Annotated in this window: 45 protein-coding genes, 1 tRNA gene and 1 riboswitch (2 of these 47 cut by a window edge); of the genes, 36 read left to right on the top strand and 10 right to left on the bottom strand. The window is 37.3% G+C overall.

What is annotated here, in order from left to right; genetic code table 11:
• The 4 genes from ACLHG9_RS07895 to ACLHG9_RS07880 all read left to right on the top strand — a co-directional run.
• Positions 1-89, top strand: the 3' end of a protein-coding gene (locus tag ACLHG9_RS07895; RefSeq protein WP_410220954.1) for a phage tail protein. The gene continues 439 nt to the left of window position 1, outside the view; the window shows 89 of its 528 coding nt (coding positions 440-528); the start codon falls outside the window, past its left edge; it ends in the stop codon at positions 87-89.
• An 8-nt stretch (positions 90-97) separates the two neighbouring features.
• Positions 98-616, top strand: coding sequence for a phage tail protein (locus ACLHG9_RS07890; RefSeq protein WP_410220953.1), 519 nt, complete (start codon positions 98-100; stop codon positions 614-616).
• A 326-nt stretch (positions 617-942) separates the two neighbouring features.
• The gene (locus ACLHG9_RS07885) at positions 943-8,229 is read left to right on the top strand and encodes a YDG domain-containing protein (RefSeq protein ID WP_410220952.1); all 7,287 of its coding nucleotides are present in this window, start codon (positions 943-945) and stop codon (positions 8,227-8,229) included.
• A 155-nt stretch (positions 8,230-8,384) separates the two neighbouring features.
• Complete coding sequence (locus tag ACLHG9_RS07880; protein WP_410220951.1) at positions 8,385-9,248, top strand: PorP/SprF family type IX secretion system membrane protein; 864 nt, start codon at positions 8,385-8,387, stop codon at positions 9,246-9,248.
• Positions 9,249-9,355: 107 nt separating this feature from the next.
• On the opposite strand, the gene ACLHG9_RS07875 is transcribed toward ACLHG9_RS07880, so the two are convergent.
• A complete protein-coding gene (locus tag ACLHG9_RS07875; protein WP_410220950.1) occupies positions 9,356-9,883 on the bottom strand; it encodes a GNAT family N-acetyltransferase in 528 nt (175 codons plus the stop codon).
• A 160-nt stretch (positions 9,884-10,043) separates the two neighbouring features.
• Here ACLHG9_RS07875 and ACLHG9_RS07870 point away from each other — a divergent pair, with 160 nt between their 5' ends.
• The 5 genes from ACLHG9_RS07870 (at position 10,044) to carB (ending at position 15,284) form a co-directional block, all read left to right on the top strand.
• Complete coding sequence (locus ACLHG9_RS07870; protein ID WP_410220949.1) at positions 10,044-10,379, top strand: tRNA-binding protein; 336 nt, start codon at positions 10,044-10,046, stop codon at positions 10,377-10,379.
• A gap of 21 nt (positions 10,380-10,400) precedes the next feature.
• Positions 10,401-10,874, top strand: coding sequence for a nucleoside deaminase (locus tag ACLHG9_RS07865; protein WP_410220948.1), 474 nt, complete (start codon positions 10,401-10,403; stop codon positions 10,872-10,874).
• An 81-nt stretch (positions 10,875-10,955) separates the two neighbouring features.
• Positions 10,956-11,567 (top strand): superoxide dismutase, encoded by a 612-nt coding sequence (locus tag ACLHG9_RS07860; protein ID WP_410220947.1) that lies wholly within the window; start codon positions 10,956-10,958, stop codon positions 11,565-11,567.
• 128 nt (positions 11,568-11,695) lie between these two features.
• On the top strand, positions 11,696-12,151 hold the full coding sequence (locus ACLHG9_RS07855) for a hypothetical protein (RefSeq protein WP_410220946.1): 456 nt from the start codon (positions 11,696-11,698) through the stop codon (positions 12,149-12,151).
• A gap of 241 nt (positions 12,152-12,392) precedes the next feature.
• Positions 12,393-15,284, top strand: a complete 2,892-nt coding sequence (gene carB, locus ACLHG9_RS07850) for a carbamoyl-phosphate synthase large subunit (RefSeq protein WP_410220945.1) — start codon at positions 12,393-12,395, stop codon at positions 15,282-15,284.
• Between the two features lie 194 nt (positions 15,285-15,478).
• Here carB and ACLHG9_RS07845 read toward each other — a convergent pair whose 3' ends face one another.
• Positions 15,479-16,186, bottom strand: coding sequence for a DUF4397 domain-containing protein (locus tag ACLHG9_RS07845; protein WP_410220944.1), 708 nt, complete (start codon positions 16,184-16,186; stop codon positions 15,479-15,481).
• A 443-nt stretch (positions 16,187-16,629) separates the two neighbouring features.
• Between ACLHG9_RS07845 and ACLHG9_RS07840 the strand changes: the two genes are divergently transcribed.
• The 11 genes from ACLHG9_RS07840 (at position 16,630) to ACLHG9_RS07790 (ending at position 28,214) form a co-directional block, all read left to right on the top strand.
• Positions 16,630-17,325, top strand: a complete 696-nt coding sequence (locus ACLHG9_RS07840) for a GNAT family N-acetyltransferase (RefSeq protein WP_410220943.1) — start codon at positions 16,630-16,632, stop codon at positions 17,323-17,325.
• Positions 17,326-18,513 carry an argininosuccinate synthase gene (gene argG, locus ACLHG9_RS07835; RefSeq protein ID WP_410220942.1) on the top strand — a complete coding sequence of 396 codons (1,188 nt, stop codon included), beginning with the start codon at positions 17,326-17,328 and terminating at the stop codon, positions 18,511-18,513. It abuts the gene before it with no gap.
• A gap of 65 nt (positions 18,514-18,578) precedes the next feature.
• Positions 18,579-19,556, top strand: a complete 978-nt coding sequence (gene argC, locus ACLHG9_RS07830; protein ID WP_410220941.1) for an N-acetyl-gamma-glutamyl-phosphate reductase — start codon at positions 18,579-18,581, stop codon at positions 19,554-19,556.
• Positions 19,557-19,585: 29 nt separating this feature from the next.
• Positions 19,586-20,734, top strand: coding sequence for an aspartate aminotransferase family protein (locus ACLHG9_RS07825; protein ID WP_410220940.1), 1,149 nt, complete (start codon positions 19,586-19,588; stop codon positions 20,732-20,734).
• A gap of 4 nt (positions 20,735-20,738) precedes the next feature.
• Positions 20,739-20,951: a four helix bundle protein gene (locus ACLHG9_RS07820; protein WP_410220939.1), complete on the top strand. Its 213-nt coding sequence runs from the start codon at positions 20,739-20,741 to the stop codon at positions 20,949-20,951.
• A 166-nt stretch (positions 20,952-21,117) separates the two neighbouring features.
• Entirely contained in the window at positions 21,118-22,101 is a 984-nt protein-coding gene (locus ACLHG9_RS07815; protein WP_410220938.1) for an acetylornithine carbamoyltransferase, read from the top strand.
• Positions 22,102-22,113: 12 nt separating this feature from the next.
• Entirely contained in the window at positions 22,114-22,902 is a 789-nt protein-coding gene (argB, locus tag ACLHG9_RS07810; protein WP_410220937.1) for an acetylglutamate kinase, read from the top strand.
• Positions 22,903-22,991: 89 nt separating this feature from the next.
• Positions 22,992-24,059: a M20 family metallo-hydrolase gene (locus ACLHG9_RS07805; protein WP_410220936.1), complete on the top strand. Its 1,068-nt coding sequence runs from the start codon at positions 22,992-22,994 to the stop codon at positions 24,057-24,059.
• Positions 24,060-24,127: 68 nt separating this feature from the next.
• Entirely contained in the window at positions 24,128-25,459 is a 1,332-nt protein-coding gene (gene argH / locus ACLHG9_RS07800; RefSeq protein WP_410220935.1) for an argininosuccinate lyase, read from the top strand.
• A 148-nt stretch (positions 25,460-25,607) separates the two neighbouring features.
• Positions 25,608-26,996, top strand: coding sequence for a Gfo/Idh/MocA family protein (locus tag ACLHG9_RS07795; protein WP_410220934.1), 1,389 nt, complete (start codon positions 25,608-25,610; stop codon positions 26,994-26,996).
• Between the two features lie 63 nt (positions 26,997-27,059).
• Positions 27,060-28,214, top strand: a complete 1,155-nt coding sequence (locus ACLHG9_RS07790) for a glycosyltransferase family 87 protein (RefSeq protein ID WP_410220933.1) — start codon at positions 27,060-27,062, stop codon at positions 28,212-28,214.
• A 17-nt stretch (positions 28,215-28,231) separates the two neighbouring features.
• On the opposite strand, the gene ACLHG9_RS07785 is transcribed toward ACLHG9_RS07790, so the two are convergent.
• Complete coding sequence (locus tag ACLHG9_RS07785) at positions 28,232-29,140, bottom strand: hypothetical protein (RefSeq protein WP_410220932.1); 909 nt, start codon at positions 29,138-29,140, stop codon at positions 28,232-28,234.
• 165 nt (positions 29,141-29,305) lie between these two features.
• On the opposite strand from ACLHG9_RS07785, the gene ACLHG9_RS07780 reads away from it, so the two are divergent.
• Positions 29,306-30,853 (top strand): glycoside hydrolase family 10 protein, encoded by a 1,548-nt coding sequence (locus ACLHG9_RS07780; protein WP_410220931.1) that lies wholly within the window; start codon positions 29,306-29,308, stop codon positions 30,851-30,853.
• A 7-nt stretch (positions 30,854-30,860) separates the two neighbouring features.
• Here the strand turns inward: ACLHG9_RS07780 and ACLHG9_RS07775 are convergent, their stop codons facing one another.
• Both ACLHG9_RS07775 and ACLHG9_RS07770 read right to left on the bottom strand, forming a co-directional pair.
• Complete coding sequence (locus ACLHG9_RS07775; protein WP_410220930.1) at positions 30,861-31,613, bottom strand: DUF1835 domain-containing protein; 753 nt, start codon at positions 31,611-31,613, stop codon at positions 30,861-30,863.
• A 112-nt stretch (positions 31,614-31,725) separates the two neighbouring features.
• Positions 31,726-34,590 (bottom strand): M16 family metallopeptidase, encoded by a 2,865-nt coding sequence (locus tag ACLHG9_RS07770; protein ID WP_410220929.1) that lies wholly within the window; start codon positions 34,588-34,590, stop codon positions 31,726-31,728.
• Between the two features lie 574 nt (positions 34,591-35,164).
• Here ACLHG9_RS07770 and pnuC point away from each other — a divergent pair.
• From pnuC to ACLHG9_RS07755, 3 genes are all read left to right on the top strand, one after another.
• Positions 35,165-35,764: a nicotinamide riboside transporter PnuC gene (gene pnuC / locus ACLHG9_RS07765; RefSeq protein ID WP_410220928.1), complete on the top strand. Its 600-nt coding sequence runs from the start codon at positions 35,165-35,167 to the stop codon at positions 35,762-35,764.
• Positions 35,748-36,284, top strand: a complete 537-nt coding sequence (locus ACLHG9_RS07760) for an AAA family ATPase (protein WP_410220927.1) — start codon at positions 35,748-35,750, stop codon at positions 36,282-36,284. Before pnuC ends, ACLHG9_RS07760 begins: the two co-directional genes overlap by 17 nt.
• Before the next feature lie 120 nt (positions 36,285-36,404).
• Positions 36,405-36,564, top strand: a riboswitch (TPP riboswitch).
• 67 nt (positions 36,565-36,631) lie between these two features.
• On the top strand, positions 36,632-39,082 hold the full coding sequence (locus ACLHG9_RS07755) for a TonB-dependent receptor (protein WP_410220926.1): 2,451 nt from the start codon (positions 36,632-36,634) through the stop codon (positions 39,080-39,082).
• A 64-nt stretch (positions 39,083-39,146) separates the two neighbouring features.
• Here ACLHG9_RS07755 and ACLHG9_RS07750 read toward each other — a convergent pair whose 3' ends face one another.
• Both ACLHG9_RS07750 and nagB read right to left on the bottom strand, forming a co-directional pair.
• Positions 39,147-40,295, bottom strand: a complete 1,149-nt coding sequence (locus ACLHG9_RS07750; protein ID WP_410220925.1) for an acyltransferase family protein — start codon at positions 40,293-40,295, stop codon at positions 39,147-39,149.
• 65 nt (positions 40,296-40,360) lie between these two features.
• Positions 40,361-42,280 (bottom strand): glucosamine-6-phosphate deaminase, encoded by a 1,920-nt coding sequence (gene nagB / locus ACLHG9_RS07745; protein ID WP_410220924.1) that lies wholly within the window; start codon positions 42,278-42,280, stop codon positions 40,361-40,363.
• 195 nt (positions 42,281-42,475) lie between these two features.
• Between nagB and ACLHG9_RS07740 the strand changes: the two genes are divergently transcribed.
• Complete coding sequence (locus ACLHG9_RS07740) at positions 42,476-43,678, top strand: anhydro-N-acetylmuramic acid kinase (RefSeq protein ID WP_410220923.1); 1,203 nt, start codon at positions 42,476-42,478, stop codon at positions 43,676-43,678.
• A 23-nt stretch (positions 43,679-43,701) separates the two neighbouring features.
• Here ACLHG9_RS07740 and ACLHG9_RS07735 read toward each other — a convergent pair whose 3' ends face one another.
• Complete coding sequence (locus ACLHG9_RS07735) at positions 43,702-44,448, bottom strand: DeoR/GlpR family DNA-binding transcription regulator (RefSeq protein ID WP_410220922.1); 747 nt, start codon at positions 44,446-44,448, stop codon at positions 43,702-43,704.
• 214 nt (positions 44,449-44,662) lie between these two features.
• Between ACLHG9_RS07735 and ACLHG9_RS07730 the strand changes: the two genes are divergently transcribed.
• The 6 genes from ACLHG9_RS07730 to ACLHG9_RS07705 all read left to right on the top strand — a co-directional run bounded on the left by ACLHG9_RS07730 (position 44,663) and on the right by ACLHG9_RS07705 (position 52,496).
• Entirely contained in the window at positions 44,663-44,887 is a 225-nt protein-coding gene (locus tag ACLHG9_RS07730) for a carboxypeptidase-like regulatory domain-containing protein (protein ID WP_410220921.1), read from the top strand.
• Between the two features lie 69 nt (positions 44,888-44,956).
• Positions 44,957-48,043 carry a SusC/RagA family TonB-linked outer membrane protein gene (locus tag ACLHG9_RS07725; protein ID WP_410220920.1) on the top strand — a complete coding sequence of 1,029 codons (3,087 nt, stop codon included), beginning with the start codon at positions 44,957-44,959 and terminating at the stop codon, positions 48,041-48,043.
• Positions 48,044-48,061: 18 nt separating this feature from the next.
• On the top strand, positions 48,062-49,642 hold the full coding sequence (locus ACLHG9_RS07720) for a SusD/RagB family nutrient-binding outer membrane lipoprotein (protein WP_410220919.1): 1,581 nt from the start codon (positions 48,062-48,064) through the stop codon (positions 49,640-49,642).
• A gap of 4 nt (positions 49,643-49,646) precedes the next feature.
• Complete coding sequence (locus ACLHG9_RS07715) at positions 49,647-50,465, top strand: hypothetical protein (RefSeq protein ID WP_410220918.1); 819 nt, start codon at positions 49,647-49,649, stop codon at positions 50,463-50,465.
• A gap of 66 nt (positions 50,466-50,531) precedes the next feature.
• A complete protein-coding gene (locus ACLHG9_RS07710) occupies positions 50,532-50,747 on the top strand; it encodes a hypothetical protein (protein ID WP_410220917.1) in 216 nt (71 codons plus the stop codon).
• Positions 50,748-50,819: 72 nt separating this feature from the next.
• Complete coding sequence (locus ACLHG9_RS07705) at positions 50,820-52,496, top strand: S41 family peptidase (protein ID WP_410220916.1); 1,677 nt, start codon at positions 50,820-50,822, stop codon at positions 52,494-52,496.
• Positions 52,497-52,554: 58 nt separating this feature from the next.
• On the opposite strand, the gene ACLHG9_RS07700 is transcribed toward ACLHG9_RS07705, so the two are convergent.
• On the bottom strand, positions 52,555-52,884 hold the full coding sequence (locus ACLHG9_RS07700; protein ID WP_410220915.1) for a 2Fe-2S iron-sulfur cluster-binding protein: 330 nt from the start codon (positions 52,882-52,884) through the stop codon (positions 52,555-52,557).
• Between the two features lie 6 nt (positions 52,885-52,890).
• On the bottom strand, positions 52,891-53,901 hold the full coding sequence (locus tag ACLHG9_RS07695; RefSeq protein ID WP_410220914.1) for an NAD(P)/FAD-dependent oxidoreductase: 1,011 nt from the start codon (positions 53,899-53,901) through the stop codon (positions 52,891-52,893).
• A gap of 178 nt (positions 53,902-54,079) precedes the next feature.
• Here ACLHG9_RS07695 and ACLHG9_RS07690 point away from each other — a divergent pair, with 178 nt between their 5' ends.
• The 5 genes from ACLHG9_RS07690 to ACLHG9_RS07670 all read left to right on the top strand — a co-directional run.
• Entirely contained in the window at positions 54,080-54,823 is a 744-nt protein-coding gene (locus tag ACLHG9_RS07690) for a UDP-2,3-diacylglucosamine diphosphatase (RefSeq protein WP_410220913.1), read from the top strand.
• A 15-nt stretch (positions 54,824-54,838) separates the two neighbouring features.
• Positions 54,839-55,657: a hypothetical protein gene (locus ACLHG9_RS07685; protein ID WP_410220912.1), complete on the top strand. Its 819-nt coding sequence runs from the start codon at positions 54,839-54,841 to the stop codon at positions 55,655-55,657.
• A gap of 126 nt (positions 55,658-55,783) precedes the next feature.
• The gene (prfA, locus tag ACLHG9_RS07680) at positions 55,784-56,857 is read left to right on the top strand and encodes a peptide chain release factor 1 (RefSeq protein WP_410220911.1); all 1,074 of its coding nucleotides are present in this window, start codon (positions 55,784-55,786) and stop codon (positions 56,855-56,857) included.
• Positions 56,858-56,998: 141 nt separating this feature from the next.
• Positions 56,999-57,072, top strand: a tRNA-Asp gene (locus ACLHG9_RS07675).
• A gap of 346 nt (positions 57,073-57,418) precedes the next feature.
• Positions 57,419-57,671, top strand: the 5' portion of a protein-coding gene (locus ACLHG9_RS07670; protein WP_410220910.1) for a DUF3892 domain-containing protein. The gene runs 38 nt beyond the window's last position; the window shows 253 of its 291 coding nt (coding positions 1-253); it begins with the start codon at positions 57,419-57,421; its stop codon lies off the right edge, out of view.

Genomic DNA, 57,671 nt, shown 5'->3' with positions numbered 1-57,671 from the left:
GTGCGAGCCAACCACATAATAACATGCAACCTTTTTTAGCGTTACGATTTGTTATTGCAATTGAAGGACTTTATCCAAGTAGAAATTAATTTAAAATATGGAACCCATTATAGGAACAATATCGATTTTTGCAGGAAATTATGCCCCTTATGGTTGGGCTTTTTGCAATGGACAAATATTAAATGTGTATCAATATCAGGCATTATATGCAGTTATAGGAAACAGATATGGAGGAGTGGTAGGACAGACCTTTGCTCTGCCTAACCTGATTGGCCGAGTACCTATACATTTTGGTCAGGGGCCAGGATTAACCAATAGGAATATGGCAGATATAGGGGGTACCGAAACCGTTACCCTAACTATGGATCAGATACCTTCTCATACACATTTAGCAGCAGCATCTACACAGATGGGCACTGTAAGCGACCCTACAGGAGCTGTTCCGGCTAACACAGGAGCACTTGATAAAGAATATAGTACAAATCCGGGAAATGTATATATGAATGCTAATTATCTTCAACCCGCTGGCAGTGGACAGGAACATAATAACATGCAACCTTCTTTGGCTTTGAACTTTATTATCGCTCTACAAGGAGATTTTCCAGTAAGGCCATAAAAAGTATATGCTTAAAAAATTCTTTTTTTCTCTAAAAGGTTGTTCTTTTGCAATCTTTTAGAGCTTTTTGCTTTATAACCTTGTGCCAATACTCATATTGAATTGAAATAAAACCAAACATTATACTAATAACTATCTTGATGCAGAATTTTTACTCTAGTATTTCATTTAAGAAAGCGAAACCAATAAAATACAATATAGATGTGAAATTGGTTATGCCATTCATTCTAAAAGCTTGTCGAACATCTTTGATTTTCCTTTTCTTATTGATGTGTGGATTTTCCAGTCAGGCTCAAAATTTAACTTTTACTCCTTGTGACTTAGGAATGGGCCCTCATTCTTATACTCTTGTTCCTACAGGAACGGATGCAACAGGTCGTATTCAATATAAATCACAAGTATCTTTTATCCCGGAAGCGGGTGAATATTTTGTTGTACAGTGGGAAGTATCTCAATGGGTTCTCAGGATTATCATACCAAGCAGTAATGAAGATTACGTCCTTTGGAAAAGTAGTGTGGCAACTAATCCCAAACCGCCTACCGTGGCTTCAGGAAACTGGATGTCAACTCCTGATTGGGGAGTTTTACTGGGATGTACCGCTACAGCCATTCCATTGTCAGGAGATTTGATGGCTGCATCCTCGCCTACTATTACCACATCAGTAACCACACTTTCGGCTTTTTCAACTTGTTTTGGCACAGCATCTGCACCACAATCTTTTACGGTATCAGGCAGTGACTTAACCGCTAATTTAACCATAACAGCGCCTAATGGCTTTGAGATATCAACATCATCTGCCGGTACTTATAGCACTACTATTAATAACATATCGCCCTCGGGTGGTACGGTAAGCAGTACCACAATATATATTCGTTTAAGAGCGGATATTATTGGCAGCCCTTCGGGTAATATCGTTGTAAGCTCTAATGGAGCAACTTCTAAAACCATAGCAGTTAGCGGTACCGCTAACATTACCCCGGCAACACCGTCTGCTTCAAGTAACAGTCCGGTAGTTTTGGGCACTACACTTAATTTAAGTACACCTACAGTAACGGGTGCAACTTATGCCTGGATAGGGCCGAATGGTTTTACTTCAAGTGCGCAAAATCCAAGTATTATCAATATAACAGCCAGCTCAGCAGGTGTTTACAGTGTTACGGTAACCGTTAACGGCTGTACAAGCGATGCAGGTACAACGACTGTAGTTGTAAATGCGCCTTCTGGAATTACCCCAGACGCCAGCGGCATAGTAAGAGTTAAACAAAGTGGAGCCGGAAGTAAAACCGGAGATAGCTGGGCTAATGCAGCAGCCGAACTGGCTGATGCCCTAAAAGCCGCCAAAACCAATACGGCTATCAAAGAAATATGGGTTGCAGGAGGTATCTATAAACCCAAATATAGCCCTGTAGACGGTGTAAATTCAGGCACTGATCAAGGAAGAGAGAATGCCTTTCTATTGGTAAAAGATGTAAAAGTATATGGAGGCTTTGCAGGTACAGAAAATACTTTGGCCGACAGAAATTTAAGCCTTACAGCCAATGCCAGTATCTTGAGTGGAGATATAGATAATAATGATTTGCCTGATGGCACTAATAATACTAACAATGCTTACCATGTGGTAGTGAGTTCAGGCGATGCCGGAACAGCAACTTTGAACGGTTTTACCATAAAAGGAGGCTATGCAAATGGGGGTGGTAACACAATTACTGTAAATGGCAACTCAATAAAGCAAAACTCGGGAGCAGGTATTTATAACTCTTTCTCAAGTCCATTAATAGAGCTTGTTAATATATTCTATAATTTCAGTGCAGGCGGAGATGGTGCAGGAGTTGGTAATTTTAGCTCCAGTCCAAAAATAGTGAATTCATTGATACACCATAATACGGGTTCTTACAGAGGAAGTGGGGTTTACAACGCATTTTCGGCGCCAGAATTGATTAATGTTACCATAACTGATAATTCTAACAACTCAACAGTAGGTGTTGTATATAATGATGGAAGTAGTGCAGTTATAAAAAATAGCATTATCTGGGCTAATATTGCCGATGCTGGAATTGGAGGTAATCCTGCCACGGTAAGCAATAGTATAGTGCAAGGTGGATATGGAGGAACAGCGATACTCAATGCAGACCCACAGTTTACAAATGCAGCAGCAGGCGATTATACACTATCAGCCTCAAGCCCGGCTGTAAATAAAGGGAGCAATGCGCTGTTTACCGGATTAGATGCCAATACCAAAGACCTGGCAGGGAATGCCCGTGTTTATAAATATGCCACTGCTGGTGTGATAGACATGGGGGCCTATGAACTACAGGCCGATGCTGCAACAGCGATTACAGCCGTAACTGTACCTTCTAACGCTACTTATGCTATTGGACAAACATTAAATTTTACTATAAAATTCAGTGGAAATGTAACTGTTACCACAACAGGAGGCACACCACGTATAGTAATGACCATTGGTTCAACTACACGTTATGCAACTTATACATCAGGAAGCGGAACAGGAGATTTGGTATTTACCTATACCGTACAATCAGGAGATTTAGATACAGATGGTATTGCGGTAGGAAGTGCTATTGACCTAAATGGTGGAACTATAACAGACGGAGCATCTAACGCGGTGGTGTTGACATTAAACAGTGTAGGGTCAACGGCAAGTGTACTTGTAGATGGTATTGCACCTTCGGTAACCTCTGTTGTCAGATCCTCAGGAAACCCGTCAGTAACTAAGCTTTCGCAAATTAGTTTCGATGTAAGCTTTTCAAAATCAGTAACCGGAGTTGATGCGGCCGATTTTACATTAACAATAACTGGAGGGATTACGGGTGCTGCGGTTAGTTCAGTATCAGGAAGTGGCAGTGTTTATACCGTTACGGTAAGTACGGGAACTGGTGATGGAACCATTCGCCTCGATTTGAACAGTTCTCCAACGGGTATAAAAGATAGTGCAGGTAATGATATTGCAGGCGGATATACAGCAGGCCAGAGTTATACCGTAGATAAGACAGCGCCTATAGTAACGGGTGTAACCAATGGAGGTGCATATAATGTAAACAAAACGATTACTTTTAATGAAGGTACCGCAACGCTGAACGGATCGCCTTTTACAAACGGTACAACCGTAAGCCCAGAAGGTTCATATACGCTGACTGTAACCGATGCGGCAGGTAACACCACAACAATAGATTTCACTATAGACAAGACAGCACCTATAGTATCAGGCGTAACTAATAGTGGTCTGTACAACACTGATAAAATCATTAGCTTTAATGAAGGTACAGCAACTTTGAACGGTTCGGCTTTTACAAGCGGTACAACCGTAAGCGCAGAAGGTTCATTTACGCTGATTGTAACCGATGCGGCAGGTAACAGCACAACAGTAAGCTTTACTATTGATAAAACCCCGCCAACTACAGTTATTACATCTTTAGCTTTTTCAAATGATAGCGGTATTTCTTCATCAGATTTTATCACAAACGAGACCGCTCAAACCATATCGGGAACTTTAAGCGCTAATTTACAAGCCGGAGAGATAGTATATATTTCACTGAACAATGGATCAACTTATGTAGCGGCAACAGTAGCAGTTGGTTCAAATACATTTTCTTTAAACGGAGTAACCCTATCGGGCAGCAATACCTTAAAAGTATATGTAGGTGATCAGGCCGGTAACAAAGGAACAGAGCACGCTCAGGCCTATGTACTGGATACACAGGCACCTGTTGCACCTTCTACGCCGGTATTAACAGCAGAAAGCGATAGTGGCGTTTCAAATACAGACCATATCACCAATGTTACCCAACCTACATTTACAGGTACGGCAGAAGCAGGCTCAACAGTAACTTTATATAGCGGGCTTACAGTTTTGGGTACAGGCACAGCTACAGGAGGCAACTGGAGCATTACCTTAACTTCGCCATTGGACGATGGTTCTTATAACATAACCGCAAAAGCAACTGATAGAGCAGGTAATACCAGTGTGGCATCTTCACCCATAGCCATTACAATAGACACCTCCATGCCTTCAGTAACCATTACAAATAGCGTATCTTTCTTAAAATCAGGAGAAACGGCTACCATAACCTTTACTTTTAGTGAAGATCCGGGAAGCAGTTTTACCTCAGCAGACATTATTATTTCAGGAGGTACATTATCAGCGCTTTCAGGAACAGGTTTATTACGTACAGCTGTTTTTACACCAAGTGCAGATATCGATAATGGTACTGTTGTCATTAACATAACAGCTGGTAGCTATATAGACATAGCAGGAAATGCAGGGAAGTCAGGAAGCCTGTCTCCGGGCATTACTTACGATACCAAAGCACCGGCAGTACCAACAGGTTTAGTAGCCATTTTCGATAACCAGCAGAGTGTATTAAATTGGACAGCTAATACAGAAACTGATCTAAGCTCTTATAAGATCTATAGCGGTACCAGTGCTAATCCTACCACTTTGCTCGCCACGGTAACAAAGCCTACAGTAACCTATACGCACACCGGATTAACCAATGGAACCACCTATTATTACCGCATAACAGCGGTAGACCAGGCCGGAAACGAAAGTACTTACAGTACAGAAGTAACGGCTATTCCTAAAGCGGCACAAACCATTACTTTTAATGCCCTTACCGCTAAAACTTATGGCGATGCGGATTTTGATGCAGGAGCTGCAACAACATCGGGTTTAACCATCAGCTACAGTTCTGATAACACTTCTGTAGCAACTATTGTAAGTGGAAAAATACATATTGTAGGAGCAGGAACCGCTAACATTACGGCCAGTCAGTCAGGAGACAATTTCTACAAAGCAGCAGCTGATGAGGTACAGACCTTAACGGTTAACAAGAAAATTCTTACAGCTACAAGCCAGCCAGTAAGTAAAACTTATGACGGCACTCTTACGGCTGCAATTAACTTCAATGCTTTTACTACGGCAACTGGTTTAGTGGGTACAGATGATGTATTTGTTACTTATAGTTCTGCAAGTTATGGCGATAAACATGTTGGTGTTAATAAAGCTGTTGCAATAAACAATCTTGCTTTATCTGGTACGTCTAAAAATAACTACAGCCTTAATGTGTTCAGTACAACGGGTTCCATTACAACTAAAACTATCAGTGTAACAGCACAGGCAGACAGCCGGGTGTATAACGGAACGACAACGTCATCTGTAGCTCCTGTAGTAAGTGCCCTGCAAACAGGAGATGCTATCTCGGTTCAGCCCATACAGATATATAACAACCGTAATGTGGGATCGAACAAAACATTGACCCCATCCGGGCTGGTTATCAATGATGGTAATAACGGGGCAAACTATACGGTAAATTACGTGAACAACACCAGCGGAGAGATAACCAAGAAAGCTATCAATGTAACAGCACAGGCAGACAGCCGGGTGTATAACGGAACGACAACGTCATCTGTAGCTCCTGTAGTAAGTGCCCTGCAAACAGGAGATGTTATCACAGTTCAGCCTGTACAGATATATAACAACCGTAATGTGGGATCGAACAAAACATTGATCCCATCCGGGCTAATTATCAATGATGGTAATAACGGGGCAAACTATACGGTAAACTACGTGAACAATACCAGCGGAGAGATAACCAAGAAAGCTATCAATGTAACAGCACAGGCAGACAGCCGGGTGTATAACGGAACAGTAGCATCGTCTATAACTCCTGTAACAGATGCCCTGCAAACAGGAGATGTTATCACAGTTCAGCCTGTACAGGTATATGATAACCGTAATGTTGGGTTGAACAAAACATTGATCCCATCCGGGCTGGTTATCAATGATGGTAATAACGGCGCAAACTATACAGTAAGCTATGTGAATAATACCAGCGGCGAAATTACAGGAAAAGCTCTGGTCATTACCGCAACAGCCAACAACAAAGTGTACGATGGAAATACGAATGTAACGGTAAGCTTAAGCGATAACCGTGTAAGCGGAGATGTACTGACTTTAACCCATACCACCGCAACGTTCAACAACAAGAACGTAGGAACAAACAAAGCGGTAAGCGTAAGCGGTATCAGCATCAGCGGAGCAGATGCAGCAAATTATACTTTCAATACCGAGGCATCAACAACAGCGAACATCACGGCAAAAGCCTTAACCATTAGCGCAACGGCAACAGATAAGGTGTATGACGGAAATGCCAATGCAACGGTAAGCTTAAGCGATAACCGTGTAACAGGCGATGTATTGACTTTAGCAAATACAGCTGCCATGTTTGATAATAAGAACATCGGTACCAACAAAGCGGTAAGTGTAAGCGGTATCAGTATCAGCGGATCGGACGCAGTGAACTACACATTCAATAATACTGCAGCTACAACAGCGAACATCACTCCGGCCAAACTCAGCTATGTGGCCTCGCCGGTAACAAAAGTATATGGAGATGCAAACCCATTATTAACAGGAACGATAACCGGTTTCGTAACAGGGGATACCCAGGCCAATGCCACTACGGGCACCCTGAGCTTTAGCACAGCGGCCAGCAACGCCAGCGGTATCGGCAGCTATGCGATAACCGGCAGTGGCTTAACTGCACAGAACTATACCTTAGAGCAGGCAGCAGGCAACGCAGCGGCATTAACGGTAACGGCCCGTCCGGTCACCATCAAGGCAGATGCGAAAGCTAAGACCTATGGCGATAACGATCCGGCACTGACCTACCAGATCACTGCAGGCAACCTGGTGAACGGAGATGCCTTTACAGGTGCGCTGCAACGCGATAACGGACAGAATGCAGGCAGCTATGCGATCAAACAGGGAACAGTTGCCTTAAGCAATAACTATAACCTGAGCTACCAGCCGGCAAACCTGGTGATCAATAAGGCATTGTTAACCGTTGCGGCGAACAATAGCTCACGCTGCTACGGAACAAATAACCCGGCATTCAGCGTAAGCTACAGCGGATTTAAATACAGTGACAATGAAAACAGCCTGACGAGCAGGCCGACGCTGAGTACTGTGGCCAATACAGGTAGCGTTGCGGGTAATTACGAACTGGTTCCATCAGGAGGCGTATCGGCTAACTATGATTTCAGCTATGTAAAAGGAACCTTGACGGTGAACCCGATACCGGTAAATACCATAGCCAGCAGCAAAGGTACCAGCATCAGCAAAGGTGAAACCACTGCATTAACTGTAAACAGCAACAACGGTACAACTTACAGTTGGTCATCAGCAAATGGTATTATCAGCGGTCAAAATAGCGCTACCTTAACGGTACGTCCAATGCAAACCACTACCTACACCGTAACAGTAAGAAATGCTACAGGTTGTGAAAGTACATCGAGTATTACCATAGAAGTTAAAGATGACTATATGGTACAAGCTGAAAACTTTATTACACCAAATGGTGATGGGGTAAATGACACCTGGGTAATCAAAAACATAGATGCCTATCCAAACCATACCCTTTCAATTTATGACAGATCAGGAAAAGAACTGTACAAAGTACGCAACTATAAGAATGATTGGGACGGCACCTTTAACGGAACACCTCTGGTTGAAGGAACCTATTACTACATTATCCGTTTTGATCAGAACCCTAGACCTGTGAAAGGATTTATAACAATAGTGAGAAGTAAATAGAAAGTTTAAATAAAAAAGAAGCTCAGGTGTCTTTAAACAAATGCCTGAGCTTATAATAATCATGAGCTATTAAGCTTAACATATTTTATTTAGTAATTTTTGCTTAAAAATTTATGATTTAAAATTTCGAATATTCATTTCCAAAGAACAAAAAGATGAAGAGATATATACCCCTGCTACTGTTGAGCATCATGGTGGGAACTACCAAGGCACAGTTAAGTCCTTTAAAAAGCCAATACTATCAAAATGAATATTTGGTAAATCCGGCAATGGCAGGAAACCACGGCCATACAGAAATATTCCTTAACTATTCAAACCAGTGGAACAAAATAGACGGCGCACCTGTGATGGCTTCTTTTTCAGGAGTACTTCCGTTAAATGACAGGGCCGCAGTAGGTGTAAACCTGATCAATGATAAAGCTGGGCTGATCCGAAAAACACAGGCTATGGGAAGCTTTTCTTACAAAGTACCTTTTGCAGAAGATCATGCAATTCGTTTTGGTGTATCTGTGAGCTGGTCGCAAGATCGTTTGGACTATGGTCGGGCAACATCCAGCGGCCTTAACGATAGCGAACTGGGTAAATACAATGATCGTGAAAATTATATAGATGGTAATGTTGGCGCAACTTATCAAAACAAAAATTTAGAAGCACAATTTAGCTACCTGAGTCTGAATGAAAAACGTTACAGTAAAATATCTACGGTAGATTACGCAACCTTTTACAGCTCCTTAAGCTATAAGATTAACTTTGACGATAGCTTTGGCGTAAAACCTATGCTAGTTTATCGTGGCATAAAAAATTATGATAACCAATGGGACGTGGCTGCAGAATGGAATGCAAATCAGTTGCGTTTTTACACGATGTACCACAGCAATAAAAGTTTTACTGGAGGTATGGGCTATTTAGATAAAAGCGGGCTGATGATATCAGCCATGTATAACTCAGAGCCCTCAAACCTGAGGGGCCTTAGCGGGGGTATTTTTGATGTAGTGTTGGGCTACAGGCTTGGCAAATAAACATACGCTATTACTAGAAAACATAAGATGGGAGAATGAACAGCCTTGATTGCTTAGCAACACAATAGCTTTCAAACTCCCACCTATGATATGAGCATATATACAGACTATATCCAGTTTTCTTTACGTATTTCATAAACAACATTCATTCTATATGGCTCGCCAAAATAAGCAACCTCCTGTTCTGCAATTTTTTGAGCGCCTAATCTTTCCATGGCAATTTGTGAACGGAGGTTCTGTGCACCTACATGAAAATAAACCACATTAACATGATTAAAAATGTAGTTCAACATTAATCTCTTTACCTGATGGTTTATTCCTTTGCCCCAATATTTTGTGGCATAAAAAGTATAACCTATTAATAAACTATTATCTGCCGGGTTGTAATCATAGAAACGGGTACTGCCCATAAATTCATTTGAGCATCTATCAATTATTTTAAAAGCACCACCACTTTGAAGTGCCCCTTTAAAGAAATTGGCAAATACATCTTTCTGCCATCGATCCTTATTTGGATGTTGCTCCCATATTCTCGGATCAGCGGCCACGTTGTAAAGTGCATCAAAATCGTCTCCTGTTAAAGGTGATAATAAGATACTCTCAGTTTCTAAAGTAGGTTGTATTGAAAAGTTCATGTTATATAAATGAATAATCAGTCAGGATGTTTTTTGGATGTAACAAATATGCTTATTCCTCATTGAAAAAATTAAAATAATTAAAGGATAGGAATTATCAAATAACTCCTATCCTTTAATTTACATACCATAAACAACAATAATTAGTAATTTAGCGGCTATGGAAGAAATTAACTGGAGTGATTTTGAGAAAGTAGAATTAAGAGTAGGGACTATCCTCGAAGCTTTTGAGTTTCCCGAAGCGAGACGTCCGGCGTATAAAGTACGTGTAGATTTTGGAGAGCTCGGTATTAAAATGAGCAGTGCTCAAATTACCAAGCATTATACCCTCGAAACTTTGGTAGGCAGACAAATTATAGGCGTGGTAAATTTTCCTAAAAAACAGATCGGTAAATTTATGAGTGAGTTTTTAGTTACCGGATTTGCAGATGAAAATGGAGATATTGTACTGAGCGCTGTTGATAAAAAAGTACCTAATGGTACTAAACTTATTTAAGATAAATTTAACTGATCTAAAGTGAGCTTTTATAATTTTGAAGATAAACCCAATCCTGAAGCAGAAGATGAGCATTACATGCGAATGGCACTTAACGAAGCACAAAAAGCTTTGTCTTTAGATGAAATACCCATAGGCGCAGTAGTGGTTTGCAAAGGAAAAGTAATTGGCAGAGGTCATAACCTTACCCAGCAGCTCAATGATGTAACCGCACATGCCGAAATGCAAGCTTTTACGGCAGCGGCCCAAACTTTAGGCGGAAAATACCTCAAAGATTGTACCTTATATGTGACTATCGAACCTTGCGTAATGTGTGCCGGAGCAGGTTATTGGACACAGATTAGCCGCATAGTATATGGCGCAAGCGAAGAGAAGCGGGGTTTTACCCAAATAAAGCAAAACCTTTTACACCCCAAAACGTTATTAAAAAGCGGAGTTTTAGCAGAAGAATGTGCAAACCTGATGCGCGGTTTTTTTGCCAAAAAACGTGATTAAAGTTGACAAACTTTTGAATAAAACTTAACGTTGTACTCTTATATTTGTATAGAAACAATTTTTAACTTTAAATAAAAAAATATGGCTTTTGAATTACCTGCGTTATCATACGCAACCGATGCATTAGAACCGCATATTGATAAAATGACTATGGAAATACACCATGGCAAACATCATCAGGCTTATGTTACCAATCTTAACAAAGCTTTAGAAGGCAAGCCAGAAGCAAATGCAAATCTTGATGATATCATCAAAAATATTTCTAAATATCCTGCTGCAGTACGCAATAATGGCGGTGGTCACTATAACCATACTTTATTCTGGACCGTATTAGGCCCTAATAAAGGTGGAGAGCCTACAGGCGATTTAGCAAAAGCAATTAATGAAGCTTTTGGATCTTTTGCTGATTTTAAAACTAAAATCCAAGATGCGGGTGCTACCCGTTTCGGATCTGGATGGGCTTGGCTTTCTGTAGGTGCAGATAAGAAATTATTCATTTCATCTACGCCTAATCAGGATAATCCTTTAATGGATATTGCTGAGCAAAAAGGAACACCTATTTTTGGTATTGACGTTTGGGAGCACGCGTATTACTTAAAATATCAGAACAAACGCCCAGATTATTTAGCTGCAATATGGAATGTGGTAAATTGGGATGCAGTAGCTGAGCGTTACAAAAAAGCAATGTCTTAACCCAAAAAAAGATAAGCATGTAAGAGCGGACATATAATTGCCCGCTCTTTGCGGTTTAAACCCATTGATATTAAACAAAATGCAAGCAGATAAAAATAAATACTTAAATTGCGGTTAAAATTTTAGCGATGAGAAAGAGATTATTTTATCTGTTGATGTTTTTTGCAATTTTAACAGTTCAGGCAAATGCCCAAAATAAAATACCAGGACCTGATGAGTTAGCGAAGAAAAATGTAGATGAACTGGAAAAACGTTTAAATTTAAGCGCTACACAAAAAAGCGTAATCTATAATTATGCTTTTAATCTGGCTAAAGAACAAGTTGCCTTAATTAAAAAACAACAGGCAAATGGCTATAACGATGAAGAAATGGCCAAATTCTATCGGATCAATAATGAAACTAATAAAAGCATTAAGGCCGTATTAAAAGCAGAACAAATTGCTGAATTTGATAAAGTTGTTGAAGAACGCCTGAGTGGAGAAACACCCGATAAGAAAAAGAAAAAACGCAAAAAGGGAGAAGAAGAAGAAAAAGTAGTAGGTATTGAAGGCCTAAAGTCTGTAAACGGCAACCCTAAAAACTAACCTAATCTTATACATGATTTAAGCCTTTTAATATTTCAAAAGGCTTTTTTCCTAAAGAAAAAGTTAAGCTGGCTTTTGGATTAATAAAGGCATCTGATAATATATTAAAAAAAACAGCGAAAATTCTTACATAAAATGTATCTTTGCAACCCGACAAGACAGTCGGGATTTTTCATTTCATAGCAGAGGAATTCTCCTGGCTATTTGTCAGTTAGACAATCATTTAGATTTTATTACCCACATGCCTAAAGACACTTCCATTAATTCAGTATTGATTATCGGATCTGGACCAATTATTATTGGTCAAGCCTGCGAGTTTGATTATTCAGGATCTCAGGCTGCCTTATCTTTAAAAGAAGAAGGAATTAAGGTTTCCATTATCAATTCAAATCCGGCTACTATTATGACCGATAAGGTTATTGGTGACCATGTTTATCTGAAACCCTTAACCGTTGATTCAATTGAAGAAATTTTAATTGAACACAAAACCAATCCGGAACTGCCAACTATTGATGCCGTTTTACCTACAATGGGTGGACAAACAGCATTGAATCTTTGTGTAGAGGCCGAAGAACGGGGCTTATGGAAAGCGCACAATGTACGTATTATAGGGGTAGATGTTGCCGCTATTGATAAAACCGAGAACAGAGAGTCTTTCCGCCAATTGATGGTTGATATCGGTGTAGGCGTAGCGCATTCTAAAATTGCCAACTCTTTTTTAGAAGGAAAAGAAGCCGCACAACAAATAGGTTTTCCTTTGGTAATTCGTCCTTCATATACTTTAGGAGGTTCAGGTGGTGGTTTTGTACATAAAAAAGAAGATTTTGATGCCGCGTTAAAGCGTGGTTTAGAAGCTTCTCCTACCCACGAGGTGCTTGTAGAACAAGCTGTTTTAGGTTGGAAAGAATATGAATTGGAGCTTTTAAGAGATAGCAATGATAATGTGATCATTATTTGCTCTATTGAGAATTTCGATCCTATGGGTATTCATACCGGAGACTCGATTACTGTAGCTCCCGCCATGACCTTATCAGACCGTTGTTATCAGGAAATGCGTAATCAGGCTATTAAGATGATGCGAGCCATTGGTAACTTCGCAGGAGGGTGTAATGTACAGTTCTCTGTAAATCCGGCTAATGATGAAATCATTGCAATCGAAATTAATCCGCGTGTATCTCGTTCATCAGCGCTTGCAAGTAAGGCAACAGGTTATCCTATTGCTAAAATTGCGGCTAAACTCGCTATCGGCTATAACCTTGATGAGATTGAAAACCAGATTACCAAAACAACATCAGCATATTTCGAACCAACTTTAGATTATGTTATCGTAAAGATTCCTCGCTGGAATTTCGATAAATTTAAAGGGGCTAATCCTGAATTAGGCTTACAGATGAAAGCCGTAGGAGAGGTAATGGCTATAGGCCGCAACTTTACCGAAGCATTGCAAAAAGCTTGTCAGAGTTTAGAAATAGGTAGAGCAGGTATAGGTGCAGATGGTCGTCAAAAACGCAATATTGAAGAAATTATGCACGGCTTAGAGCACCCAAGCTGGAACCGTTTGTTCCTGATTAAAGATGCCATGAGTATGGGGGTGCCTTTAGAATCTATCCGTAAAGCAACCAAGATAGACAAGTGGTTTTTGGTACAGATACAAGAACTGGTAGCTTTAGAAACAGAGTTAAAGCGCTATAATCTGAACAATATTCCTAGAGACTTTTTCTTTACGCTTAAGCAAAAAGGATTTTCAGATATACAGATCGCTTATATTTTAGGTAATGTAACTGAAGATGAAGTTTACCAACGCCGTAAAGAATTGGGACTAACCCGTTCTTACAAAATGGTAGATACCTGTGCCGCTGAATTTCCTGCACAAACACCTTATTTCTACTCTACGTTTGAAGAAGCACCTCAGCAAATCACAGCAAACGGAATACAGGCGCAAGGAAACAATTATGGAACAAACGAATCAATTCCTTCAGATAAAAAGAAAGTTATTGTACTGGGTTCCGGACCAAACCGTATAGGTCAAGGTATAGAATTCGATTATTCATGTGTGCATGGTTTGTTAGCAGCTAAAGAAACAGGCTTTGAGGCGATCATGATCAACTGTAACCCTGAAACTGTTTCTACAGATTTTAACATGGCTGATAAGCTTTATTTCGAGCCTGTTTTCTGGGAGCACGTGCGTGAGATTATTGATCTGGAAAAACCAATGGGTGTTATTGTTCAGTTGGGTGGTCAAACAGCGCTTAAAATGGCTGAAAAGTTACATGAGAACAATATTCCAATTATAGGAACTTCTTTCGAAAACATGGACATTGCCGAAGATCGCGGGAGTTTCTCAGATTTATTGAAAGAATTAGATATTCCTTATCCAAAATATGGGGTAGCCGAAAATGCCGAAGAAGCCATTAAAGTAGCTAATGAAGTAGGCTATCCGGTATTGGTACGTCCTAGTTACGTATTGGGCGGACAGGGAATGAGCATTGTGATCAATGATGAAGATCTGGAAAAAGCTGTAGTAAAATTATTAGGAGACCTTCCTGGCAACCGTGTCTTGATTGATCATTTCTTAGACAGAGCAGAAGAAACCGAGTCAGATTCTATCTGTGACGGAGAAGATGTACATATTATTGGTTTAATGGAGCATATTGAGCCAGCTGGTATCCACTCCGGAGATTCAAGCGCAGTATTACCCCCTTACAGTTTATCTGATAAGGTAATAGCCGATATGGAGCAATACTCTAAGAAAATAGCCAAAGCGTTAAATGTACGAGGCTTATTAAATATACAGTTTGCGGTTAAAGACGAAAAGGTATATGTGATAGAAGCCAACCCACGTGCATCACGTACCGTACCTTTTATTGCTAAAGCTTACGATGTACCTTACATCAATATTGCTGCAAAAGTAATGTTAGGTGTAAATAAATTGAAAGACTTTACCATCGAGCGCAAGCTAAAAGGATTTGCTATTAAAGAGCCCGTGTTCTCTTTCGAGAAATTCCCTGAAGTACCTAAAGAATTAGGGCCTGAAATGAAATCGACAGGAGAAGCGATCCTCTTTATTAAAGATCTGGAAGATCCTTATTTTAGGCATCTGAATAAGGTAAAATCAATGTACCTGTCACAATAAAAATAACAAAGGCTGTTTAATAATTTAAACAGCCTTTGTTATATTCTTTGCAGAAAATCATTTTTCTTTCATTGATAAAAGCAGCAAATAAAGCTTAAGAAAAGAAATAGATATGCTTAATAATAAAAGGTTTAAGCGCAATAAAAAACCGTTTGGTATTTTGCCAAACGGTTTTTCTAAGCATCAAGTAAAAATTACTGATGTTTAATTACTTGTATATTTAAACTTCTTTCATCTGCAGCCGGATTGCTGTAAACCCCACCTGCAAAGATGGTATAGACATTTCCAACCTCAATTTTAACATCTTCACTTTCAGCTTTAATCGTTCCCGTTGAATTTTCTTTTAAATTAAATTTAATTGTGCCCGCATCTACGGCAGTATAAGTTCCATAACCTTTATAAGCAATATTACTACTTATAGCATTGGTTTTATCTTTAACAAATAGATCAAGAGCTGGAGCATTTAATGATAGATTAATAAAACGTACATAGGCTTTTTTAATATCTAAATTAGAAAGATTATCAACCACGGTAAGCAATTCAAATTGGTTCGCTTTTCCCAAAAGATAATAACTGGTTAATACATCCTGCTGCAGGTTAAGGCCAGACTTACTAAAAGCATCCTGAGATTCTCCTGCTACTTTGAACTTGATGTCATAAGTTCCAACTGGGTACTGGGTATTTTTTATGCCACCACCATAAGGAATAGCCACGTTATTCGCTTTATTACCGTTGTAATAAATATCATATGTTAAAAATGTAGGAGAAGCATTATAGATTCTTAGTACTCCAGCAGTAGGAGTAGGATCGTTTTTGCTCTTACAGCCAAAATTCAGGGCTATTACAGCCAAAGCTATGAACAGGGTAAACGGTTTAAGCACTTTGTAAAAATTTATATTCATGAGCAGTAAAGTTTAAAAAATTAAGCAAATTTAACTACTTAATTTTATTTAGAATACAAATATGGCTTTTATCTTAAAAAGAGTGATGTTAAACTTTGTTAAAAGCATAATGATTTATCAGAAAAGCAGTTGATTCTGGTAAAAAAATAAGAAAATTATTGCACAATCCAATTTTTATTTAAACCTTTGCAGCACAATAATTTTCAATTATAAAATGAGCAAACACGTTTTTCATAAATTATCTGTTTTAGAGGCAAAAAACATTGCTTCTAACAGCTATTTTATTGAGCGTTTGCGTCCCGTGTTTTATATTACCACAAGCCGGCAAATCTTTACGCCGCGTATTTAAGTTTACCTTTTTCCTGGAACTTATACCATGAGGAATTGATCCTCACTAAAAACCCAATTAACAAAATACTCTTATTTTTTTCGTTAGAATATTAATGAATCTAAACGATTTTATAGTGCAGGTGGCCTTACCTGAACACCGTGTATTTGCAGAAGAAATTGTAACCGAGATGGCCGAATCTGCAAAAGCCAGAGGTACAGGTATTGCAAAACGTTCACCAGAATACGTGGCTAATAAAATGCAAGAGGGAAAATCCGTAATCGCATTTCATAAGGATGGTACCTGGGCAGGTTTTTGCTATATAGAAACCTGGAGCCATGGGCAGTTTGTTGCAAACTCAGGACTGATTGTAAGCCCTAAATTCCGTAAGGCAGGACTTGCAAAAGCCATTAAGGAGGAGATTTTCAGCTTGTCGAGAAAATTGTATCCAAAAGCTAAAATATTTGGCCTAACTACAGGTTTGGCAGTAATGAAGATCAATTCTGATTTGGGTTATGAGCCGGTTACTTATTCTGAGCTTACACAAGATGAAGATTTCTGGAAAGGGTGCCAAAGTTGCGTAAACTTCGAAATCCTGAAAATGAAAGAACGTAAAAACTGTATGTGTACGGCTATGCTTTACGACCCGGCAGAAAAAAAACATGAAGCAGCCAAAATTTTCGCAGAAGAACTTCAGAAGAAACCCAAGCTCTATGAACGTTTCATGCGTATTAAACAAAGACTGATTTTGAAACAAAGAACCGGTCTTAAATCATTAATTGTTTTGTTTACCCTAATATTTGATAAATAAATGAAAAAGAAAGTTGTTTTAGCGTTTAGCGGCGGCTTAGATACCTCATTTTGCTGTATTTACCTGGCAAAAGATAGAGATCTGGAAGTACATTCTGTTGTAGTTAACACTGGAGGATTCTCAGAAGAAGAACTACTTGAAATAGAAAAGAAAGCCTATAGTTTAGGAGTAGCTTCGCACGCTGCGGTAGATGAAACAGAGAACTATTACAACGATAGCATCAAATATCTGGTTTATGGAAACGTACTTAAAAATGCAACTTATCCACTTTCTGTAAGTGCAGAACGTGTTTGTCAGGCAACAACCATTGCAAATTATGTGAAAAAGATTGGTGCAGATTATGTGGCGCATGGCAGTACAGGAGCAGGTAATGATCAGGTACGTTTTGATATGATTTTTAATATTTTAATTCCTGAGGTAGAGATTATTACTCCAATCAGGGATTTAAAATTATCCCGTGAAGCAGAAATAGAATATCTGGCCAAACATGGTGTAGAGTACAGTGCTGAAAAAGCAAAATATTCAATTAACAAGGGTTTATGGGGTACATCAGTTGGTGGAGTAGAAACTTTAACTTCAAATCAGACCTTGCCTGAAAGTGCATGGCCTACACAGGTTACTGAAACAGAGGGCCGTAAAGTTGAATTGACTTTTGAAAAAGGTGAACTGATAGCGATTGATGGCGAGAAAATGGAACCCGTTAAAGCAATTCAGAAATTACAGGCTATTGCTCAGCCTTATGGCGTGGGTAGAGATATTCACGTTGGTGATACTATAATTGGGATTAAAGGACGTGTGGGTTTTGAAGCCGCCGCACCTGTAGTAATCATCAAAGCACATCATACTTTAGAGAAACATACTTTAACCAAATGGCAGTTAAGCTGGAAAGAGAACTTGGCTTCTTTCTATGGGAATTGGTTGCATGAAGGTCAGTTTCATGATCCTGTTATGAGAGATATCGAGGCTTTTTTAACTTCTACACAGAAAACAGTTAGCGGTAAGGTATTTGTAGAATTGCTTCCTTATCGCTTCCATATCATCGGTATAGAATCTGATCACGATTTAATGAGCAATAAATTTGGTAGTTACGGTGAGATGAACAATACCTGGTCTGGCGAAGACGTAAAAGGTTTTTCTAAGATTTTTGGAAACCAGGTAACGATATGGCATAAAGTAAATGCTAAGTAATGTTGATTTCATTGATTAAGAAAGTTAGACTTGAACCTTAACTTTTAACATTAAACTTTTAACTTATGATTAAAGCAGGCATTATAGGTGGAGCAGGGTACACGGGCGGAGAAATGTTGCGTATTCTCATCAACCATCCGCAAGTTGAGCTTGTTTTTGTAAATAGTAGTAGTAATGCTGGGAACTTGGTTTCTGATGTCCATACAGATCTAGTAGGCGATACAGATCTGAGGTTTACGGATGAAATTGCCCAGGATATTGATGTACTTTTTCTTTGTGTAGGACATGGAGATGCAAGAAAATTCCTGGAACAAACAAACATTAACGAAAAAATTAAGGTGATTGATCTGTCACAGGATTTTAGGTTAAAGCATAACTCATCTATCCAAAACCGTTATTTTGTTTATGGTCTTCCTGAACTGAACAGAGCGGCAATAAGATCTGCACAGAATATTGCTAATCCGGGTTGTTTTGCTACATGTATAGAACTGGGTTTATTACCGCTTGCTAAAGCTGGCTTATTACAGGCAGAGGTGCATATCAATGCTACAACCGGTTCTACAGGGGCCGGACAAAGTTTAAGCAAAACCTCTCACTTCAGCTGGCGCAATAATAACCTGTCGGCCTATAAAGCATTTGAACATCAACATTTAAATGAAATAGGTGAAAGTTTAAATCAGCTGCAGGGAGAACTTAATCATGCGTTAAATTTTATACCCCAGCGGGGTGATTTTACCAGAGGTATTTTAGCAGCAATGTATATCGACAGCAACTTAACAGAAGAAGAGGCGTATAACCTCTATGAAGCGTATTATGCTGGTCATCCCTTTACGCATGTAAGCCGGAAAAACATAGACCTTAAACAAGTTGTGAATACCAATAAGTGTTTGGTTCATATAGAAAAGCATGGAAATAAACTATTGGTTATAAGTATTATAGATAACCTGTTAAAAGGAGCCAGCGGTCAGGCCGTTCAAAACATGAATTTGCTGTTCGGTTTGGAAGAAACGGCAGGATTGAGATTAAAAGCAGTTGGGTTTTAGTTAAACACATAAACTTTAAACAATTAAAAATGAATTTATTTGACGTTTATCCATTAAACGATATAGAAATAGTAAAAGCATCGGGCAGTTATGTTTGGGATGCTGAAGGCAAAAAATATTTGGATTTGTATGGCGGGCATGCTGTAATTAGTATCGGACACACCCATCCACATTATGTAAGCCGTTTAACCAACCAGTTAAATAAAGTAGGATTTTACTCTAATTCGGTTAAAATAGCTGTTCAGGGACAGTTAGCAGAGCTATTAGGTAAAGTATCAGGAAAAACAGATTACCAGTTGTTTTTATGTAATTCTGGAGCAGAGGCTAACGAGAATGCGCTAAAATTAGCATCTTTCTACAACGGAAGAAAGAAAGTGATTGCTTTTAAAGGAGCGTTCCACGGCAGAACCTCTCTTGCTGTTGCGGCTACAGATAATCCTAAGATTGTGGCTCCGGTAAATGAAACAGAGAATGTAATCTTTTTGCCTCATAACGATGAGCAGGCTTTAGAAGATGCTTTTAAAACACAAGGGAATGAGATCTCGGCAGTAATTATTGAGGGTATCCAGGGTGTAGGAGGTATTAAAGAAGCTTCAAAATCTTTTTTACAAAAAATACGTTCACTTTGTGATCAGTACAATGCCGTTTATATAGCAGATAGTGTACAATGTGGTTACGGCAGAACAGGCTTATTTTATTCGCATGATTGGTCAGGCGTAAATGCAGATATTTATACCATGGCTAAAGGTATGGGCAACGGCTTTCCGGTTGCGGGAATTTCTATTGCACCAAAATTTAAACCTTGGCATGGAGAATTGGGAACAACCTTTGGGGGGAACCATCTGGCATGTGCAGCGGCATTAGCTGTTCTGGAAACAATTGAGCAGGAAAACTTGTTAGAAAATGCCAGAAATATAGGTGATTACCTTATTTCAGAATTGAAAAGATTTGAACAGGTTACAGAAGTACGAGGTAGAGGTTTAATGATTGGTATAGACCTATCAGAAGAACTAGCCCATGTAAAAAAAGACTTATTGTTTAAGCATCAAATTTTTACAGGCGAGGCTAAACCTAACGTTATTCGTTTATTGCCAGCCCTAAACCTGAATAAAACCCATGCCGATGAGTTTTTAGAAGCATTTTCAAAGGTAGTTGAAGGTGTAGGGTATAAGGCATAAGGCAATGAGAGATTATAAAAAACTCGGTATATGGAAAAAGGCCATCAAGAAAAGCATTCCGCCTCAATTTCCAAAAGAAGAGAAGTTTGAATTAATATCTCAGCTTACACGGGCTTCTTTGTCTGTACCTCTCAATACTGTAGAAGGCTGTGGTAGGTTTACAGATAAGATTTTGCACGCTTTCTTGATACAGCCTTGGGCTCAATTAATGAGATAGATGAGTTGCTTATGTGCATTAGAATTAAACTACATAAGTGAAGATAAATATTTAAAAGTAAATAAATCCATTAATGAAGTTAGCGCAACGCTAATTTCATTTTTAAAATTTTTGGAAGCGAGGAAAACCTTAAATCCTATACCTTTGAACCTTATACCTTTAGAAGATGAAACTTTTCACGTCCGTTCATGATGTCGCAGACATCAAACAATTGGTAGCTGATGCATTGGCTTTGAAGGCAAATCCGTATGCACATAATATGCTGGGTAAAAACAAGACCTTAGGTCTTGTTTTTATGAATCCGAGTTTAAGAACACGGCTAAGCACCCAGAAAGCTGCCATGAACTTGGGAATGAACGTTATGGTAATGAATATGGATAAAGATGGCTGGGCTTTAGAAACACAGGATGGCGTGGTAATGAACGGTAATACAACCGAGCATATACGTGAGGCTGCGGCAGTGATGGGGCAGTATTGTGATATCTTGGGCCTACGTTCTTTCCCTAAGCTAAAAGATAGAAATGAAGACTATAGTGAAGGTTTTTTTAACAAATTTGTACAGTTTTGTGGTGTTCCGGTAGTTAGCCTTGAAAGTGCAACCAGACATCCCCTACAAAGCCTTGCAGATCTAATTACTATTGTGGAAACCAACCCGATACCTATAGAACAAAGAGCTCAAGGTAAAAAGCCTAAAGTTGTACTGGCATGGGCTCCCCATGTTAAAGCTTTACCACAAGCCGTACCTAACTCTTTTGCTGAGTGGATGTGCAAAGCACAGGAACTGCAGATGATAGATTTTGTAATTGCGCAACCCAAAGGATTTGAACTGGCCGATGAATTTACAAAAGGCGCAGAAATTGTATATGATCTTGATCTGGCAATTGCCAATGCAGATTATGTGTATGTAAAGAACTGGAGCAGTTATAAAGAATATGGACAATTGTTACCTTATGAAGGAAATTGGATAATGAACAACGAAAAGCTTAACCTTACCAATAACGCTAAAGTGATGCATTGTTTACCTGTACGTCGCGATTTGGAATTGGCGGCCGAGATATTGGATGGACCAAATTCATTGGTTATTCAGGAAGCAGGCAATAGATTATGGTCAGCGCAGGCCGTTTTAAAGGCACTGCTTGAAAAGCATTAACCAATTATAGATATGGAAAAGCTAACCATTGTTAAAATAGGCGGAAACGTAATCGATAATTCAAAAGCATTGCATGATTTTCTGAGAGATTTTTCTGCCATACCAGGAAAAAAAATCTTGATACACGGAGGAGGCAAAATAGCTACAGAATTATCAGGTAAATTAGGTATAGAAGCACAAATGGTTGAAGGTAGGCGTATTACCGATATAGAAACATTGAGAGTAGTTACAATGGTATATGCTGGTCTGATCAATAAAAATATTGTAGCCCAGTTACAATGGGTTAACTGTAATGCCATTGGGCTTACAGGTGCAGATGGAAACATTATAAAAGCCCAAAAAAGACCAGTAAAAGAAATAGATTATGGTTATGTAGGAGATTTAGATGATTCCTCTGTTTCTAGTAAAATGCTAAATAATCTATTAGAGGGAGGCTTTGTCCCCGTTTTTTGCGCAATTACGCATGATAGAGAAGGACAATTGCTCAATACCAATGCCGATACAATTGCCGCTGTAATTGCAGTAGCTATGTCTACACAGTACCAAACAGAATTGGTATATTGCTTTGAAAAGAAAGGCGTTTTAAAAGATGTAACTGATGATACAACAGTCATAAGAACCGTAAAATCATCTCAGTTTGAAAACCTTAAAGCAGACGGTACTATAGCAGGAGGAATGGTGCCTAAACTGCAAAATGCTTTTGATGCTATTCATAAAGGTGTTACAGCTGTATATATTGGCAAGGCAGATGAACTCCCAATGTTGAATAAAGGCATATTTGGAACTAGAATGGAAGCATAAACCATTTATTTATATCTGAATGCAGACTGATATTAATACTTTTGTCTTTTATGTATAGCTTAAGCGCTTATTGACTAATACCACCTTAAATGATACCAGATAAATTAGTAAACGAAAGTATAGCACTCTTAAAAAAATTGATTACTATACAGTCGTTTAGTAAAGAAGAAGACAAAACGGCTGATTTGATAGAACTGTTTTTAAAGGAAAGAAATATCCCCACTCATAGAAAACTAAATAATATATGGGCCTACAATCAGCATTTTGATGAAAGTAAGCCTACTATTCTGCTCAATTCGCATCATGACACGGTTAAACCTAATTCGGGTTACACCCGTAATCCTTATGATCCGGCAATAGAAGATGGAAAACTGTATGGATTAGGTAGCAATGATGCAGGAGGATGCTTGGTATCCCTTATTGCTGCATTTTTATATTTTTACGAGCTAAAAGATTTAAAATATAACTTCTGTTTAGCCACAACGGCAGAAGAAGAAATCTCGGGGCATAACGGACTGGAGCTGATTTTACCTGATCTGGGAAAGCTGGATTTTGCTATTGTTGGTGAGCCTACAGAAATGCATTTAGCTATTGCTGAAAAGGGTTTATTGGTTTTAGATTGTATTGCGCATGGGAAAGCAGGTCATGCTGCTCGAGAAGAAGGCGATAATGCCATTTATAAAGCACTAAAAGATATTGAGTGGTTCAGAACGTATCAATTTCCTAAAGTATCTGATGTTTTTGGGCCGGTTAAGATGAGTGTAACCATTATTAATGCAGGCTCACAACATAATGTAGTTCCGGCAAATTGCACCTTTACGGTTGATGTAAGAGTTACAGATTCTTATACAAATGAAGAAGTGGTAGAGATTATCAGAAAGCATGTAAGCTGCGAGGTTAACCCGCGTTCGGTAAGGCTAAAACCCTCTTCAATAGATAAAGAACATGCTATTGTAAAATCGGGGGTAGCTTTGGGTAAAACCACTTATGGTTCGCCAACTACATCCGATCAAGCCCTGCTCTCTATACCATCTTTAAAATGTGGGCCAGGTTTTTCGGGGCGCTCGCATATGGCAGACGAGTATATATTTGTTGATGAAATTAAACAAGGAGTAGAAGGATATATAGCTATGTTAAAACCCGTTGTGGAGCAATAGCATTGCTATAGTTTTTTTAAATAACTTTTATTGTTAACTATAGTTTTTACCTATTAATTGGTGATCTGATGAAAATCTGGCAAAAAAATATTGATGTAAATCAGTTCGTAGAAAATTTCACTGTTGGCAAAGACAGAGAACTGGATTTACAAATGGCAAAGTTTGATGTGCTTGGATCGATAGCGCATACCAAAATGCTATCAACTATAAACCTTTTAACCGCCGAAGAGCTGAAAGAAATTCATCATGAGCTGAAGCATATTTACAAAGAAATTGAAGATGGTAAATTTACGATTGAAGATAATGTGGAGGATGTGCACTCGCAAGTAGAGTGGCTTTTAACCCAGCGTATAGGAGAGGCAGGTAAAAAAATTCATAGCGGGCGTTCACGTAACGATCAGGTTCTGGTAGATTTAAAATTATACTTTAGAAGTTGTATTGAAGATATGGTAAACAATACAAATCTTCTTTTTAAAGAACTGATTACACTGAGCAATACCCACAAAGATAAATTACTACCTGGTTATACCCATTTGCAAATTGCTATGCCATCATCATTTGGATTATGGTTTGGGGCTTATGCCGAAAGCTTGGCAGATGATATGGAATTAATGCTTGCAGCTTGGAAAATTACCAATAAAAATCCACTGGGATCTGCTGCGGGTTACGGCTCTTCATTTCCATTAAACAGAACCCTAACCACACGGTTATTAGGGTTTGACAGCTTAAATTATAACGTAGTATATGCACAAATGGGGCGTGGTAAAACTGAGCGTGTTTTGGCGCAGGCCATGTCTTCAATTGCGGCTACGCTTGCAAAAATGGCGATGGATGTTTGTCTTTTCATTAACCAGAATTTTGGTTTCATCAGCTTTCCGGCTGAACTCACAACAGGGAGCAGTATTATGCCACATAAAAAGAACCCCGATGTGTTCGAATTGATCAGATCACGCTGTAATAAGATTCAGGCTTTACCTAATGAAATAGCCCTCATGACTACAAATCTCCCATCGGGTTACCACAGAGACCTGCAATTGCTAAAAGAAAACTTGTTCCCCGCAATTACGTCTTTAAATGAATGTATTGAGATCGCTACGTTCATGCTGCAGAATATTTCCATTAAACCAGATATCCTGAAAGATTCCAAATACGATTATCTGTTTAGTGTTGAGGTGGTAAATAATTTGGCTCTACAGGGTGTTCCATTTAGAGAGGCTTATAAAATTGTAGGTGAGCAGATAGAAACTGGAACGTTTAAACCCGAAACGCAGGTAAACCATACGCACGAAGGAAGTATCGGCAATTTGATGAATGAAGAAATTTCAGAAGCTATGCAAAATACCTTAAATCAGTTTGGTTTTGAGCAGGTTAAACAAGCTATTAAAGACTTATTGGCATAATCAACAAAATTTAATTCTATAGAAGCTTTCTGTGCATGTAGAAATTTTATATTTCGTTTTATTTTATTTGGTTTCTTTTGTGTTATTTTAGAATAATTCAAAACATAATGAAATGTATATTTGATTTCGAAAACAAAACCTAATAACAATGAACCGCAGAAAACTAATTAAAACTTTATCTCTGGGAGTAGGAGCTTCAATAATCAGTACAGATGTACTGGCTAGTTTGGGCGAGCATTCTTTTTTATACCAGATGCCAGAAAACCCCTTGCACAAAGTCTTGGATAAACCTGTAACAGCCATTACAATTGGGGCGGGCAACAGGGGGATGGTTTATGGTAACTATGCCGCAAAATTTAAAGAGCAGATCAAAATTATTGGTGTAGCAGAGCCTAACACGTTTAGAAATGACAGATATGCCAAGCTTCACAATATAGAAGACAAGAATAGATTTAATACATGGGAGGAAGTATTTAAGCGACCTAAATTTGCAGATGCAATAATTATTTCAACACCCGATAATCTACACTATGCACCATGTATGAAAGCACTGGCCATGGGTTATGATATTTTATTGGAGAAACCTATAGCACCTACAGAAAAAGAATGCAGAGATATTCTGGCTTTGGCAAAAAAGAATAAATGTATTGTTGCGGTATGTCATGTATTGAGATATGCTCCTTATTTCGTTAAAATGAAAGAGCTGATTGCTAAGGGAGCTGTTGGTGAAGTGGTGAGCATACAACATCTTGAACCTATTGATCATACGCATATGGCGCATTCATATGTGCGCGGTAACTGGCATAACTCTAAAGAGACTACGCCTATTATTTTAGCCAAATCATGCCACGATTTAGATATTATTAAATGGGTACTCAACAAGCCAAGTAAGAAGATATCTGCTATGGGCGATTTAAAATGGTTTAAAAAACAAAATGCACCGGAAGGCAGTACTGCACGTTGTACCGATGGCTGTAAGATAGAAAGAGAATGTCCTTATTCGGCTATTAAAGAATATGTTGATCTAAATAAAAGAACATCTGTTTTTGATGTTCCTCCCGGAACCAAAGACCGAAAAGCATTTATTGCCGAAAAACTAAAAACTACCAATTACGGGCGTTGTGTCTATAGAATGGAAAATGATCAGCCCGATCATTACATTACCAATATCCAGTTTTCAGATAGTGTTACGGCCAGCTTTTCTATGGAAGCCTTTACCTCTTACGGGGGGCGAAGAACTAGGGTAATGGGGGCCATGGGCGATTTGGTTGGTGATATGACAGAATTGGTGCATACTGATTTCAGGACGATGAAGCAAACTAAATTTTTGCCACAAGCAGAAGATGTCGAAGAATATAAAGGATCAGGTCATGGCGGTGGGGACTGGCTACTGGTTAGGGATTTTGTACAGGCCGTAGCGCAAAAAAATCCCGATCTGCTTACTTCTACAATAGATGAATCTATCGAAAGTCACATTATGGGCTTTATGGCAGAAGAAAGCCGTAAGACCAATAAAGTGATGGAGATTAAAATGTAATTAAAAAGATACATTGTAACAAAAATGTGTTATTTTGGTGTCGGGTTATTCCCGACACCTTTTATGACCAAACAACACATCTCTTTTAAGCATTTAAGCGTAAAAGCTAAATATGCTTTGGCTTTTTGGGTAGCCATTTCCTTGTACTGTTTTGTGCAATCGGTTTTACGATCGAGGCTTAACAATTACCTCATTTTTGAGAATACTTTCTTTAATTTAATTTACCAGAGATCTCTATATACTGATTATCCGCATTTGCATGATGATGCCAATCATTATGGGCCGATATTTTCAGTCTTTATGGCTCCTTTTGCCTTATTGCCACGAACACTTGGTTTCTTGTTATGGAATTTATTTAATTGTGGACTATTGTTTAAAGCCATCCAAACCATTCATATAAAGCATCGTGATGATATTTATTTAATTGCGCTTCCTTGCTTTGTATCCTCTATGCTAAGTCAGCAATTTAATCCCGCTACAGCAGCCCTAATTATTTTTAGCTATACTTTAAGAAATTACCATAGAGGTTTTTGGTCGGCATTTTGTATTGTACTGGGAACTTTTATAAAATTATATGGCATCGTAGGGCTTGCATTTTTCTTTTTTATAAAAGACAAGAAGCATTTTGTTCTTTATTTGGTGCTTTGGGCAGTTATATTGTTTATATTGCCTATGTTTTTTTCTTCCCCAACTTATATCCTGCATAGTTATGCTGAGTGGAAAAGCTCATTAAGTATAAAGAACATATCTAATATAGGATCATTAACAGGCGATTTGTCTGTAATGGGGATGGTAAGAGCCTTATTTAGCTTTCATATACCTACCCTTTACTTTTTAATCATAGGTGCGGGATTATTTTTGCTGCCTTATACCAATACTAGCCAATACAATTCGAACAGGTTTAAAATGCTGATTTTAGCTATGACACTAATGTTTCCTGTTTTATTTAGTTCGGGTACAGAAGATTGTACTTATATCATTGCAGTAATTGGTGTGGGTATCTGGTTTAACTATACAACAAAAAATCGTACAAATAAATTGTTATTGGTACTGGTCATTATTGCGTCGTTTGATTTTCCTTTAATGCTCTTCCCTAATTTTACAGAGCATTACCCGCTTATTATAAAGATTATATGTCTTCCGTATTTTATAGTATGGTTAAAAACCATTAAAATGGCCTTTCAGTATAAACGGGTTAATGAACTGGCTTTGGTCTGAAGATAGGAGAAGTATAATTATCTGAGTTCTATTTCAGATTTTCCCATTACACTGCCGCCAGAATATAAGATTAACGTATATATACCCTTCATAAACTGGCGAGGGTTTATCCAATCAATTTTATAACGGGTATTGTCATTGTTAAAAGAAAATTCAATAGCTGTGCTGTATTGCATTTTTTGACCTTCGGCTTCAAACATATTGTTTTCATCGGCAATTAAATTACCAGCCGGATCAATTACCCTTAAAAATACCCTGTGGTATTTTTTCTCGGCCAGATCATTAGGAATAAGTGCAAAATCTATGGTAAGCTGGTTGGCTGTGCTTGCTCGGGTAACCCCAGTAATTTTGCCGCTTTGTTTAATCTTAAAAGCACTAACTTTAATGTCATAAGCTTTTAGAGATTCGCCCACTCTAACCTTGGCAGTTAGTTTTTTGTTTTCCTTCTCTAATCTCACATTCTTATCATTAGAGGTGCTAACAACTGATTTCAAACTATCACGTTCACCTTTCAGATAAACATTCTCCTGTTCTAACAGGGTAACTTTGTTATTGTATATTTTAACGAAATTGCGCAGATTAGAAATTTTTTCGCCAGCTTCATCTAAATCTTTTTGAGTAAGCTCGCCTCTACGTAAAGCTTCTTTTAGTTCTTCAATTTTTTTTCGGGCAAGCTCCTGTTCTTCTATCAGTTTCTCATTTAGATTTACATTAGAGAGGTTTACGCGGTCTAATTCAACTTCAATTTTTTCAACTTCTAACTTTAAGCGTTCCTGCTCGGTATTTAAAGAAGCAGAAGGAGAAGAAGCACTACTTTTATTGCTGAAATACAAATAACCATTTATGCCTAGCAGGGCTGCTATAACAACCATTAAAAAATAAACCTTGGTTTTATCGGTCTTGTTACGCGTGTTATCTGCCTGCATTATAAATAATCAAAAAATCCTCTATTAAAAATAAACGACTAACTTAACAAAAAAAATAAAAGTAAAAAAATATGCACCTTTGTATCAAAATTATCAATTAAGCGTTATTACATTAATTCTTAAAATCAGCTACTTTTAATTTTTTTGAACAAGAAGCCTGTTTTCATGCAAAAAACCAAACGTTACGTACAACTTTTATCTATCTTATGCATTCTGTTTACCGTTCCGAAGATAGTAAACGCTCAAAGTGAAGAAAAAATTGCACCTAAACGTGAATTTAGAGGTGTATGGATAGCCAGTGTAACCAACATAGACTGGCCTTCAAAACAAGGATTAACAGCAGAGCAGCAAAAACAAGAGTTAATTGGCATATTAAATCAACACAAAGCCAATGGAATAAATGCAATTGTGTTACAGATTAGACCCACTGCTGATGCACTGTATGCAAAATCTCGTGAACTTTGGAGCCACTGGTTAATGGGTAAACAAGGGCTAAAACCTGCCGAAGGTTATGACCCTTTACAATTTGCCATTAAGGAAGCACATAGTAGGGGTATGGAGCTGCACGCCTGGTTTAATCCTTACAGAGCAACAATGAGTGCTAACTCGGTTACAGCTGCAGATCATATCACTAAAACCAGACCCGAACTTTTTTATACTTATGGAGGGCAAAAACTGTTTGATCCGGGATTGCCTGAAAACAGGGAATATATTACACAGGTAATTTTAGACGTGGTAAAAGAATATGATATAGATGGTGTCCATTTTGATGATTATTTTTACCCTTACCGCATTGCAGGTCAGGTGATAAAAGACAGCGCTACTTTTGCTAAATATCCTAATGGCTTTACTAAAATTGATGATTGGCGTAGAAATAATGTGGATTTGCTTGTAAAGATGGTAAGCGATAGTGTACATCATTACAAGAAGCATGTTAAATTTGGAATAAGTCCTTTTGGTATCTGGAGAAATTACCGAGAAGATACATTAGGATCGAAAACAAACGGGCTTTCTAATTATGGTGAACTGTATGCAGATTCAAGAAAATGGATTAAAGAAGGTTGGGTAGATTATATTAACCCGCAGATTTATTTTGCTTTTAACAGATCAGCGGCTCCTTTTGGTGTATTGCTGGACTGGTGGGCTAAAAATACTTTTGGAAGGCATTTATATATAGGTCAGGCTGCCTATCTGGTAAATGTTTCAAGAGAACAGGCATGGCGCACACCTTCAGAAATCCCTAATCAGATCAGAGCAATAAGAGCAAATGATAAAGTACAGGGGAGTGTATTTTTTAGTTCTAAATCCTTATCAACTGTGGCTAAAGGAGTAGCAGATTCTTTAAGAAACGATTTTTATAAGTATCCTGCATTACCGCCCCAAATGCCCTGGATTGATAACATACCACCTAATGAGCCACAGGATCTTACTGCTGAATTAGTATCTGAGGGTATAAGATTAAAATGGCATAAGCCTGTAAAGGCCAGAGATGGAGAAACAGCTTCGGGATATGTGGTTTACAGATTTGAAGAAGCTGATAAAATTAATATTCTGAATGCAAAACACATTCTAAACATTAGTTTTGAAGACAATACTTCTTACTTTGATCGCAGTGCGGAAAAAGGAAAACGATATACTTATGTGGTAACGGCCCTCGATCGGATCAAAAATGAAAGTGAAGCGGGAGATGCAGTAAGTATAGAGCGGCCCTAATTGTTTTCTATACAGATAGGTTGTTAATGAACTCAGCCAAATAAAGGTCTGTAAAACCATAAACAGGATATTCTTCCCAAAATAAACGGATCATTTCTGTTTGATCTGTAATTCCTTTTTGTTTGAGGTTCAGAAAGAAGGTTTCGATAAGATTAAAATCATCCTTTTTAAGAAAAAGATCTGTGTAGGCCTTTAATGCAGGCTTTAGAAAATGCAGACGAGCAAACTCCTCGGTATCAAGCATTGATAAAAACTTAATATCTTGTTTAATAAATGCATCCCAAACCTTAGACGCTACCTTTAGATCACTCTTATTTAATAGTTCCTTGGTATAGTACAGGCTGCTGAACTGCACGGCATTAAGTTGACCTAAACCTCTGAAATTTTTAATCCCTTCAAACTTATCAGGGCAGATGAGCCATATCTTAAGAGTCGGATGCAGATTTTTAGAAATAAGGTCCAGTACACAAATCAGGTTTATCTGACAAACTACATCAAACTCGAACCATAATATCACATCTTTATATTGCTTTAGCTGCTTCAGTTTTTCAATTTCTTGTAATACCTGAGAATTATAGCTTGCCGGAGATACGTTATAGGTTTCACAAATGTAATTCTGTCTGGTTTCCCAAAAATTTTGTTCCGTTATCGGACCTTGCGCCAATACTTCATTCCAGGTGAGTGTGTCGCCTTCTATAGCCGTCTGCTTAAATATTTCGAGAGTTGCTCCGCCATTAAGAATATGTAGGGTTTTATTCATATCAACGAGGTACAAAAATAAACAGGCTGCTCCGATACCTAAGACCTGAAACAAGCTCAGGATAACGAATCAGGATTTTTGAGCAGCCTGTTTGGACTAATTATCTGGTATATTATTTTTCAGGAACCAATACCAAACGGATGTAGTTATCTCCGTTTAAGTATTTCTGAGCAGCAGTTTTAGAGCTCTCAACCGTTACATTATTAATACGTTCTTTGTTGCTTAACACCTGATTAATATCATCATTGTTCTTTAACCTTGTAGTTAAATAAGATAACCAGTAGCCATTTTCACGTAAGTTCAATTCTTCCTGTCTTAATTCTTCAGATTTAAATTTAATCAGATCTTCATTGGTAGCCCCGTTTTGTTTGAAGGCATTTACCTCTTCCAAAGCGGCATTGATCAGCTTATCTACATTGGCTTTGGCACAATTAAAAGATATGGTAAAATAATAGTGAGCTTTTGGTAGTTTGTCAATACTTAACGAAACGTTAGGGCTATATACTCCACTTTCTTTTTCACGAAGTCTTTCCAGGATTTTGATTTCTAAAGCAGCCTTTAAAGCATCTAATTGAACATTATTTGCAGCATTGTATTCATAGTCGTTATGGAAGATAAGCTGAACGGTTGCTTTATCTTCAATGCCCTTGCGAACAGTTTTTGATACTTTACCTTTAGGTGGATAAATGCCTAGATCAACAAAATCTTCATTACGATTTAAATTAGGCAGGCTACCTAGATATTTTGTAATAAGAGGTTTAATTTTTTCAATATCAAAATTACCTACAAATACAAAGGTTTGTCCGCTTAAATCAGCAAAGCGATCTTTATAAAAAGCATAAGCTTTATCCAAAGAAATCTGATCAATATCTGCTAATGTAGTTGGCATAGCTCTTTTATGGTAATTCCCCATTACTGCCTGAACGGTATCTGCAAATACACTTGTCGGATTACTGTTTTTATTGGCAAGGATTACTTTAAAATCACTGATGTTCTTATTAAATATCTCGGCATCTTTTCTTGGCTCTGTTGCATACGCGTAAATCAGCTGAAAGGCAGTTTCTAAATCCTTAGGAGACGTACTGCCTGAAAAACCCTGATACTCGGTGTCTATGTAAGATCGTACACCGGCAGTACTGCCTGCTAAATACTTACTAAGCTGGGTAGGATTAAACGGACCTACGCCACTTTGTGCAATAAGACTGGCATTATCGGCCGAAAGGAAATTATCATCTTTGGCCAAAGAAGTCCCGCCACGGCCAAAAGAAGTAAAGATAATCTGATCATTTTTAAAATCGGTAGGCTTAAGAACTACTTTGATACCATTATTAAGACTTAAAGTGGTAACATTTAGCTGTTTATTGGTAGCTTCATTTACAATATTACCTCCTTTAGGGTTTTGTGCAATTAGAGGCTGGTTAACTTTATCATCAACATAAGGCGTAACATTATTTCCTGCATTTTTTAGAACAGACAATAGTTGCTGTTCAGTTGGAAGATTTGCTTTTTCTTTTTCTGGAGCCTGTACAACAACAATCTGATTGGTTTTGCTAACCATGTTTTTAGCTGCCTGATTGATTTCTTGTGCCGTGATATTTTTCAATATATTTTTTGCTAACTCATAAGTATAATTATCAGAAGGGATTGCTGCACCGGTTAAGAAATTATCAAGATAGCGCTGTACATAATTTGCAGATTTGGTCTTGCTTTGTTCTTTATGTTGTTTTTCAATACCCGCCTCCATTTTCTTTTTAGCGGTTTCTATTTCACTGTCAGTGAAACCAAATTTGGCCATACGTTCATTTTCTGAAAGTGCTGCGGTTAAAGCTTTTTCGAGCTCATTGGCGCTTTTAGCCACTGCAACCGTAGTTAAAGCACTTAAACCCCATACTAAACCTCCCTGATAAGGCGCATAACTACTTTGGGCAAATAAGAAAGGAGCAGTGCCCTTTTGCGTAATTTCAGACAAACGCGTTCCCAGCATGCTGTTTACTAAACTTTGAATTAATCTGGATTTATAATCCTGATCGGTAAGCACCGGGCCTTCTTTATGCTTGTAAATAACCTGGGCAACATTATAGGGTTGCTCAACATCTGTAACAATTTTTACTAAAGGAGCAATATTATCAGGAATGCTGTAATTTAAACGAGGTCTTTCGTTTTTAGGATTACTAAAGCCCGAGAAATTCTCTTTAATCAGTTTTTCAACTTCATTTACGTCAAAATCTCCTACGGCAATTACGCTCTGTAGGTTTGGTCTATACCAATCGTGATAAAAATTTCTGATTTTATCGTGTGTAAAATTGTTCAGAATCTCCACAGTTCCTATAGGAATACGTTTCGCATATTGAGAGTTACCTAATAAGAAAGGAAATAGCTCCTTAGACATACGTTGTGCAGCATTTTTGCCACGCTGTCTGTCTTCTTCAACAATTACACCTCTTTCATTATCAATATCCTCACCATTCATGTTTATTTTTCCAGCCCAGTTTGCCAAAATTTTAAAACCTGTTTTAAAAACTTCAGCACTGTCTGTAGGAATAGGCAATTGATATACGGTTTGATTGAAACCGGTATAGGCATTTAAATCGGCTCCAAATCTTACTCCTGCCTTTTGCAAATAGTTAATGATTTCGTTCTTAGGAAAGTCTTTAGTTCCATTAAAGGCCATATGTTCGGTAAAGTGGGCTAATCCTAGCTGGTCGTCATTTTCCATTAAAGAACCAATCTTGTTAGCTAGGTAAAGCTCAGCACGGTTTTTAGGTTCTGAATTTTTGCGGATATAATAAGTTAAACCATTGGCTAATTTGCCAATTCTCACCTCGCTATCAGCAGGCATGGCCTTGCTATTACTGGGTTTGTTAAAGGCTTTGTTTGCAGGATTCGCTTTTTTTAAAGGTGAAATTTGTGCTATGGAAGGCTGGACATAAATCCAGGTTGCTGTGCACAATGCAATGAGGAATTGATGTTTTTTCATAACTATATTAGCTAAAGAGATTTGATTGCTACAATATTAATAAAATGTCAATGAATTAATGGCAGAACATGTAATTCTGTCGGGCAAGTAAAAATTAAAAGAAGAGACTTTTAGAGGTGTATAAAATAAGATTGGACTCATACAAAATGAACAGATTTTGGTACAATCATTCATAAAGTCTGCTATATACTACACTTCCTGTATGCTGATAAAGCCAGTAAATTAAAGGAGATCTTATAAAAATAAATTCTTGATTTGCTGCCGGGTCATATTAAAGTCATTAAACAATGGAATAAGCCGACTTGGCAAAATACTTGCAATAACTGAAACTGTAAATACGTTTTGAAGATGTAATTCAAAAATTAGAACTTAAAATCGGATGATTTTAAAAAAGTTAAAACAAATGATTTAAATAGTTGTTTTAATTATAATTTGATCAAAAGCATCCTCGCTAGAGGGTATTCTTCATAAATAGTTTGTTTGGTTTATTTTCCAGTAGGGGTTGTGCCCTACTGGATTTTTTGTTTTATACCCATTTTAATTAAGCTGAAATAAATTTATACTTTTGGCTGTTATGACAGAGCTTATACACCAGTACCTGATACAAAATGGTGCCTTAGAATGGCTGGGGGTATTTACAGGGATTCTCTGTGTCTGGCTTGCTGCAAAAAATAATATCTGGAACTGGCCTTTTGCAATTATTAGCGTTGCTATTTATATTTTTATTTTCTTTGAAACGAGACTTTATGCCGATATGGGGCTACAGTTTTATTTCATGGTTATGAATATTTATGGCTGGTATTACTGGAGCAGAAAAAAGAATAAGGCTGCGCAAAAATCTATAACTTTAATGCATAAAGGCGAATGGATTTTTGCCATATTGAGTGTTACTGCATTTACAATACTATTAGGATTTACCTTACATAGAAATACAGACGCATCATTCCCTTTCATAGATAGCTTTTGTACAGCATGCAGTTTAATAGGACAATTCTTCTTAGCCCGCAGGGTACTGCAAAACTGGCTGATATGGATATTTGTTGATTTAATTTATGTAGGCGTTTATTGCGCAAAAGGGCTCTATCCTACTGCCGGTATGTATGCATTATACATATTTATTGCTTATATGGGTTATAAAGACTGGAAAATGATTTACAGTGAACAGAAAAATTAAAAAAATAGCTGTTGTTGGTCCGGAAAGTACAGGTAAATCTACCATGGCCAAGCAACTCTCAAAATATTATAATGTACCCTGGGTACCAGAATATGCGCGTTATTATTGCGCCAATTTAACAGAACCTTGTACCTTACAAGATGAGGTTAATATGTTTTATGGCCAACTGGCCTTAGAAGATTCTGTGGTTGAAAATATGGAAGGAGATTTTCTAATCTGTGATACTACTTTTGCGACAGTTAAAATATGGAGCGATGCATTTTTTGGACAAACTCCGGATGTTGTTTTGGAAGCATTAAAACAACGGAAATATGATTTTTATATACTTCTGAATATAGATCTGCCTTGGGAGGATGATCCTTTGCGAGATTTTCCTAATCGAAGAGAACACTTTATGCAGGTTTGGCATAATGAATTAAAAGCGCTTAATGCCAATTATAAACTGGTTTCGGGCATTGGAGAAGAACGTGTAGATCATGCAATTAAAGCAATAGATGAATTCCTGTTGTCAAAAATCTAAGAGCATCTGAATAATTTGAAATCTGAATTTTAGACGCAGTAAAATATTATTTTATACAGATGCTTTAATGATGTGTAAACCACATTAAATTTTGCTTTTAAAAAAAAAGCATATCTTTGTTGTATCAAAAAGGGGTGCCTTGTTTTGCATAAACACAAATAAAGGCTGAGATCATACCCATTTTAAAGAGAAGAGATAAAGGTGCTGTACACCAAATCAGGAATCTTTAAATACACCTGATCCAGGTAATGCTGGCGTAGGGAATGGCTTATGAAGTTTAACTAAGGCTGATAGTAACCCCTACTATCACAGGGTTTAACTAAAAAAGAACAAACAACTTGAAAAAAATGATGTTAGCCGCATGGTTTGCGGTGCTGTGTCCGTTTTACGTATTGGCACAGTTTGGTATTTCGGGAAAAATTACCGAAAGTGAAAAAGGCAATGCATTAGCAGGAGCAACAATTAGAATTAAACAGAACGGAAACGTTGCGATTGCCGATAAATCGGGTAATTACAGTTTCAAGAAACTTTCAACAGGAAACTATACTTTACAAGTAAGTTTTGTTGGTTTTGAAACGCAGGAAAAAAATATCCGTTTAGAAACAGATAAGGAATTTAACTTTAATCTGAAAACATTGGCCCTTTTAGGAGAAGAAGTAGTTGTAAGTACAACCCGAGCAGGAAATAAAGCAGCAGCTACTTTTAAGGATATCGATAAAGAAACCATTTCCAAAAATAATTTTGGACAAGATCTGCCCTTTATTTTGAATAATACACCGGGAGTTGTGGTAACTTCTGATGCCGGTGCGGGCGTAGGTTATACAGGCATACGTTTGAGAGGAAGCGATGCTACCAGAGTAAATGTAACTATTAACGGAATTCCTTATAACGATAGCGAGAGTCAGGGTACATTCTGGGTTAATATGCCCGATTTTGCTTCGTCTGTAGATAACATACAAATCCAAAGAGGCGTGGGCACCTCAACTAATGGTGCCGGAGCTTTCGGCGGTAGTTTAAACATACAGACTACAGCTAGTGAACCAGAAGCCTATGCTGAATTAAATAACACATACGGCTCATATAACACCTGGAAAAATACCGTAAAAATAGGTACGGGTTTAATTCAAAATAAATGGAGTTTTGATGGTAGGCTCTCAAGAATAAAATCAGATGGTTTTATAGACAGGTCATCATCCAATCTTAAATCTTATTTTTTGTCGGGAGCTTATCATGGTAAAAATGACCTGCTAAGAGTTAATGTTTTTGGTGGTAGTGAAAAAACCTATCAGGCTTGGAATGGTGTGCCAGAAGCTAAATTAAGAAATGATAAAGCTGCATTATTAACACATTATTTAAATAATAAAGGGCAGTTGTATTTTACCAAAGAGGATTCACTTAATCTTTTTGATGCAAATAACCGTACTTATAACCAATTCCTTTATAAAGATCAGACGGATAACTATCAGCAAAACCATTATCAGGCGTTATATGCTCGGTCTTTTTCTGAACATTTTTCATTTAATGGGGCATTACATTATACTACGGGTAAAGGATATTACGAAGAATATAAAAACAGTCAGAAATTCTCTAAATATGGTTTAGACAATGTGCTTATCAATGGCACTACTATATCTAAAACAGACCTCATCAGAAGACGCTGGCTGGATAATAATTTCTACGGTTTTACTTACGGATTTAACTATACGCCAAAAAGTAATATTCAATTTACATTGGCAGGAGGGTATAACCAATATAGAGGGAAACACTTTGGACAGGTAATCTGGGCAAAATTTGCAAGCAACGGAGATAATGATAAACATTATTATGATAACAAAGCCAACAAAGATGATTTTAATACTTATCTGAAAGTGAACTATAGTCCGTTGGCATCATTAAACTTATTCGCCGACTTACAATACCGTTATATTAATTATAATATCTTAGGTACGGATAAAAACATTAACCAACTTGATTTAAAAGATCAACTCAATTTTTTTAATCCTAAGATAGGAGCAAGCTATTTTATCAATCCTAATTCAAGTTTTTATGCTTCTTTTAGTGTAGCGAATAAAGAACCGAGTAGGGACGATTATGTTAATGCAGAGGTGGGTAGATTGCCAAAATCAGAACGATTAAATGATTTGGAGACTGGTTACCGTTTAAAAACAGAAGCTTTTACTTTAGGTGCTAACTTATATGGAATGTGGTATAAAGATCAGCTGGTGGTTACAGGTAAAGTGAATGATGTGGGCGAATATTATCGCCAGAATGTTGATGCCAGTTACCGATTAGGTATTGAAATGGATGCCAGTTATACTTTTTCCAAACGTTTTTCTGTGCTGGCTAACGCAGCCTTTAGTAAAAATAAGATAAGGAACTTTATAGAATATATTGATGATTATGATAACGGCGGGCAGGTAGAGAATAAATATAAAAATGTAGATATTTCCTTTTCTCCAAATGCTGTGGTAGCAGGTGAGTTGGTATTTACACCTGTAAATGCTTTTGCATTAAGCTGGCAGAGTAAATATGTAGGCAAACAATATTTAGATAACACACAGAACGATAAAAAGAAGTTAGATGGATATTTAACCAATAACATACGTTTGGCTTATAACTGGCAGCTAAAGGCTGTTAAAAACATCAATGTAGCGGTATTAGTAAATAATGTATTTAACAAGAAATATGAGAGTAACGGTTATACCTACAGCTATTATGCCGGCGGGTTAGTTACAGAGAATTTCTATTTTCCGCAAGCAGGTACAAATTTCTTGCTGAACGTTAATTTGAGATTTTAATCTACCTATGATTAAAATAGAAGGGGCTTCAATTTGAAGCCCCTTCTTGTTTGATATCTTTTTATTAAACCTTGATAATAATATTTCTTTTATACATAATCCAGAGAATTACATACCAGAATAATATAAAAACAATGGCATAAGCAAGTGAAGCATTGATAGGTGAAAAATAAGGAACAAAAAATGTTTTGTAGAAATACGCCAATGCGCCAATCTGCTTGCCATCAGGCTGATCAAACTTTATCATATTTAATACCCGGGGCATTAATCCCGAGAGGAAAAATACCGTAATGGCATTTACACCGTAAACCACAAAAGGAGTGGTAAATTTTTTGTATTGATTAATATCAATCAGCCAATAACTAGCTGATAAAAACATGGTAGCTAACCCTCCGGTGTACAATACATATGAACTGGTCCATAACGATTTATTGATCGGAAATTGTAAATCCCAGATTAGTCCTGCTATAGCAGCTAAAAAACCTACAGTAAATAACCATGAAATTTTAGTTGCAGGCTCTATATCTTTACGTTTTAAATAAACACCTACCAATACACCAAATAAAGCAGTGGCTATAGCCGGAAGCGTACTTAATAAGCCTTCAGGGTCCCATGTTTTAGCCGCTTTCCATAAATGGGCTTCAGTTAATACAGTACGATCTACCCAGGCAGCCAAATTGGTTTCTTTCTCTAAATTGGCAGGTCCTACTCCTGGTACAGGAACAAAAGTCATTAAGGCCCAATAAACTACCAATAAAGCAATCATTGCACGTAAAATGTTCTTTTCAGACATTTTAATAAAGATTATCGTAGCAAAAATAAATACGACTGATATGCGTTGCAGGACACCTGGAATACGCACAGTTTTTAAAGATTCTAAAAAAGAAAAGTCTGCAAAATTACGAGGAAACATAGCCAGGATAAAACCTAACAGATATAACGTGATAGACCTTTTTAATGCTTTTAATATGATCTGTTTATGAGTAGTTTTATCTGATTTTTTTGAACCCATAGCATAAGCTATAGATACACCCACAATAAAAAGGAAGAAAGGAAAAACCAGGTCTGTTGGTGTACAGCCATTCCAGGCAGCGTGTTCTAAAGGAGGGTAAATATGGGCCCAGCTTCCCGGGTTATTTACCAATATCATAGCTGCAACAGTAAGACCTCTAAAAAAATCCAGAGATAACAACCTCTGAGGTTTGGATGTCATAAAAAAATCTCCTATAAATAGTTCAAAAACTAAATATAGGAGATAATTTTTTAAAGTAAGTAATTTTAATAACGGTAACGAACAAATGCTTCCATAGCCTCATAATCGGCAAGGCCTAGGTCGTCGTATATTTTTGCTGTTTCACGGTTTCTGTCCTCCGCACGTTTCCAGAATTCTCTTGAGTCATCTCCAGGAAACACTGCTCTGTCTTTTTGTGACTGATGTTTGAAAATAGCCATTTTTTTACGTTCAACTTCCTGAGGGCTAAGAGGTACAGCCATTTCAATCTCGTACGGTTCAAACTCTAACCACGCCCCTCTGTACATCCATAACCAGCAATCATTTACCCAGCTTTCTGTTTTTTGCAGGCGTCTTAATGCTTCTACAATAATATTAAAGCAGATAATATGTGTGCCGTGTGGATCTTCAAAATCTCCTGCAGCAAAAACCTGCTGAGGTTTTACTTTCTGTAAAAGCTCCATTGTGAGCTCAATGTCTTTATCTGTTACTGGGTTTTTAGTTACTTTACCACTTTCATAGAATGGCAATGCCATAAAGTGTATGTGATCATCAGGTAAACCACAATAACGAGCTCCTGCAATAGCTTCTCCCTTTCTGATCAATCCTTTTACCGCCTTTAATTCATCGGTATCAACCTGGTTAGGTTTTTTATTAGCAATAAAATTTCTCATTTCGTTATAGGTCTTTCTCATTTCTGTTTGGTCAAAACCCATTTTTTCTGAGAAATCTATATTAAACTCCACAAATCTAAGTGCGTCGTCATCCCATACAGCTGTATTACCTGAGGTCTGGTAAGCTACGTGCACATCATGATGCTGATCTACCAAACGAATAAAAGTGCCTCCCATAGAAATCACATCATCATCTGGATGTGGAGAAAAAATGATAGACCGTTTTTTTGCAGGCATGGCTCTTTCGGGACGTTGGCTGTCGTCAGCATTAGGTTTACCTCCCGGCCATCCGGTAATGGTATGCTGTAAATGGTTAAAAATCTGTATGTTGATGTTGTAAACAGGCCCCTGCTCTGTAGCTAGCTGAGCCATACCATTGTTGTTGAAATCGTCTTCCGTTAACTTTAAGATAGGTTTTCTTAATTTTCTGGCCAACCAAATTACGGCTTTACGCTTGAGCTCTTCTGTCCAGGTACAATCTTTTACCAGCCAAGGCGTATCAAATCGGGTTAGTGAGCACGCGGCATCCTCATCAAGAATAAATTCAACGTTATCTGAAAGCTGTAAATAAGTTGCCGGGACATCACTTGAAATTTCTCCTTCAACGGCTTTCTTAATAATAGGAGCTTTTTTCTTGTTCCAGGCCATTAATACAATCTCCCTGGCTTTGAAAATGGTACCAATACCCATAGTAATGGCTTTGGTTGGTACATTAGATTTACCTCCAAAATCTCTGGCGGCATCTCTTCTTGTTAAATCATCCAAAGTAACCAAGCGAGTTCCAGAATTAGGTGCAGAGCCGGGTTCATTGAAACCTATGTGACCAGTTCTACCTATACCTAATATTTGAATATCTAATCCTCCATAACTTTCTATTTTATTTTCATACGCTAAACAGTAAGCCTGAATATCATCAAGAGCTAAAGTACCATCTGGTATATGGATATTGTTTTTATCAATGTCAATATGATTAAACAAATGATCATTCATAAAAGTAACATAGCTTTGATCAGCATTAGGTTGCATCGGATAATACTCATCCAGATTAAAGGTAACCACATTTTTAAAGCTTAGCCCTTCTTCTTTGTGCAATCTTACCAGTTCAGCGTAAACTGCAATAGGAGTTGCACCGGTAGCTAAACCTAAAACTGCATTCTCATTCTTTTCCTGCTTTTCTCTAATCAGATCAGCAATACGGTGAGCAACATGTAAAGAAGCTTCTTTAGGATTTTTAAATATCGTTACAGGAAGTTTTTCGAACCTCGTTTCTTCTAAGAGATTTAATCGTGCCATTAATCTTATTTTAAATTAAACGGAGCAGTAAATATATATAATGTTGTGCCGAAAAAAAAACGTATAATTAACCCGGCAATGAAGTTTCTGGATAAAAAGTGCATTTAAGTGCATTTAAAACAATAGATTGCTTTTTTAATTTTTTTAAAAAGTTTATAACCCTAGTGTTTCTGGATACTTCTCAAGAAAAATCATATGTTAAATCAAATTGCATCGCTTTATCATAAAGCACAGAAAAAAGAGAAACTGATTATCGGCTTAATGTCGGGTACTTCAATGGATGGCTTAGATATTGCATTATGTTCATTTAGGGGTTCTGGGGCTTCTACACAAATCAGATTACTTGAGTTTAAAACAGCTAATTATACAGATTTGTTCAGACAACGGGTAAAATCTATTTTCTCTAAACAAATGGTAGATATGCAAATGATCTGCATCATGAATGAAGAAGTAGCCATTACACATGCTGAACTGATTAATGATGCCATTAAAGATTGGGGCTATCAAAATGAAGACATTGATTTTATTGCTAGCCATGGGCAAACTGTCTTTCATGCACCTAAATCATTACATAGAATTACCGACCTGCCAAATGCAACACTGCAAATAGGCGATGGAGACCATATTGCTGTGAAAACGGGAATTTTTACGGTTGCCGATTTCAGGCAAAAACATATTGCTGCAGGTGGTGAGGGCGCCCCATTAGCTGTATATGGTGATTATCTGATTTTTTCAAAAAAAGGAGAAAATCGCATCATGTTAAATATTGGCGGGATCGCCAATTATACTTTTTTACCTGGAGATTTAGATTCTTCGAAAGTCTTCTCAACAGATGTTGGGCCAGGAAATACCTTGATGGATCAGTACATGCAAAGTCATTTTGAAGGATTGTATTACGATAAAGATGCTGCTGTTGCAAGACAAGGGCAGCTAAACCAATCATTATTAGAAGCACTTATGCAAAATGCTTTTTTTGATGCCGCTTTCCCTAAAACGACGGGGCCTGAGTTGTTTAGCCTAGAATACCTAAGCAATGCTCAGATCAGTAGTAATACAGAAAATCTGAGCAAAGAAGATATTATGGCTACGTTGGTGCATTTTTCTGCCGCTACTACTGCCAGTGCTATTTTACGCGAAACCTATCAATGGGATTCATTCACTATATATATAAGCGGAGGAGGTATGCACAACCCCTATTTAATCGAATTGCTTAAGCAGTTAATCCCCAACGCCGTTTTTAAAACTACAAAAGACCTAGAAATAAATCCCGATGCCAAAGAAGCCGTATTATTTGCATTGTTGGCAAACGAAACAATTTCTGGCAATTCAACGGTTGATCTTGGTGGCAAAGAAGGTGTGCCTTCTGTTTTTATGGGTAAAATATGTTTACCTAAATAATTGACTTTAAGTACAAATTAAATTTATATAATCTCTAAATCTTTAGATCTATAAAGATTTAGTCTTGGGTCATCGGCATCCAACTCTGTAATAAGATACTGAATACTTTCTAAAGAAGATACTTTTAACCTGAAAGTTGTATTTAGTTTCTCTGATATACACAAAACAGCTGCTTTTCTTGCTGAATTGAGCATAGTCTTTTTTAATTGATTGATTTCCCAATCGGTATCAGTTAAGCCATCAACTGGATGTAGTGCACTGGTGCCTAGCAAACAAAGATCTGCTTTAATATCTTTTAGCTGGTTAATTACGTGTCCCCCGTAAGTAACTTGCGAGTTTTTAGAAAATAAGCCCCCAATTAGTATAACTTCAATCCTACTGAATTTAGCTAATTCTACTGCTACAAGTGGGCTAATGGTAAAGAAAGTAGCCTCCAGATGTTGAGGTAGTTGCTTAACCATCTCAATGATCGTTGTACCACCCCCCGTTAAGACAACAGCACCATCTTTAATTAAATGCAAAGCTTTCTTGGCGATGGCAATTTTCACATCTTTGGCATAAACACTGCTATCATCAAATGATGATTGATAAGATCTTGAAAGTGCTCCTCCATGAACCTTATATAAAAGATTCTCGTTAGCCATTTCCTGCAAATCTCTCCTCACGGTATCTTCCGATACATTTAATAAATGAACTAAATCAGAGGTAAGCACCCTGTTATGAAGATTGATCAATCTCATTATGGCATCTTGTCTTTCTTTTTTTAGCATAAACAGATTAATTATTTGGTTAAATTCTGATAAATGTATGCAGGTTTTTGCGTTTTTAAAAATTGATAATCTCTTTTTTGTAAAAAAATGTTAAATTATTTGCTTGTATAAATAAAAAACATTTTTGATATTTACTTTAAATAAGGGATTTTGCGGCTTTATGCAGTCTTATTTTTAGAGAATCTAATAATTATTATTAACCAAATTCATGTTTATGAACAAAAAACTACTCATGTTTTTTTTCGGGATGCTGATATTTGCTTTGCAAAGTTTTGCGCAGCAAGTTACTGTAACCGGAAAAGTTACGGGGGCTGAGGATGGGTTGCCTATACCTGGTGCTTCTGTTAAAATTAAAGGAAAGAGCGTTAGTACGCAGACAGGAACAGACGGGAAGTATTCTATCAAGGCAGATAAGGGAGATATTCTCCAATTTATATAATTGGGGATTAATTTTTACTGCTGATGATTTATAAAATCAATCATTAAAAAACTAACAAAACTTAAGTTTATGAAAAAAAGACTACTCATAATGCTTTTCGGCATTTTCGTGCTTGTTGCTCAGGCGTTAGCCCAACAAACTACGGTTACCGGAAAAGTTTTTGATGAAGACCGATTGCCATTGCCTGGAGCATCTGTAAGAGTCAAGGGACAGGCAACGGCCGTATCTACTTCAAGTGATGGATACTATAGTATCAAGGCGTCTGTTGGCCAGACGTTGGTTTTTTCTTTTGTAGGAACTATTACTCAAGAAATAACTATTAAAACTCAAGTCATTGATGTGGTTTTAAAATCAGACGCTAATCAGCTATCTGAAGTTAAAATTACTGGAGCTATGGGTATCAAAGAAGAAAAAAGAGCTCTTGGAGCCTCAAGCCAATCTATAAAAGGATCGGAGGTTGCACAAACTCAAAGAGAAAACTTTATTAATGGCCTTCAAGGGAGAGTTGCTGGTTTAACCATAAATAGTACTTCGGGCGCTCCGGGCGCATCAAGCTCTATTATTCTTCGTGGTATAAGCTCTATTAATAGTAGCAATCAACCCCTAATCGTGATCGACGGTATTCCTTCTGATAATAATACCTTCGCTACAGGTGAATTGGCATCAAGTGGAGTAACGGCAACATCTTTTGAAAACAGAGGAGTTGACTTTACAAACCGTTCATCAGATTTTAGCCCAGAAGATATTGAAGATATTACTGTTTTAAAAGGCCCAGAAGCCGCAGCTCTTTATGGTATTGATGCTGCAAATGGAGCCATTATTATTACCACAAAAAGAGGTAAAGCCGGAGAAGGAAGGATTAACTACAGTAATGCATTCAAAATTAATCATGTTACTAAAGAACCCGAGGTGCAAAGGGTATATGGGCCAGGTTCAAGCGGTTTGGATGATGAGACTTATGCTTATTTTGGGTCAAAATATAGAGAGGGCACTCAGTTCTATGATAACATTTCTAATTTCTTCCAAACATCTTTGACGCAAAAACATAACTTGTCATTTGAAGGAGGAGCAGATAAGGCTACCTATAGAATTTCATCAACCTATAATAACCAAAAAGATGTAGTTCCGAATGCTGGATATGATCGTTTTACCTTAAATGGAGCTTCAACAGCTAAAGTTAATAACTGGTTTAATGTTGATTTATCGTTGACTTACAGTTACTCTAAGAACGATAAAGTTTTTAAAGGTGCTGGAGGTCCCCTAATTGGGCTGTTAATGTGGCCCGCTACAGATGATGCTTCAAATTATTTAACTCCCGGAGGCTTAAGGAGAAAAATCTTTACAGGTATAAGCTATGCTAATGAGATAGATAACCCTTATTTCAGTATCAATAAAAACAATTTATATGATATAAATAATCGGGTGTTTGCAGCCACTAGTTTAGTAATTACACCGATTAAAGACTTGTCTTTTACAACCAGAGTGGGATTTGATGTGGGTACTTTTGAGAGCATGACCTTTCAACATCCAGAATCAGCAGCTGCATATACAAGAAAGGGAGCTTTAAACCAGGTTACTAGAACTTCCCAAAACTTAAACATCAATAGTTTTGTAAGGTACTCTAAAAAAATTATACCTAAATTAAGCTTCAATGTTTTAGGTGGAGCAGAGATTAAAACTGAGGAGTCTAATGCATTGTCTACCTATGGTGAAAAATTCTTGGAACCAAATTTTGAGTCAATAAATAATACAGATGGGTTATCAAGAAAAGTATTAACTACAAAATACCAAAGAAGAGTTGCATCTATATATGGTCAGGTCCAATTTAATTATGACAAAATTCTTTATGTAACCGCAACAGGAAGGAATGATTGGACTTCAACCTTACCTGTTCAAAACAATTCTTTCTTTTATCCTTCTTTATCAACAAGTTTAAACTTTACAGATATTAAAGCTTTATCTGGAATTAAGAAAGTATTGAACTATGGTAAATTGAAAGCAAGTATTGCACAGGTGGGTCGTGATGCAAGGGCGTATAAAATCTATCCGGCATTACAGTTTGAGGATAACTCAGTTGGTGGTTACCGTTACGGCTTTACAGGGCCAAACTTTGGATTAAAACCGGAAATGGCAACTTCATACGAATTTGGTACTGAATTATCATTCTTAAATAGTAGGATTAATGTAGAGTTTGCTTATTACAAAAAGAAAACAGAAGACCAGATTGTAAGAGATATCAGAGCAAGTTATGCTACTGGATTTGTGTTAACAGATATGAATGGTGGTGTTACACAAAATCATGGTTATGAAACTTTGCTAACAGTAAAGCCCATTATGAAGCGAGACTTTACATGGAATGTTATTGCTAATTTTGATATTTCAAGGTCTAAAGTTGTTTCATTGCCTCGTGATTTACCTGAATCTTACAACTCAGATACATGGTTATATAAAGATATAAGAAAATCGGCAAGGCCAGGAAGTTCATTAACTGCCTTTTCAGGAAAATTCTATCTAAGAAATGATGCTGGAGATATCTTAATTGATCCAGCAAGTGGTTTACCTTATCGTAACCAGGACTTCGTATTAAATGGTACAGATACTTGGCCGAAATGGACTTTGGGTTTAACCAATGAATTCTCTTTTAAAGATTTCAGATTATCCTTCTTGCTTGATTTTAGAAAAGGAGGAGATGTATTAAATGCTACAGAACATTATTTAACGCAAAAAGGTTTAGCCATGAGAACGCTTGATCGAGAAACTCCAAGAGTAATCAAAGGAGTATTAAGAGATGGTAAAGAAAATACAGCTAATCCAACCGTAAATAATATTGTGGTAAACCCATTCTTTGATAGTAGATATTATAGTAATATAAGTGAAGAACTATTTATAGAAAGGAATATAAATTGGATTAGGTTAAGAGATGTTACATTGTCATATGCAATACCAAGTAAAGTATTGGCAAGACAGAAATTCTTTAAATCGGCCTCAGCATTCATTACTGCTACAGATGTATTTCTGATTACAAATTATTCAGGAGCAGATCCTATTGCTAATGGTAATAATGCAGCTACTGTTGGTGCGGGAGGTATGGGTATTGATTATGGTAATTTCCCAATTTCTACAGGAATTAATATTGGTGTTAGAATTGGATTATAATATTATTTTTTAGAAAATATGAAAAAGACTTTTGCAAAAATATTATTGATAGCTACTATTTTAGCCAGTACAGGCTGTAAAAAATGGTTAGATGTAAATAAAAACCCTAATGCTCCCGATGTGGTAGCACCAAATCTTTATTTGGGACCAATGATGACCAGTTTTGTTTTTTCACAACAAATAGATGGTCGTTATACTGGTAAATATGCTCAATTCTGGTCGCAGAATTCAAGTAATGATACTTGGGACAGGCATGGTTATCTTTTTACAACTGCTGACTATGCTGCTGAACAGTGGCGTACCGTCTATTGGTTAATGGGTTATAACCTCATCGATATGATGACTCTTTCTGAACAACAGCAGAGATGGGATTTGTTGGGAATAGGATACGTATTAAAGGCATGGGGTTGGTTAAATTTAACTACGTTTCATGGTGAATTAATCATTAAACAGGCTTTCGATACAAGCCTTAAAACTTTTGATTATGATTCGCAGGAAGTGGTTTATGATGAGATCATTAGATTACTTAATTTAGCTATAGATAATCTCAAGAAAACGGACGGTAAAGTAGATGCTGCTTTTATCGGAACAGCAGATAATGTTTACAATGGCAACAGAGAAAAATGGTTAAAACTGGCTTATGGCTTAAAAGCAATGGCTTTAAACCATCTTTCAAATAAAACAGGAAAATATAAACCGGATGAGGTTATTACTGCTGTAGATAACTCATTTACAAGTAATGCTGATGATGCTAAATTCAAGTTTAGCGGAGTTGCTAATGGATCTAAGAATTATTTAAGTCCTGATCGCGATAACTTTACATTAGTTCGTCATACCAACTTTTTCTTGAATTTATTGAATGGTAATCAAAATGGGGGCGTAACAGACCCTCGTTTAAGTAGATTGATCTTTAAATCAACTGATGGAGGATACTATGGCATTAACCCTACTTATGGGACAACTGGACTAACAGCCAATCAGATTCCTAAAACGATATGGGGTACTACGGTATCAGGGATTGATTTGCCAGGAAACTATGTTTTTAATGCAAAATCGAGCTTTCCTTTATTGACTTATGCCCAGCTTCAATTTATAAAAGCAGAGGCAGCATTCTTAAAAGGTGATAAGGTTGTTGCATTGGATGCATATAAAAAGGGTATCTCTGCACATATGGATTTTGTAAATACGGCTAATGCAGAGTCGGCTAACCCGGGTGTTACTCCAATCAGTGCTACAGAGAAAAATGACTTTTTAGCATCTGCCGCTGTCCCTACTGATCCTAATAATCTTAAACTTGGGGATATTATGACACAAAAATTTATTGCGCAATGGGGTTGGGCTTTTAACGAAGCCTGGACAGATTTACGCCGTTACCATTATACAGATTTAGAGCCTGGGAGTTCCGTTAATCAGGTCTTCAGAGGATTTGCCATTCCTGAAGCCAGTAAATTATTTGAGGCAAACGAAGGAAATCCTGTTTATAGAGTAAGACCAAGATACAATTCAGAATGGATATGGAACCTAGAGTCGTTAAAGAAATTAGGGGGAGATAAATTAAGTTATCATACTAAATTAATGTGGATTTTTGAAAAAAATTGATAATATGAAAAAGTTAAAGATCATAGTAACTGCTTTAAGTATATTCTCGATAACATGCTTTATAGGATGTGAGAAAAATGCCGTAGAAGATATTACGGTTCCATATAATGGAGCTTTATTTAAGTTTTATAATTTTGCATTATCAAGCCCTACTGTAAATGCTTATGCAAATAATACTAAGTTTACAGCCATAGCTTCATTAACAGGTACTGAAAGTGCTGCGGGTACTTCTGCTGGTGGTGTTGCTCCAGCACGAGGATATTCTTTAGTTCAAGCAGGATCAAATATTGTTTTTAGAGTGGTTACTCCAAGTACAATGGCAGCTAGTGCTACTACCGGTTTTGGTCCTAATTTAGAAATAGCATCGGTAACGGCATCAATAGAAGATGGGAAAAACTATAGCTTTTATGCAAGTGGTGTTTTTAACAAAACTACTCAAAAAGCAGATTGCTTTATTATAGAAGATAAGTTACCTCAGCCAGATTCTTCTGCAAGTTACATCAGATTAGTAAATCCTGGTCATAATACAAGTACATTATCTTTAGAAATCACCAGAACATTTAAATTGCCTGATGGTTCTACGGCAACAGAAGTAACTACTCCTATTACAGGGGTGGCATACAAAGCTGCATCTCCCTTTGTAAAAGTTGCTCCAGGTAGTTACACTTTAAAACTTACCGATCAGGCAACAGGTAAATCAGTTACCCGTGCGGCGACCGGTTTTGCTAAAAATAGAGTATATACCTTTACGTTAAGGGGAGACCTTATTAGTGGTGTAGCTAGTAGCCCAACATTATTCTTAGACTTTACGGAGAACCGATAAATGATTAAAGCCCATCAATTTTGTTTGATGGGCTTTTTTATTAAATTTGCTCAATAAATAATCATCATGGCAACCTTTACACTTACACCCGAAACCTGGAAAAGAGTTCAAGTCAAATTCTTAAGAAAGTATCGTGAGCTGGCAGCAGTTGATCTGGTTTTCACGTCCGGACAGGAAGACCAGCTGGTTCAAAGGCTGGCTAAGCTGGTAAACCGTGACCGTAATTATATAGAATTCACTATACGTAAAGCTCTGGCAGATCCAACTGGCAACAGACTTTAGGTAAGAGTTTAAACAAATTTCTTAAATTTACTTTTCCGGATAACACAAATGTGTTTGAAAATTCAGCATCTCATGAGAAAAGTAAATAAAATCATTATCCTCATAGGCATATTATCTATAAGCTTTGCCTTCAAAGAAGATCTTTTTCAGGTATCTAAAAACCTAGATATTTTTGCGTCAGTTTACAAAGAAGTGAGCATCAACTATGTAGAAGATTCTAATCCTGCTGGATTGATGAAAACAGGTATAGATGCCATGTTGAATAGTCTTGATCCTTATACCGAATATGTTCCCGAATCGGAAATAGAAAATTATAAACTTAAATATGTAAGTACCCAATACGGTGGTATTGGAGCAGGTACGCTGGTAATAGATGGTAAACTATTTATCAATGAAGTTACGGAAGGAAATCCGGCGCATAAAGGCGATGTGCGACCGGGAGACCAGATTGTTAAAATTAACGGAATAGAGGTAAAAGATAAAGACCGGGCAGAAGTTAGCCAGCTTTTACGCGGGCCCAAAGGAACGCAAGTTTCATTGGTTTTGGTTAGAGATGGGGCAGTAGTTAATAAAACCCTTACCCGCGAAGAAATTAAACAACCTAACGTTTCTTATTCTGGTATGCTTGATAATCAGATTGGTTACATTAAACTGGATAAATTTTTAGAAAATTCAGGCCAAGAAGTTAAGGACGCACTGGAAAAGATCAACAAGCAAAATCCTAAAGGACTGATTCTAGATTTACGCAATAACGGAGGAGGTATCTTGCAGGAAGCAGTTAAGATTGTGAATCTTTTTGTAGATAAAAACGTATTAGCTGTAATACAAAAGGGGCGTAATCCCGAAAAATCTGTCAATTATTATACACAAAATATACCTTTGGCTCCCCAAACCCCTTTGATTGTACTGGTAAATAGAGGTTCTGCTTCTGCATCAGAAATTGTGGCTGGTGCTTTGCAAGATCTCGATAGAGCTGTTATAGTAGGTCAGATCAGCTTTGGAAAAGGGTTGGTTCAGCAAACCTTTAATCTTCCATACAACAGCTTGGTAAAGGTTACGGTGGCAAAATATTACACACCATCTGGAAGATGCATACAGGCCTTAGATTATGCGCATAAAAAGAAAGATGGAACAGCAAATAAGTTTGCGGATTCGACATTAAAGCCGTTCAAAACCAAAGCAGGACGAACTGTTTATGATGGCAATGGCATATATCCTGATGTTATAGTAGAACAAGATAAACTGAGCCCGGTTACAATTTCTCTTATCACTAAAAATCTGTTTTTTGATTATGCAAACAATTTCAGAAAGAACAATAAAGAAATTGGCGCTGCTAATAAATTCCAGCTTTCAGATGTAGCGTATACCCAGTTTGTAAATACAGTTGCGAGTAAAAACTATAGTTATACCTTAAATACCGAACGTTTGTTAACGACCCTAAAAGAAGAAGCTGAGAAAGAGAATAAACTGGCTTTGGTAAAAGCAGATATAGAAGATTTGAAGGCAAAGATTGGCCAAGCCAAAAAAACAGATTTAACTACCCATAAAGACGAAATAAAACGAATGCTTGAGACTCAGATTATCTCACGTTATTATTTTGAGCGGGGAAAGATAGAGCAATCTTTTCAGTATGATAAAGAGCTCATAAAAGCAAAATCTATTTTAGCTAACGGGCAACAGATGCTGGCTATTTTAAAAGGAGACGGAACTTATAAGAATATAGGAAGTCCTATTCTGAAAATAGATTAAAAAATTAAAAAGGCCAAGATTACTCATCTTGGCCTTTTTATATAGTAAGTTAGATAATTTAATTATCCATAGCGTGCAAACGAACCCTTAAGCCATCATGTTCAGGGCTTAATTGTATTTGACAAGCCAATCTCGAGTTTGGTAATAAATCAGGCAGGGTATCTAACATGGCATATTCATCATCGCTCATTTCATTGAGTTTCTCCTCACCCTCCATTACATCTACGCAACAAGTTGCGCAAAGAGCCATACCTCCGCAGGTAGCTAAAATATCATATTCGCTGGCTTTTAAAAACTCCATTAAGCTTAAGCCCATGTCAGTAGGGGCAGTTAGAGTGGCGGTATTGCCTTCTCTGTCTTCAACGTGTATGGTAATATCTGTTGCCATATTTTATTAAAACTCGCTAATACCGTTTACGGTAGTGTATTTCATGGTGTATTTTATGCCTGGGTTCATGTATTGGTATGCGCTGTGGCTCATCAATGCCGCTTCGTGGAAACCACACAAAATTAACTTTAATTTATTGGTGTAAGTATTGATGTCGCCAATAGCATAAATACCAGGGATATTCGTAGAATAATCGTCAGTATTTACTTCGATAGCACTTTTGCTGATGTTTAACCCCCAGTTCTCAATAGGACCTAACTTAGGGCTTAATCCAAACAATGGAATAAGGTGGTCTGTTTCAATGGTAGTGGTTTCCATAGTCTTATTGTGGATTACCTCTACCGTTTCTAATTTACCTTCACCAGAAACAGCATTTAAATTGCTGTTCAATAGTAAATTTATTTTTCCCGAAGCAGCTAACTCCATTACTTTATTTACAGAGTCAGGGGCGCCTCTAAAACTCTCACTACGGTGTATCAGAGTAAGTTCTTCTACTACATCAGCTAAGAAGATCGTCCAGTCTAAAGCAGAGTCTCCTCCACCGGCAATCACCATTTTCTGTCCGCGATATTTTTCAGGATCCAAGATCATATAATTAACACCACGGCCATTTTCAAAGTGTTCTAAACCAGCTACTGCAGGTTTACGGGGCTCAAAGCAGCCCAATCCACCAGCAATTACCACAACTTTGGCTTCTATAACAGTCCCCATGTTTGTTGTAAGCACAAAATCTGCCTCGCCACGTTTTTCCAGCCCTTCAATACGTTCGCCTAAAGTAAAACCAGGATGAAACGGTTTGGCCTGTTCCATCAGGTTGTCAATAAGCTCCTGTGCTAAAACCGATGGAAAACCCGGTATATCGTAAATAGGCTTTTTAGGGTAGATTTCTGATAACTGGCCACCAACCTGAGGTAAATAATCAATTAAATGACAACGCATTTTTAATAATCCGGCTTCGAAAATCGCAAATAAACCCACCGGACCAGCGCCAATAATGGCTATATCAGTTGAAATCATATTTTAAAATTTGGGCAAAAATACAAAATTAACTTATAAATGCATTTGCTTATTTAGAAGAATTCTATATAGATGACAATAAAAGGACGAAAAGATTAAGACTGCGGCAAGGTCTCCTAAACAATATCATCTTGGCTGAATAAAGATAGCGTTATCATTTTTACTATCTTTGACAGAGATGAGAGATAAAATATATTTTGCCTCCGATTTTCATTTGGGTTCTCCAGATTTTGAGACTAGCCGTGAACGAGAAAACCGCATTGTACGCTGGTTAAATTTTATTGAGCCAGATTGCAGCGAACTTTTTTTAATGGGTGATGTATTTGATTTTTGGTTTGAATATAAATATGTAGTGCCCAAAGGATTTACCCGGCTCTTGGGTAAGCTTGCTCAAATGAGTGATTCTGGCGTAAAGATCTATTTCTTTAAAGGGAACCACGATATGTGGGTTAAAGATTATTTCGTAAAAGAACTTGGAATGCAAATTATAAGTGATGAGATGATCATCGTGCGTAATGGCAAACAGATTTATTTGCACCATGGAGATGGTTTAGGCCCTGGAGATTTAAAATATAAATTTCTGAGAAAGATATTTAGAAATTCTTTTTGTCAATGGCTATTTGGTATGCTGCCTCCACGTATAGGTATGGGCATAGCCAACAAATGGTCAACACATAGTAGGGCAGCTAATAATAACGATGAAGTGTTTTTAGGCGAAGAAAAGGAATGGCTTGCCATCTATGCAAAAGAATTACTGCAAAAAGAGCATTATGATTATTTTGTTTTTGGGCACAGACATTTACCACTTACCATAAAATTAAACGAATATAGTACTTATGTCAATATTGGCGAGTGGCTTAAATACAATTCATATGCTGTATTTGATGGAAAGAATTTAACCCTTACTTATTTTGAAAAATAAACACAGGATATGTTAATGGTTGATAAAAAAAGAAATTGGTATAAGTATCTGCTTGGTACATTTATATCCCTGTTGCTTTTCTCTAATATCTCTTTTTCCCAGCAAAAACCAATTGCTATAATAGATACTCCTGCAAAGGCTGTCTTTATAGATAACTTAGATGCTGTTTACTTATTAACCCCAAAAGACGAATTGCTGAAATATGATGCAAAGGGAGCATTAAAATGGCGCTACGGCGATAACAGATACGGTAAGGTAAAAAGTGTTGATGTTACAGACCCTTTACGTATTATTGTCTTTTATGCTGATTTTCAGCAGGTGGTGGTTTTAAATAATAACCTGAGCCAAATACTAACCTATTCTTTTGCATATAACAGCAGTTTATTGGTTTCGGCAATAGCCACTGCCGATAATAATGCATGTTGGATCTTTGAAACAACCAGCAATAGCTTGATTAAGCTGAGTAGCGATTTTAGTGAAAATACACGTTCAGCTAATTTTTATCAGTTATTTGACGAATTGGTTTTTCCCAAAAAACTTCTGGTAGCCAATCAGCATATTTATTTACAGAAACCTAATAATGAGATATTAATTTTTGATGGTTTTGGTGCTTTTTTAAAATCTTTGAATCTGGAAGGTCTAACGGATTTTGGTATACGTAATGGTAAATTAACCTATATGGCTGGGAAAAAACTTCACCTCTATGATTTAAACAGCCAAAATGTAACTACAGCATATTTACCAGTAGATGTTGAAATAAAGCAGATAGCGCTTGGCAATAAAATAATTGCGGCATTAACCGAAAAAGGCGTATTTTTGTCCCCTGCAAATTAATACCTTAAATATAAAGGTGCATTATTTTTTGTATGAATGGGTTTTGACTAAAAAAGATGATGTTTTTTTAAGCTCAAACCAAATCCGTTAATAATGCACATAAATAGATTTTCTGAATAAAAACATATGTTAGATAAGTTAGAAGCCATAAAGCTGCGCTGGGAAGATGTGGAAGAGCAATTAAGTAATCCTGATGTAATACAGGATATGAAGCGTTTTGCAGCTTTAAATAAAGAGTATAAAGACCTCACCAAAATTGTAGAAGAATACAAAATCTACAAGAATGTAATGAGTAATATAGATGCCAATAAAGAGATCTTAAGCAACGAGAAAGATCAGGAGCTGCGAGAAATGGCTAAAGAAGAGCTTGACATTTTATTGGTTAAGCAGGAAGAAATGGAAGCCGCTATACGTTTAATGCTGATTCCGAAGGATCCTGAAGATGCTAAAAATGCTGTTTTTGAGATAAGAGGCGGTACTGGAGGTGATGAAGCTGCACTTTTTGCAGGCGATTTATATCGTATGTACACCCGTTTTTTTGAAACTAAAGGCTGGCGTACCGAAGTTATGGATGTGACAGAAGGCACGGCAGGAGGTTACAAAGAGGTAATCTTAAAAGTAAGTGGTGAGGATGTTTATGGACAATTAAAGTACGAGAGCGGTGTACATCGTGTACAGCGAGTTCCTGATACCGAAACTCAAGGACGTGTGCATACATCGGCAGCATCTGTAGCTGTACTACCAGAAGCTGAGGAAGTGGATGTATACATTAATCCTGCAGATATTGAATTGCAAACTTCACGTTCTGGTGGAGCTGGCGGTCAGAACGTAAATAAGGTAGAAACAAAAGTTCAGCTTACCCATAAGCCTTCTGGAATTGTGGTTGTTTGTCAGGTTGAACGTTCACAGTTAGCAAACAGAGAACTGGCTATGGAAATGTTGCGCTCTAAATTATACGATCTTGAGGTACAAAAGAAACATGGGGATATAGCCGCGAAACGTAAAACGATGGTATCAACGGGAGATAGGTCTGCTAAGATCAGGACATATAACTATCCGCAAGGGAGAGTAACAGATCACCGTATAGGTTTAACCCTGTATAATTTAGGAAATATTATGGATGGTGATATACAGGAGCTAATAGATGCGCTGCAATTTGCCGAAAATGCAGAAAAAATGAAAGAAGGAGCAGTAAACTAAAAATTGCTTTTTAAACAGCTTTGAAATATTCTTTCTGCAAATCAGTAAGTTATAAAAAAGTTAAAAAAAATATTGCAAATAAAAAATAACAAGCTATATTTGCAATCCCAAACCGATAGAGATTATCTTTAAAGGTTGAGAGGTCTGGTAGTTCAGCTGGTTAGAATGCCGCCCTGTCACGGCGGAGGTCGCGGGTTCGAGTCCCGTCCAGACCGCAAAATAAAAGCCTTACAGCATACTATGCTGTAAGGCTTTTTGCTTCAAGACTATTGACTTCTGCCTTTTGCTCATACATTTTGTAATAGCGGAATAATTATTCCAAAAACGTGGCATTCGGGCATTTTTTTCTACAATCTTTAACAAGATCAACCTCTACAAACTATGCTATTTCCAATTAAACAAAATGGTTTTAAAATTGATATATGTTATACAACTCACTGTTAACGGGTAAAAACAGAGAGGGTGCCTATTACTCTTGATGGGTAAAACATAAACACAATAGGTTTAACGAATGCAAGCACTCGTGGTATCGCCCATTGCGATAATTAGACTTATTTGCTTATGGCATTTGAGGTACAGATCATGTGTGTGAACAAAACAACTAAACCGGACCCTCACAAAAGAATAAGTAGTATTGGAGGTGAACATAAGGGAAAGAAATGGCATATTTCTGTTGAAACAGCTATTAGAGGAATAGAAGCAGGTCATTGGGAGTTTTATACGCTTGTTAACGATCAGAAAAGATACGTTGAAATAGCTGTTTCTACTCAGGGGAACAAATATTTGGCTACCAGTGACAGCGCAGATACTTTAG

The organism is Pedobacter sp. (assembly GCF_046462515.1).
Lineage (GTDB): Bacteria > Bacteroidota > Bacteroidia > Sphingobacteriales > Sphingobacteriaceae > Pedobacter.
Note: the sequence above shows the minus strand (reverse complement) of the source record. Positions and strands in the feature narration are given on the sequence as shown.

Excerpts from the sequence above, each read along its gene's own strand:
- ACLHG9_RS07890 (WP_410220953.1), top strand. The coding sequence starts at position 98 with ATGGAACCCATTATAGGAACAATATCGATTTTTGCAGGAAATTATGCC.
- ACLHG9_RS07885 (WP_410220952.1), top strand. The coding sequence starts at position 943 with ATGGGCCCTCATTCTTATACTCTTGTTCCTACAGGAACGGATGCAACA.
- ACLHG9_RS07880 (WP_410220951.1), top strand. The coding sequence starts at position 8,385 with ATGAAGAGATATATACCCCTGCTACTGTTGAGCATCATGGTGGGAACT.
- ACLHG9_RS07875 (WP_410220950.1), bottom strand. The coding sequence starts at position 9,883 with ATGAACTTTTCAATACAACCTACTTTAGAAACTGAGAGTATCTTATTA.
- ACLHG9_RS07870 (WP_410220949.1), top strand. The coding sequence starts at position 10,044 with ATGGAAGAAATTAACTGGAGTGATTTTGAGAAAGTAGAATTAAGAGTA.
- ACLHG9_RS07860 (WP_410220947.1), top strand. The coding sequence starts at position 10,956 with ATGGCTTTTGAATTACCTGCGTTATCATACGCAACCGATGCATTAGAA.
- ACLHG9_RS07855 (WP_410220946.1), top strand. The coding sequence starts at position 11,696 with ATGAGAAAGAGATTATTTTATCTGTTGATGTTTTTTGCAATTTTAACA.
- carB (WP_410220945.1), top strand. The coding sequence starts at position 12,393 with ATGCCTAAAGACACTTCCATTAATTCAGTATTGATTATCGGATCTGGA.
- ACLHG9_RS07845 (WP_410220944.1), bottom strand. The coding sequence starts at position 16,186 with ATGAATATAAATTTTTACAAAGTGCTTAAACCGTTTACCCTGTTCATA.
- ACLHG9_RS07840 (WP_410220943.1), top strand. The coding sequence starts at position 16,630 with ATGAATCTAAACGATTTTATAGTGCAGGTGGCCTTACCTGAACACCGT.
- argG (WP_410220942.1), top strand. The coding sequence starts at position 17,326 with ATGAAAAAGAAAGTTGTTTTAGCGTTTAGCGGCGGCTTAGATACCTCA.
- argC (WP_410220941.1), top strand. The coding sequence starts at position 18,579 with ATGATTAAAGCAGGCATTATAGGTGGAGCAGGGTACACGGGCGGAGAA.
- ACLHG9_RS07825 (WP_410220940.1), top strand. The coding sequence starts at position 19,586 with ATGAATTTATTTGACGTTTATCCATTAAACGATATAGAAATAGTAAAA.
- ACLHG9_RS07820 (WP_410220939.1), top strand. The coding sequence starts at position 20,739 with ATGAGAGATTATAAAAAACTCGGTATATGGAAAAAGGCCATCAAGAAA.
- ACLHG9_RS07815 (WP_410220938.1), top strand. The coding sequence starts at position 21,118 with ATGAAACTTTTCACGTCCGTTCATGATGTCGCAGACATCAAACAATTG.
- argB (WP_410220937.1), top strand. The coding sequence starts at position 22,114 with ATGGAAAAGCTAACCATTGTTAAAATAGGCGGAAACGTAATCGATAAT.
- ACLHG9_RS07805 (WP_410220936.1), top strand. The coding sequence starts at position 22,992 with ATGATACCAGATAAATTAGTAAACGAAAGTATAGCACTCTTAAAAAAA.
- argH (WP_410220935.1), top strand. The coding sequence starts at position 24,128 with ATGAAAATCTGGCAAAAAAATATTGATGTAAATCAGTTCGTAGAAAAT.
- ACLHG9_RS07795 (WP_410220934.1), top strand. The coding sequence starts at position 25,608 with ATGAACCGCAGAAAACTAATTAAAACTTTATCTCTGGGAGTAGGAGCT.
- ACLHG9_RS07790 (WP_410220933.1), top strand. The coding sequence starts at position 27,060 with ATGACCAAACAACACATCTCTTTTAAGCATTTAAGCGTAAAAGCTAAA.
- ACLHG9_RS07785 (WP_410220932.1), bottom strand. The coding sequence starts at position 29,140 with ATGCAGGCAGATAACACGCGTAACAAGACCGATAAAACCAAGGTTTAT.
- ACLHG9_RS07780 (WP_410220931.1), top strand. The coding sequence starts at position 29,306 with ATGCAAAAAACCAAACGTTACGTACAACTTTTATCTATCTTATGCATT.
- ACLHG9_RS07775 (WP_410220930.1), bottom strand. The coding sequence starts at position 31,613 with ATGAATAAAACCCTACATATTCTTAATGGCGGAGCAACTCTCGAAATA.
- ACLHG9_RS07770 (WP_410220929.1), bottom strand. The coding sequence starts at position 34,590 with ATGAAAAAACATCAATTCCTCATTGCATTGTGCACAGCAACCTGGATT.
- pnuC (WP_410220928.1), top strand. The coding sequence starts at position 35,165 with ATGACAGAGCTTATACACCAGTACCTGATACAAAATGGTGCCTTAGAA.
- ACLHG9_RS07755 (WP_410220926.1), top strand. The coding sequence starts at position 36,632 with ATGATGTTAGCCGCATGGTTTGCGGTGCTGTGTCCGTTTTACGTATTG.
- ACLHG9_RS07750 (WP_410220925.1), bottom strand. The coding sequence starts at position 40,295 with ATGACATCCAAACCTCAGAGGTTGTTATCTCTGGATTTTTTTAGAGGT.
- nagB (WP_410220924.1), bottom strand. The coding sequence starts at position 42,280 with ATGGCACGATTAAATCTCTTAGAAGAAACGAGGTTCGAAAAACTTCCT.
- ACLHG9_RS07740 (WP_410220923.1), top strand. The coding sequence starts at position 42,476 with ATGTTAAATCAAATTGCATCGCTTTATCATAAAGCACAGAAAAAAGAG.
- ACLHG9_RS07735 (WP_410220922.1), bottom strand. The coding sequence starts at position 44,448 with ATGCTAAAAAAAGAAAGACAAGATGCCATAATGAGATTGATCAATCTT.
- ACLHG9_RS07730 (WP_410220921.1), top strand. The coding sequence starts at position 44,663 with ATGAACAAAAAACTACTCATGTTTTTTTTCGGGATGCTGATATTTGCT.
- ACLHG9_RS07725 (WP_410220920.1), top strand. The coding sequence starts at position 44,957 with ATGAAAAAAAGACTACTCATAATGCTTTTCGGCATTTTCGTGCTTGTT.
- ACLHG9_RS07720 (WP_410220919.1), top strand. The coding sequence starts at position 48,062 with ATGAAAAAGACTTTTGCAAAAATATTATTGATAGCTACTATTTTAGCC.
- ACLHG9_RS07715 (WP_410220918.1), top strand. The coding sequence starts at position 49,647 with ATGAAAAAGTTAAAGATCATAGTAACTGCTTTAAGTATATTCTCGATA.
- ACLHG9_RS07710 (WP_410220917.1), top strand. The coding sequence starts at position 50,532 with ATGGCAACCTTTACACTTACACCCGAAACCTGGAAAAGAGTTCAAGTC.
- ACLHG9_RS07705 (WP_410220916.1), top strand. The coding sequence starts at position 50,820 with ATGAGAAAAGTAAATAAAATCATTATCCTCATAGGCATATTATCTATA.
- ACLHG9_RS07700 (WP_410220915.1), bottom strand. The coding sequence starts at position 52,884 with ATGGCAACAGATATTACCATACACGTTGAAGACAGAGAAGGCAATACC.
- ACLHG9_RS07695 (WP_410220914.1), bottom strand. The coding sequence starts at position 53,901 with ATGATTTCAACTGATATAGCCATTATTGGCGCTGGTCCGGTGGGTTTA.
- ACLHG9_RS07690 (WP_410220913.1), top strand. The coding sequence starts at position 54,080 with ATGAGAGATAAAATATATTTTGCCTCCGATTTTCATTTGGGTTCTCCA.
- ACLHG9_RS07685 (WP_410220912.1), top strand. The coding sequence starts at position 54,839 with ATGGTTGATAAAAAAAGAAATTGGTATAAGTATCTGCTTGGTACATTT.
- prfA (WP_410220911.1), top strand. The coding sequence starts at position 55,784 with ATGTTAGATAAGTTAGAAGCCATAAAGCTGCGCTGGGAAGATGTGGAA.